Origin of the sequence: Acinetobacter portensis (assembly GCF_009372215.1) — a bacterium.
GTDB lineage: Bacteria > Pseudomonadota > Gammaproteobacteria > Pseudomonadales > Moraxellaceae > Acinetobacter > Acinetobacter portensis.
In genome coordinates, this window is the sequence record NZ_LWRV01000089.1 from 1 (window position 1) to 57671 (window position 57671).

Below are 57671 nucleotides of genomic sequence, written 5' to 3' on the forward strand. Positions count from 1 at the left end.
ATACTTTTGGAAACACCACCCTTTTCTTTATTGTGTATTGTGCTTGATACTCAAAGTGCCGTAATAATTTCTAATAGATTACTTTTCGATAAATTTATCTTCAATCTAGCGATATATGACAAACTTTAAAAATCATTCATTTTTTAATTTAACTTCACTACATATTGCATAAAAAAGCCTGACGAATCAGGCTTTTTTACATGAACTAAACCATTCTTTATTTAGCATCTGGAAGTGCATAAGCAACTACAGAGTCACCCATTTTGGTACCAAACGATCCGTGACCACCCGCCATGATAACAACGTATTGTTTACCATTTGCTTCGTAAGTCATTGGTGTCGCTTGACCACCCGCAGGAAGACGACCTTTCCAAAGCTCATCACCATTTGTAACGTTGATTGCACGGATATAGTTATCTTGAGTTGCGCCAACAAACATCACGTTACCCGCAGTTGAGATAGAACCACCCAACATTGGAACGCCCATTTTGAATGGAGGTAATGGAATACCCGGCATACTGTCACGAATTGTACCAATACGACGTTTCCAAACTGTTTCGTGTGTATTTAAATCTACACCCGCAACAAAGCCCCAACCTGGTTGTTTACACGGTAAACCAAATGGAGATAAGAACGCGCTAATTTCAACACCGTAAGGCACGCCATACATTGGTTGAACACCCGCTTCAGTACCCGCACCTTTTGCAGTTTTAGGACGGTTTGCATCTTGAGGGATAAGCTTAGACACAAATGGCAAGCCAATTGGGTTCATTACAGCAATTTGACGGTCTGGGTTAACAGACATACCGCCCCATTCGAACACACCTAAGTTACCTGGGAATACCAAAGTACCATTTTCAGATGGTGGCGTATAAATGCCATCGTAGTTCAATTTATGGAAAGATACACGACAGATCAATTGGTCAAACATAGTGGCACCCCACATTTGTTTGTCAGTCAATTTCTCTTTAGGCGCCATATCGAAGTCAGAGAATGGTTGAGTTTTAGAATACCACTCACCTTTCGTTTGAGGACCACGTTTCACAGATTGTGGAACAGGTTTCTCTGTAATTGGCACAATTGCTTTACCATTACGACGATCTAAAACAAAAGCATTACCTGTTTTAGTCAATACATAAATAGCAGGAACAGTTTTGCCATCTTTGTCTTTAATATCAGCCAATGATGGTTGTGACGGTACATCCATATCCCAAAGGTCATGATGCGTTGTTTGGAAGTTCCAAACCAACTTACCTGTAGTCGCATTGATTGCTAACATTGAGTTCGCATAACGCTCGTGCAACTTAGTACGGTTACCACCCCAAATATCAGGAGTACCTACACCTGTTGGAACATATACGATGTCCAATTTAGCGTCATACGCTAAAGGTGCCCAAGCATTTGGTGAGTTTTGAACAAATTTTTGACCTGGAGCAGGAATTTTATTTGGATCTTCCGCACCTGTATCAAATACCCAAAGAAGTTCACCTGTATTTACGTCATAACCACGAATTACACCAGATGGCTCTTCAGTAGAATAGTTATCTGTAGTAGAACCCGCAATAATGATGGTTGTACCTGTTACAACAGGTGGTGATGTTGGGATATAACCACCCGGATACGGATACGGCATATCTTTTTGAAGATCAACTTCACCATTTTTACCAAAGTCTGAACATGGCTTACCTGTTTGTGGGTTTACCGCAACAAGACGACCATCATTCACAGGAAGAATGACTTTCTGAGGACATTCAGCAGATGTTGTTTTCTTTGAAGCTAAGCTAGTTTCGAAGCCAACAGTATTGTTTACGTCAAAATATGAAACACCACGACAAGTTAAATGCTGATACGTATGATCTGCGTTTAACTTAGGATCGTAAGTCCATTTTGCTTTACCTGTTGCAGGATCAAGTGCTGTCAATTTTTGGTGAGTTGTACACATGTACATGTTATCACCGACTTTAATTGGCGTTACCTGATTGGTTGTTTCACCCGAGTCATTTTCAGTTTTGAACTCACCCGTATGATATTCCCAAGCAACTTTCAGGTCTTTTACGTTTTCAGAATTAATTTGAGTTAATGGAGAATAACGTAAACCAGATTGCGTACGACCATAAGCAGGCCAATCGCCATCTGCAATACCCGGAGTCACTTCCGATTTAGCAGGTTGTTTAGTTGATAACTCACCACGGATTTCTTGTGGATCGTTAAAAACTGAATAGACCATAACTGCAATCGTAATTGCCAAAGTACCAGTCAATACTGTTTTAGCTGTTTTCGTATTATCAAAACCACGCGTAACCGCAGGAATTAATAATAAAAGCCCAAATACACCTAAAATGTCTAAACGAGGCGCAAGTGCGAAGAAGTCAGAACCAACTTCCCAAAGCCCCCATACCACTGTACCAAGTACAAGTGCCGAATAAACAATAAGCGCAGTGCTTTTTAATTTTTGCAATAAAATTGCTGTAGCAATGAAGAATATACCTGCAATGATGTAGTACCAAGACCCACCTAGTGTTGCAAGATATACCCCTCCAATCAGCAGTACTAAACCGAAAATAATAGCAACAACGGCTAAAATCGTTTTTAGAACTGAACCTGAAGATGGAGTACTCATATTGACCACCTATTTTAAGATTCTGTTAACGCTCATTTACTTAGGGAGATAAAGATTTAACTTTAAATAAATGAGCACCTTTACAGTTCACAGACCTTAAATATTTACACCATTCAGAGCATGCATAATTTCTTTATGCATCAAAATACTCAATCATTACGTGCAAATATTTATAAGTCTAAAAACTAAAATGCTGTTTGGAATTTAATACCACCAACCCAAGCATTTTCACCATTTTTATATGCGCCTACATGACGAATATATTGAACATTTGGACGAATTGTTAACCAATTTGCCGCATGAATTCCGTAATATATTTCTGCATCGTATTCTTCACTACGACCATCATTTAAGTCGTTGTTCATGTTAATACGAGCTAAACCAACAGCAATCTCATCTTTAGGACGAGCATCCATTGCACCTTTGTAAACAAGACCAATGTTTTGCATATCTGATTTTTCATTGGTTTTAGAATCATGAACCGTTAAGTTCACAAAACCAGTTAAACCACGAGAAGCATCACCTTTATGTGCAGTCAATTGTTGCTTCGCAACAACCCAACCACCTTGATGATGACCTGTTTCACCAGTCGTGCTAGCAATTACATCAGCATCAGCTGTGCTGTAGTAATAACCTGCACGGTATTCACCAGAAAGTTTCTCTGAACCTAATTTAGGAGTCCAAACAACTTCCACAGGAATCATCGCACCTTTAGAACCATCTGTACTTAGGTTGAAACCCTTACCACGTTTAAGGTTTTCAGGGTTATATTCATAAGCACCTACTTGAGCATAAACCTCAGGTGTGATGTTGTATTTCACACGTGCAGCCCATTGTGATACTGGCCAGTTGTACCATTGGTCACCTACCCAGTTACCCACTTGTGAACCACAAAGTGCTAAGTTTTGGAAATCGCAATCGAAGCTATTGAAATCTTCACCTTCGCCAAAACGACCCACTTTAACGTCTAATTTTTGGTCTAAGAATTTTTTCTTAATCCAAAAATCAGTTAAACGCCAAGTTTGACCACGTCCCCACACTTCTTGTGAAGAACTCAAATGACCATCTAAGGCATCTGAAGTTTGAGAAAGTGAGCGACCATTACGTTCTGTTACCGTAATTTGTGCTTCGGTGTCTTTCCAACCTGCAATTTTTTCTAAGTCTAAATGTGCACCAATCGCAAATTGATCTGCGTATTCTGTACCATGACTAGAAGATTTTTTAGCATCAATAAGGTTTGCTAACTCGCCTGTGTAACCAAAGCTGAAGTCGTAACCTTTATTTTGAAGATCTGTTCTTTGACCATTCCAGTCACCAAACATCCACGGACTTTCTGTGCTAAAAGCATCAGCGGCATGTGTCGCTGAAATGCCCAATGTAAGGCTTGCAAATGTGGTTAAAACCAATTTTGAGAGAGGTGAACAATACATAAAATGTACTACCTTTTTCACGTTTTTAGTGTCGTTATGTTACTCCTATTCTTTATTTTTTGCACAACTGTTCATTATTGTTTAAAAAATCAATAGGATATGATTTGTTTAAGAATATCATTTTTATGAATAGCCTTAATAAAGTATACTTTTTAGATCTAAAAAAATGCTCTATTTACATATCTACACATAAAAATTAATCACGTAATTTCTACCTCTATATTTTTTGTTTTCACTAAACCTAATTATGCTTTTATTTGTATTATTTTTATCTTAAAAATAGAAGATGTATAACAACACCCTCTATTTTTCATGAATAAAAATCAACCATACTTTTTCGCAAAATCTTCATCGCTTGTACATAAGTAAATAATGAATTCAATAAATGCGACGATAGATGGAATAAATGTCCAGCAGAATAATAAATAAACAATGCCCCAACCTATTTGTCCTAAATAAAACTTATGAACACCAAATCCACCTAAGAAAAATGCCAGTACAGCAGCAATAATTTTGCTTTTTTCCCCAGCTTGAGTAAAGGTATTACGCTGTCCACCAATCAAGTAAATTTCTACAGCACTTCCTTCTCCTGTTACTTGAAAGTCAACTTGCTGTCCTTTGATGGGTGCAATTTGTTCATTCCAAGAACTACCTGAAAATGAATAACGATTTTGGTCATCGCCACTAATTATTCCAGTATTGTCTTGAATTGAATAATCTAAAATAATGCCTTTCATTGTTGTTCTCTTTGATTGTTTTTCAAACAGATTATAATCACAAAAATGATAAATCACATAAATATTTTCTGATTTAAATTCTTAAAAAGCTCTACTTTTCACTTCACCATTAAAAGTAAGACAATCTTCAACACGTTGCTTTTGAATTGGACTTAATTCATCTATCGAAAACCATTTAAATTCAGAATGTTCTGAACTTAATTGAATATTTGAGTTTTTAGATAGATGACATCTAAATATAAAAGCATGCGAAATTACAGCAGAATGAAAATAGACACCTGACAAATAATCGATGGAAATATCACAACCTAATTCTTCTTTGCATTCACGAATAAGCGCTTCATGGATAGTCTCCCCTATATCTAAACCACCACCAGGTAGCCCCCATGCACAATTGGCATAAGTCGCTTTTAGAAGTAAAACTTCATTGTTTTCATTTAAAATAACAGCATGTGAACTTAATCTATAAAAATCTGTAAATGCCATATTTCAATTTTCACTTAATATTCATTATTTAAATTATGCTTTAAATAATCGCTAAATAAATGACTAGATTTTTATCTTTATAAAATTTATTAAGTATTTTCAAAAAATCTAAGTGAAAATAAAAAAGCATGCCTAAGCATGCTTTTTTCCGTCAAATAATAACTATACGGTTTGATCTTTAACGACAGTTTTAACACCATTATTTTTCACAGAATCTATGCCTTTTTCTCGTGACTGTTCACTCGCATATAACTGACTTGTTCCAATAACCTGATGATTTGCTGCTTTTAAATTGAAATAGGGTTTCCCATTTTTAGCAGTCAGTCTTTCATAGCGTGAATCATCTGTACAATTTTTCTGAACAGATTCAATACCAACTTGAGCCGAAGGTTTAGCTTTATATAATTCACTGGTTAGGATTGTTTCACCATTCCCTGCTTTTAGAACAAAACGATATTGTCCGTCTTTTGCCTGACTAATCTCGAACCATCCTGACATACCACACCTCTTCTAATTGCTCTTATTTATGTGTATTTAAAATATATTGGGTAAATTTTATTCTACTTATATGAAATATAAATGACTTTTAAAAAATAAAAAAGTACTTAACTTAAAAATAAGTACCTATTTCGAATGAACTTTATTAAATTTTTAAGATATTTACATCATAAGAAAGGTAAAACTTACTCAGAAGTTTTACCTTGGATTATTTAGTTTGAACTTATTATTTTTTTCGCATAAATTTCACGTTGCATTTCCAGTACTTCCACACAGAGTTGAACCGTCACTTTTTCTTGCTTTGGTGCATTATCTGTAAGTACATTCAGTAAACATGCCGAAATTTCTTGTCGTAATTCCACAGATCGACCTGTAAGCAGTGACAACTTCAAATGAATATAAGCCTGATTGGGTTCATTATCTCCAATCACATAGTCTTTTTGGCATGTTGCACGACTTTTAATGTCCAAACCTGCTTGAGCATAACCACCGTTAATTAATGCTTTATTTAATGAAAGTAAAAGTGGTTTTACTTCTAAGTTTTCAATATTGTCTGAATATTCAAGATGGATGTGAGGCATAGAAAAATCTTCAAAATGTTTTTATTGTTATATCACGTTCGTTTTCTTGATACAGCCTGAAGCTGTTTATTTGTTTGATTTTTATATATTTCAGGCAAGAAAAAAGCACAGTAAAAATACGGTGCTTTTTTCTTTCAAATACGTTTAAGCTTTTTTCACGTATTCAGATTTCAATTTCATTGCGCCTACACCATCAACTTTACAATCGATATCGTGTCCATCGGCAGCATCTGGTAACAAGCGAATATTTTTTACTTTTGTACCTACTTTCACCACAGATGATGAGCCTTTAATTTTAAGGTCTTTAATCACTGTTACTGTGTCGCCATCTGCAAGTACGTTGCCGTTTGCATCTTTAATAATAGCGTTAGTTTCCGCTTCTGAAGTTTCGCCATCTTTCCATTCATGTGAACATTCAGGACAAATAAGTAGTTCGCCATCTTCGTATGTGTATTCTGATTGGCATTTTGGACAATTAGGTAAAGACATAAAAAATCTCAAGAAAAAAAGACAAAATATAAAAACACACTATAACATTTTTATATTTCGTTGATGTAGCCAAAAGCCATGTTTTAAGTATGGTTTTTATTTCTCAATTGGGTCAGCAATAAAAAAAGCATGCTCAATAGCATGCTTTTTTTTGAATTTTTTATGCAGGTTGTTCTGCATCTAAATCTTCGTCCTCATCATCGTAGACGTAAGCCATACAGCCCCATCCATCGTATTCGCCATTATATTCTGTGCCAATTTTAGTGAACCATTCTTCTAAGTCTACAATATCTGAATAGTCTGGTTCCATGTAAACATAAATGGTAATAAACCATTCGTTACTTTCTTCATCTTGAAACAATGAGATTTTTTGTTCTTCTTGAAGTAAGAATAGTGCGCATTTTTCTGCAAGTTCTTGGCTTTTAAATGCAATTGAGTATTCAATTTCATGTGCAACTGTTAGGTCATCACCATCTTCAGCCATTTGCCAAAGTACGTTGCCGTTGTCATCATCTGGAAATTGTTGATAATCGCGTGACATTGTTTTTCCTTATTTTAAACATATATTTCTATGTTCTAGATTAGCCTATATATGTTTCATTTTGGAGATTTTCTTATTTCAACTTGTAGTTCTTCGTTTAAAACTATCCATCAATTGCTTCCACGCATCCATTGCATATTGAATGTCAGTACTTGATGAACCCACTTTATATTTCATGGTTAAACGTACCGCAGGTTTATTAATATCTTCTTTTTCTCCATCTGTACCCCATGCACACCACACATAACTATATGGATTAAACTTGGCTGCAGGCACAATATAACAACGCTCGATTCCTTTCATACCTGCTAGGTCTCTACTACTGCTATATAACTTTTTATATGTTCCTTCACTTAACCTTTTTAGTCGTGCTATAGCATCTTCTAGTTCGTCCTTAGTATCACCTTTGTCTTTTCTTGCACCTACATCTAAATGTAAAGACATGGGCACAACTTTTGACTCCATTCTATATTCTATGTTTGGATGCGAGTCGGGCTTCATCCACACCACTGGACCGACCGCCATATAGTTTTTATTACTCAATAGGTTTTTATTAGTACTCAGTACTTCTGTTAAAAAGGTTTTTCCACTTTTATATTGGTCTCTACTTACAATGAGTGAAGCAGGCTGCATATTCTGCCGTGTCATAATATATTGATGCCGTTCCGGCACATATATATAGTATTGTGTAGAGTGTAGAGTGTAGAAGTAAAACTGGTATCTAAACTATTTAAAGAATTGGCGATAATTTTATAATGCTGTGCATCATAACGAATAGCCTCATATAAGGCGGTGGTCATATTTAACGGTGGATACATTTTTTTAACGTCCTCATCCGCATAAGTTTGATAACTCTCTCGCCCATAAGCAAGGGCCTTTTCGGAAATTTTATGGTTTTTAAATACATTTATACGTTCATTCACCAACTCATCAAAAGCTTGTTGTGACGTTATAGGGTAAGCAAAAAAACGATTGCCCCAAAATTCACCCTCAATTTGGCTATCATCCACCGTTATGTCTTGTGGAATATCTATTTGGTAATAATGAAAATATAAAGCCTTTGCTGGGTAAATACGCATAGTCTGTTGTTCCTGCGTTTTAGCACAACTTACGTTTACCATACATAAAGCAAATAATATTGTTATCCATTGTGAAGTACATATTGTCATTATTATTTTCTTCTATTAAAAATAAGTTGCAAAGCCTAAAACTTTACAACTTTTAAAAATTAACGATTAAATTCCTGAGCACGAATATTTTTAAATTCGACAATCTTTTCACCTTGTTGAAAATAAACAGATAAATGTTTATCGTTTGGCATATCAATTATAATTTTAACTTTACTTCTATAATCAAAATGTTCTTTAAAAAATTCATAAGGCTGTTTAAAGATAATATTTAATCGTCTCACTTTTTTATCATGAACAAAATCGAAGAGTATTCTTTTAGGAAGTGACTTTATAATTTCTTGATTTACATCTTTTAATACATGAGTATATTCACCATTTATCGTGTTTGTTGCATATGCAATTAACTCCTCTTGACCTTTCAAGGAAAGTGTCCAAGACACTGGTCTAAAATACTCTTCATTATAAGTTTTGGGTAAATCATCTATAAACTTTTTATTATTTTTAAGTATTGCTTGTGGGTATTCTTCACGGGGTTTAATGACACTTCGTGAGCTTAACAACCAAGTATCACGTGCATGTTGCTCCCACTCATAATCAATTGCTTCTGCTTGGTAGGTACCCACTAATTTTTTAGCAACCCCCCACATATATATATACTTTACCCTTTGGTGCTACATTAACAATAATTTCATCATATTTATCGTTAATACGTCCTTTACGACTGGAAAAAACATCTAAGACTTTTTCTTTATTTAATAGTATGTTTAATTCTTTTTTAGGGAGTTCAAATTCCCCCCGCCAAAATTGATTTTCTGTCAAAGAAAACCACATGACTTTTATTTTTGAAGGAATTTCTTTAATACTATTTGAAGAATTTTGTACACCATAACCTAATTGCCCTGTTGTTGCATTGCGTCCACCAAAACGGGTAATAATTTGGTTTTTTTCATTCAATAGTACAGAATGTTGATTATTAAATTCTGAGAAATAACCCGTAGGATATCCGATATATACCCCATATGTTTCAGCATGCGCCATATTTTCACCTATATTTAAAATAAGAATTAAAAAGACTACAAAAGTGAAAATAGATTGTTTTTTCATGTAGAAACGCCCTCTTGATTTTGTATTGGAGTCTCTTGGTACTTATAACCTTTCTCTACCTCTGGTCGCTTGGGGTTACTATAATCTAAATTTCCATCTGCTTTTTTAGTTTTACTTAAAATTGTTCCTCTATTATCAATAGCATCATAAGTTAATGAACTATGAATATAACGATTATAAATTTCCTGCATATCCTCCTCTGAAGGTAGTAACGGAACCTGATGCCCACCTTTTTTATTTGGATAGGCTACCTTCACATATGCCAAAGCGCCTTCATGAAAACGACTTAAATAGTCATTTTTTTTCATTTCATTAAAGCCTTCTTCAAAATCTGTATCATTTAAACGTATGTAATTTGCTTTATCTTTAGCTATTTCATACATTGCATCACAGGTAATAAATTGATAATGATATTCTACCTCCCTAGTCGCATAAATTTTTGTTCCCTGTCCTAAAGTAGGTTTATACTCAATTTGATTGGGTCGATAATAGCCTTTTTTAATAAACCAATTAAAGTCGATATATTCTTTATGATTCATATGTAAACCGAACCATGTATTTATTAATTTTCCCTGTACTCCAGCTTCCCCATCTTCTACATAACCCAAAAAGCGATCTTTCTCTGGATATCTTTCATTATATCCACCACCTATATCCGAATGCGCTCCAGGAAAACTACATTCAAAACCTATACCATCATGAAGTGCGGCATGAATTGGCGTTAATGGGAAATGTTTTCTATAATCATTTTGCGCAGTAATATGCGCAATATAATTAATCTCCTGCGCTATACCAATATCTAAACCACTTTCTTTTACATCGTTATAATGCGCTAATCCATCGGAAGAAACGGTATCATAAATACCCACAAAATTAATTTTGCATACATTCCAATCTTTATATTTTTCCGATTTCACCAAATAACAAAAGTGCCGTGCCCAAGCTGCACCACGGCTAAAGCCATAAACATTCAATATCACTTTTTCTTTAGAAACCCCTTCTAAAATTTTTTCTAATTGAGCTAAAGCACTCTCTACCCTTGTCGTTCTTCCTGATTTCCCCTTTGAAAAACCTAAACCAGCTGTATCATCTTCTTCATCTCTCGTCGTACCAGAACCCTCTATATATAATTTTTTTACATCATCAAACTCTTGCATTGCCATAAATAACAAGGCAATGTTTGAATAATAATTTTCATAACTCACGCTTCCTTCTTTTGCTTTATCTTTATTTTCTCTATATGTAGCAGTATTAAAACGGTTATTTCCTGTGCCATCAAAAAACACATGAACGGTTAATTGTTCAAGTTCCGCATCTGTATAAGTCGCACCTGGAGTCGTAGTTTTGCTTGTTGCTAAAACTTGCTCATCTGGTTTTGCTTCAATTTCCACCATTCTCGCTTTCTCCTTTTTCTTCTTCTAAGTCTTCTTTATCTTCAACATTCTTATCAAAATCTTGTAAAATCTTAACGGTCTTACCTTCAAAGTTCGTATTTACACGGTTAGTAAACCCTTTTTCATCTGTTACCCCTCTAAACACCTGTTCATCATCGCCAATCACAATTTTGTATTTAATACCAACTAAGGGATTTCCTCTCTGATCTAAAATACGAAAAGCTTCATCATGCGAGGCTTGGAATGCAGGCAAATTATAGGTTGTGGTTTTTTGTGGCTCCATTTTATGCTCGCTAGCATATGCAGCCCACGTTCCTTTAGTACCATGCTCTATTCCATTTTTTGTTATTTTTATATAATTACCACCTACATAAAGCAATATTTCCTCTGCAGCGGCAATTTCAACTTTATTTTTCACACTTAAAATTTTGACTTTTTTATCACCTATTATTTCAACATCATCACTTTGTGCAATTAACTCAAGTTTTCCTCGAGCAGCAACCAAACGTGCACCACAATTCTGTGCAAACATAGAAATACCATTCACAACACTCGCAAATAAATTTTTACCACTAACAAGGCTTATGTCTTTTTGTGAGGTGAGTGCAATATGTTCTCTACTTTCTATATGCGTTGTTTTTTCAGAAGTAACCGCAATACCTGCATTTGAACCAATTACAATTTCTTCGGTTTGTACTTCAGGCTGTTTTTTAGTGTTATCACCTTCTATATTTTCTAACTGTTGTTTTAACTCATCACCTGCCAATTCCGCCTCTGCTCTTGGGTCGGCTTTATGTGCCAATGCAGATTGAATTTGCATCTTGTGAAGATCGACTGCATTTTTTAATCGCGTAGTTACCTCTTTAATATCTTTAATATACTTATCTGCTTTTATACGTGCATAAGTTGAAATAATTAACCCTTTCGCTGCACGCACCACCCCATGCCCATCTGTTCTTAACTCAAAACCCTCTCCTCGAAAGTCCTTTCTTCCGCTTGAGTCGGGGATACGGATAATGTGTCCTAGATTCAGCTCACTCGATTGATGGTCACTTTTTAGGTGCAGTTGTAAGTTACCTGGCGTGTCATCCATCACCAATTGATTCGATCCACTGCCTTTAAATTCTTTGGATTTAATACCGCTAAGTGCTTGTTGTGATGGTAAATTCCATACGGGCATGTTGTCGGGATTAGTTAAGCGTCCAGATATAAATGGCATATCAGGATCACCATTAAAGAAGTCAATAATGACTTCATGTCCTATACGTGGAATATGAATCGTGCCGTAGTTATGTCCTGCCCATGCGGTAGATACGCGTAACCAACAGGTGTTGGTTTTATCTCGCTTTTCGGGTTTCTTGTTATTGTATGAATTATGGATGTCATCTTTGTTGGTTCTGTCCCAGTGGAACTTAACTCTTACTCGTCCATATTTATCGGTATAGATTTCTTCGCCTTCGGGTCCAACAACAATTGCAGTTTGTGCTCTGCCTATGGGTTTGTTAATACTGCGTTCTGGGCGGAGTACTTGTTCATCGGGTTGTACTATAAATTCGACTTGGGAGTCGTAGTATTGGTTGCTGTTTTGTTCTTGGCTGATGTCTTGGATGGTGGTTTGGGTTCCTAGCACAATCCAGCCGCCATTCGATTGGCTGTTGGGATGGTTATTCAGCTCAAACTTGAAGCCTGTTTGTAGGCCTTTGAGGTGTCCTTTGCCTTGGGCTCTATAGCCGTGTTGATAAACGCGTTCTATGTATTGTCGTGCTTTGTCTTGTCCGCCTTCTTTGGCATCGAAATAGTCCCCTTGGTTCCATTCGTATATTTCGTTTTCTGCATGCAGGTGTTCCCACATAAATTGTTCTTCTGCAATTTGTTTGAGTTGTGGGGTTTTGAATTGGTAGTCGCCTAGATAGACTTTGCCACTCACCAATTGTTGGGCGGGTTCAAAAAACTCGATGTATTCGGCTTTATTGGGAAAGCGTTGGTTTGGTGGGTAAATGTCTAGCTTTTGGTAGCCTTCGGCTTGCATGGGTTTAAAGGAGGAGTTGTGGTCGGAAATCACGAGGGTGAGTTCGTTGTGGCTGTGTTCGAAGTGGTAGTTTATTCCGTGTTCTTGCATAAGTCGGCTAATGAAGTCAAAGTCGCTCTCTCCATATTGGACTTGGTAGTCAAGTCCTATGAAGTTGCCACTAATGCGGTATTCAACGGGGTATGGATATTTTTGTAATATGTCTTCAAGAATCGTGGTGACTGATTCATCTTGGTAAATACGGTAGTTCGTGGTTTTTGTCAGGAGCCACAGCCATGGTACGAGGGTGATTTTATAGCAGGCATGCCGGTTGCGGACTGGAAGTACTTCGACTTTATTCACCATGCCTCTAAAGTATCTTGCCCCATTGATACTGTTTTGGTAGGTGTGGTCTTGGCTGAAGTTGTTAATTTGGCTCAGTTGGGAGATATCGAGTTTTAAGCCATCTAGGCGCATACAGATCGTAAGTTCTGTACCTATTAAACTTTGCAGGTTTAAGTCTGATGCGGGTGTGCCACTGTTTTTTGCTTGTTCTGGTGAAATATAGCCTTCTAATCCCATATATCCGTGGGCAGGATTACCGTATTCATCTCGTATTTTTACTATCAGTTGGTATTCAAAGAGTTCATTTATTTTTTCTACGCCCGTTAAAGAGTCGAACCAAAAATATGGGGTTCCAAACATACTTACAGGCAAAGCTTCGCCTTTAATTGTGATTTGATGGGTCATTGTTATATTTTCTGCTTACATTTTATTCCTCACTAACTTAATGTGTTTGCTTATAAATGTAAAATACATCACACTTTTCACATTCATTCACAAAAAATCTAAAAAGGTACATTCCCTTTAATTTCAACTTCCTTTCCACTCAAAGGCTGAGTAAAAGCCAAATAACTTGCATGTAATGCCATTCTATTTAATACACTTCGTTCAGGCTCAGGATGATAAATTTTATCGCCTGTAATCGGGTGACCAATATGCATCATATGCACACGCAGTTGATGTGAACGCCCTGTAATTGGTGTCAATAAAACACGCGTAATATCTTCTTCTACATTATATTCCAAGGCTTGATACAGCGTTTTTGCAGATTTCCCTAACTCAAAATGCACCATCTGACGCGGACGATTTTCCCAATCTGTAATTAAAGGAACGTCTACACTTCCCTCACCTTCAAGTTTCCCTTGAACCAAAGCAATATAGTTCTTCGTTACAGTTCTCGCTTGAAACATCTTACTAATAGCAACTTCAGCATCACGATGTTTGGCAAACATTAAAATGCCCGAGGTCGCCATATCTAGACGATGCGTGATTTTCGCATTTGGATATTTCTCCAAAACACGTAAATAAGCACTGTCATGATGTTCAGGTAATCGCCCAGGAACAGACAACAATTCCGCAGGCTTTTCAATCACCACCAAATCATCATCTTCATAGACAATAGAAAGTGGTTCTTGCGGAGGCATATATACAAATTTGTCGTCTAAAGGCATGAAATTACAGCATCGGGAGGAAAAAACGCAAAGTAGCAAGATGCTTTTCGGCTGTCAATCTTTCAGCTATAACTGTTATTAAGCCAATTGAATTGTGGTTTGAGATTTGCCAAGTTCTTTAGCTTTATACATCAATAAATCTGCTTGGTGTGTTGCATCATCTAAGTTTTCAGGAAGATGCTCAAATATACTAATGCCCATACTAAAATCGACACCACATTGAGCTTTTAAACCACTTTCCTCAAACTTTCTACGTAAACGCATGGCATAGTCTTCAGCGCCTTTAGCATCTGTATTTTTAAGAATAATAATAAATTCATCACCGCCCATACGTGCAACAACATCTGAACTTCTTGTAGAATTTTTCAAAACTTGAGCAAATTCTACGAGTACATCATCACCTTTTGTATGTCCCAACGAATCATTTACTTTTTTAAAGCCATCTAGGTCAATTACCCCAACAGCAAAAGTCTGTGAAGATTTATGTGATTTACGTCGAATATCATCATATTGCATTTGAAATGCACGGGAATTGCTTAAAGCCGTTAAACTATCTTTCATTGCCATTTTGGTCATTTCAATTAAATTGCTACGAACCTTAAACAGCAAAACAGCCACAACACTAAAAAAGGCTAAACGCACAAATGCATTCCAATACGGTGTAAAAGACTGTGTATATTGATGTCCCGAACCAAAGTCTGCATATAACCACGTACAACCTGCTGCTAATATTGTGAATATGGTAACTTTGGGTGTGTCGTACCAAGCTGCAATAGAGACAGGAATTAAATAAAAAACAGCAAAGGAGTATTCATAACCTGTTGCAAGGTCAATCCATCCCATAACAAGTATGGATAAAATGATAATAAGTCGTCGAGTGAATGCGCGCCCTGAAAGCATTCTTTCAAGCTTAGTCATCATTACGCATCTCCTGACGTCTTAGAATTAGATTTTTACACCCTTATTTTTATCATAAATAATTGATAATAATCAAAAGTATTTCATCGTATAGTTGGTGTTCTCTTCATATCCGTCAGCCTCTAAACTTGATAAAAATGAACACTCAATTTTATTTATTTTTATCAAATGCGAATTTATTATAAATATACTTTTGGATTATTTTTTATTCAGCTTATTGGTCAAATCAATATTAAAAGTGCACCACAGTAAGGCTTTTAACCATATAGTAAATTTATTACGCTTTTACATATAAATAATTCGTTTTTATTCATATATATAACTTCATTTTTTAATATATCTATTCCATTTTTTCATATTTTTATTAATCACAATATCTCATTAAGATCGAGAAAATTTCAAAAATACTGGAAATAGAGATGCTTAATACAACTCATCTTAATTTAAAAAATTTAGCTTTGTCTGTGGGAATTCTAAGCTCAGCACTTTTAGTTGGCTGTGGCAACAACGCACAACAAAACACTGAAACTAAAGCAGATGCATCTGCTCCTACGACATCTGCAGAATTACCAAAAGAAGTGCGTTTTGCATGGGGTGGTGGTCCTCGTGTTTGGGTTTTAGGTAAAGCAGATGGTGATTTTGAAAAAGCACTAGGTACTAAAATCAAATGGGTTGAATTTGCTTCAGGTGCAGACGTAATTAACTATTTCGCTGCAAATGAAATTGATATTGCACGTTTTGGCTCAAGCCCAGCCGTTGCAGGCATCACACGTGGATTACCAATTGAAGTCATTGGTTTAGAAGGTCTTATTTCTAGCGCAGAACGCTTAATCGTTCGTCCTGAAATTAAAGGCTTACAAGACTTAGTCGGTAAAAAAGTGGCTTTCCCTGCAAACTCAACAGCGCAATATGCTTTAGAACAAGCCTTAGCATTGGAAAAAATTGATAAATCAAAAATTCAATTATTACCACTTAAACCTGCTGAAATTGTATCGGCATGGACACGTGGTGACATCGATGCTGCCTATGTTTGGGGACCATTTACTCAACAGCTAGAAAAACAAGGTGGTAAAGAAATTTACCGTACAACAACGCTCAATGAACAAGGTATTTTAGTTTATAACAACTTTGCTGTTCGCAAAGAATTTGCTGAGAAACATCCTGATCTTGTAATTAAGTTCTTAAAAGCTTATCAAGAACAAGTAGATGAATATAAACAAGACCCTAAAGCTGCTTCTGAAAAAATTTCTAAATACTTAAGTCTTCCATATGAACAAGTTGAAACAACACTTGCAGGTATTGACTATATTCCATTGAAAGATCAAGCAACTGAGAAATACTTAGGTGCTACACCAAATGATGAAAATTCAGGTATTGCCAAAGCAGCACTCGATATTTCTAAGTTTTTAGTTGGGATTGGCGAGTTAAAACAGTCCGATGTACCTAAGAGCTATGCGCCAAACATCAACAGCAAATACCTTATTGAAGCGACAAAATAAGGTTATAGGATGATTCAGTTGAACCCGTTTAAAGCAAAAGTGATCAGTGCATTGTCACTCATCACTTTTGTATTTCTTTGGCAACTTGCGTGTACATTCAAACTTGTGTCACCCATTTTATTGCCCTCTCCACTTCAAATTGTAGATACAGTTTTAGATTTATTCCAAAACGGTTACCGAGATGCTCCGTTTTATCAACACATTCTAGTGAGTACGGCTCGTGCATTTTTTGCATTTTTCGTGGCCATCATTATTGGTGTTCCTTTAGGTTTATTGATGGGTCGTAGTCCTGTACTGAATGCTATTTTAGATCCTTTCGTACAATTCTTACGCCCAATTCCTAAAATTGCCCTTATTCCACTTGTTGTTGTTTGGCTTGGTATTGGCGAAGAATCTAAATTCTTCCTTATTTTTATTGCCACATTTTTAAGTGTCATTGTAGGTGCAACAGCCGCAAGTCAAAACGTGTCACATGGTCTTATTCAAGCTGCACAAACAATGGGCTTAGGTAAAACATCAATTTTATTTCGTGTGATTTTACCGTCTTCACTTCCTGAAATTTTTACCACAATTCGCTTGTCTATTGGTATTGGCTGGACATCACTTATTGCAGCTGAAATGGTTGCAGCAACTTCAGGTTTAGGTTGGATGATCATTAATGCAGGTTCTTATTTAAGAACTGATGTGGTGATTGTTGGCATTATTTTACTTGGCACAATTGGCTTTATTTTAGATTGGCTGATTGTGAAAGCACAACAAAAATGGGCACCTTGGACAGGAAAAGCATAATGACTCAATCATTTATTCAGCTGAATAATGTTCAAAAAACATTTAAGCAAAACAAAACAGAAAACACCGTTCTTGAAGATATCAATTTACAGATTTCTGAAGGTCAATTCGTTTGCTTACTTGGGCCATCAGGTTGCGGTAAATCGACTATTTTGAATTTGCTTGCTGGTTTTGAACACCCGACCCAAGGCAATATTTTTGTCGATGGTCAAAGCATTTCAGGTCCGGGAATTGACCGCGCTGTTGTATTCCAACAAGCACAACTTTTCCCATGGCTAACGGTGAAAGAAAACATTCAATTTCCACTGAAACAATCAAAAGCAGATGCAAAACATATTACGGAACAAACCGAATATTATCTTGAAAAAACAGGTTTAAAGAAGTTTGAAAATCACCGTATTTGGCAAATTTCAGGTGGCATGAAACAACGTGTTGCCCTTGCCCGTGCATGGGTGATGAAACCTAAAATTCTGCTCATGGATGAACCTTTTGGCGCACTCGATGCACAAACACGAATTCTGATGCAGGAAACATTAACCAAACTTTGGCAAGACAATAAAACCACCGTTTTGTTTGTCACTCACGATATCGATGAATCACTACTTTTGGCAGATCGCATTATTTTAATGGCGGGACACCCTGGGCGTATTGCAGAAGATATTCAAGTCAATTTGCCACGTGCTCGTACTATTGAAAACATTACGCCACAGCAAGAATTTATTGAAACCAAAAAACATATTTTAGAAATCATGCGTAAAGAAGTAAGTCGCATGATTGATTACGTACACTAAGACCACAGGACACTGCTATGTTATTAAGTCATTTACCACGCGTTAAACTTGTTCACGCGCCTACTCCTCTTGAGTTTTTACCAAACCTAACTAAAGCGTTAGGTGGTCCTGAAATTTATATTAAACGTGACGATGCAACTGGTCTTGCAACAGGTGGTAACAAAACACGTAAATTAGAGTTCTTAATTGGCGATGCAATTGCAAAAGGTGCGACACACGTACTGACTCAAGGTGCAACTCAATCTAACCACGTCCGTCAAACCATTGCTGCTGCAAACAAATTTGGCTTAAAAGCATCTGTTATTTTAGAGCAACGTGTTGGCGATGGCGCTTCTGAATACTACAACAACGGTAATTTACTGCTTGATGAAATTTTAGGTGCAACATCTATTGAAGTTGTTTCAGGTGGCACAGACATGGCTGCGGCTTTAGAAGCAAAAGCCAAAGAACTAGAAGCACAAGGTGAACGCCCTTATATCATTCCAGGCGGTGGTTCAAATGCTATTGGTGCTTTAGGTTATGTATCTACAGCAATTGAACTCATCAACCAACTCAACCAAATTCAACTTGTACCAACTCACCTTGTACATGCAACAGGCAGTACAGGTACTCAAGCAGGTTTATTGGCAGGCATTGCAGCAACAAACTCAAACCTACCTGTTTTAGGTATTTCAGTTCGTGCTGAAAAATCTAAACAAGAAGAAAATGTCTATAAACTTGCACGCGCAACTTTAGAACATTTAGGTTTAAATGCAGACTTAGTTGCACGTGAAAAAGTTTTAGCAAACAGCGACTATGTAGGCGATGGCTACGGCATTCCAACAGATAGTATGGTCGAAGCTGTAGAACTACTTGCTCGCACAGAAGGTATTTTGCTTGACCCTGTTTACTCAGGTAAAGGTTTTGCAGGCTTAGTGGGTCTTATTCGCCAAGGTCATTTCACTAAAGATGACAAAGTGATTTTCCTTCATACAGGTGGTTCAGTTGGTCTATTTGGCTACCGTTCTACTTTCTCAAACCAAGATGCATACCGTTTGTAAGATGACTGATTTTTCAGAACTTCCTACATTAGGTATATTGGGTGGCATGGGGCCAGGTGCAGCAGTTGATTTTCAACAGCGCCTGCTCGATGCAAGCCCTGCAACGAAAGATCAGGAGCATATTCCAACAATTGTTTGGAATCATGGGGGAATTCCTGACCGACAACTTGCTTTAAAAAAACGTGGTGAAAGCCCGCTCAATGCAATGCTACATGGTTTAAAAATTTTAGAACGCAGTGGCGTATCTAAAATCGCTATTCCTTGTAACACGGCGCATTTTTGGCACGCAGATTTACAACAGCAAACTGCGCTTGAAATCTTAAATATGGTTGAAATTACCGTACAACAGATTTTAAAAAGCTATAAAACTGGCGATAAAGTTGGAATTTTAGCAACCAAAGGCGCACTTTCAACTGAGTTATATCAGCGTGAATTGAGCAAATATGACATTCCTTTTGTCATCAATTCTGACCAAGAAATTGAAGAAGAATTTATGCCTGCTGTTTATGCGGTAAAACGTAATGAAGCGGAAAAAGCAGGTGTTGTTTTTCAAGATTTAAGTCAGCGTTTAATAGACCAAGGTGCAAACTCGATTATTTTGGCGTGTACAGAAATTCCTTTAGGATTACATGCAATCAACTCACCCATTTTAAATGTATGTTTTGATACTACACAAATTTTGGCAGATGCTTGTGTTGCTTGGTACTACCAAAAATAAATTCTAAAAAGGTTTATTCAAAAGCTCTCATCCGTGAGGGCTTTTATTTAATTACTTAATTTGAAGAGAGTTTGATGAGTTTAGAATGGTCAATTGAAAAATTATTTTTGTATTTTATTCTGAAAATTTTTTAGGGTGTTGGGAAAAACAGTGTTTGTTTACTTCAACTATCATGACTTTGTAAATTATGATCTTATAGCCTATAAACTTGTGATCTATAGCGTCCTAAGTCGAATCGAGACCTTTTGGGTAAGTACTGCACTCGCGTTTTGCGCCGCTCACAGCATGCTACTCTTTTCGATTCCCGTCACACCCTTGAGATATATAGTAGCCAAAGGTGCTTGAAATAAATTTCCTAAGATGCGCTATTTTTTTTAATTCATAAAAAATATTTTCACCAATTATTAAATAATAGAAAATATTTCCCAATAAGCATCAAATTAAGATTTTTCTATCTGTTTAATGATGCTTATTCAGGAATTTTTACACTCTACATTTACATATATTGAATGAAGATTTTTTGTAGAAAATCAATCTTATTCATTTTTTAAGAAATTGTACTTTGTACCCATGTTGCAATAAACCACCACAAGCTTATAGCCGACATACCACAGAGTAAATTTGCCAAAATTTTCTGCATTTTACTTAATGAAGACTGATAAATTTTAATATTGATTACATAAGCAAGTCCGGCAAAAGCTCCACCAATTGCCCCACCAACTAAAATAAGTAAAAGTGACCAACCTGCAAGTAAATGCGCTTTTTTGGGTAAAGGTGCTTTTTCTAAAGTTTCTACATTTTCCATTTTTATCTACTATTTTCGTTAAAATATACTGAATTGTTAAAAGCCAAATACACTTTTTACAAAGCAATTTTTAAGCCATTTATTTAATTTCTCTTTAGATGATACGTACAAATTTAATCTACAAGTAATTCATCAAAGTCTTTAATTTTAGATAAATAAATGGGGGCTAAACTTACTTTAGACCATGTTTCTTTAAAACGTGGATTTTCTTCATCATCTTCATTCATATTTTTACGATAAAGCTTTTTTCCTGTTAATAAATTAACACTCGTTTCGCTTGAAATATAAGGACCATGATTACTTGAGTTTTCATAACCAATTAAGCGCATATCATTATTTTCTAGTCTAAAACTATAGCCCCACCATCCATAACGACCATGTCCATAATTTACAAAAAGTTTATTTTTAGCAATTTCTACACTCAGCTCGGGTGCAAAATACACCCCACCATCTTCATTTTCAGATGAAAAACTACTGAGGTTTTGCACTACTTTTTTATAGCTACCATTTTGATTCAAAAATACCAAAATTCCACGGCGGTTTCGGTCAAGTCTTCCTCTATATTCATCATCAATCCATTGCTTTGAGTCTGTTCCTTTCACAATAAGAACCAAGTCTTTTTGACCGTCTTTGTTTAAATCGCCTTCTATGGCTTCAAATAAGGTATAGCTTTGGGGAATATAGGCTTTGTATTTAATTTTATCTTTTTGAAGTTTAATTTCTTCGGGACTAAGCGTTTGCTGTTTTTGCTGAGATGTTTCTGCAAATGCCATTTGTCCTGCAAAAATAGCAGATGAAATTAAAATGCCTGCTGTAATTTTTATCATTAAAATTCTTTCAATATACCAAGTCAATTTAATATAAATAAAACCCACACTTTGGTGGGTTTCAATATGTAGTTTATTTATAAATTACAACACTTTTCACAAGCTTCAACTTTCTCTCTTGGCCAATTCATTCTTGCACGTTTATAGGCAAGCTCGAAATTTGCAAAATACCCTATCAGTATTTGATCTTGAAACTTAGGTAAATCTTCACAACCTGTTGTTCCATTATGTATTTTATTTACGCCATTTGCAGCAGGTTTTTCATCGACTATAAATTTTATCATTTGCATTTTTAGCCCCCAAAACTTAAAAAGTTCAAATACGAACAAATAGATACAAATCCCATAAAATAATTATGGTTTTATTAATCACACACTAAAAATATGCCTTTTATGCATAAAAATCAAACACTATTTCGGCTGTTTTTTAAACGGCTTGGTCTTTTTGATTTTGAGTGATTAAGCCTCAAATAAATTGTATTTTTCTACGTTTATTCATATTAAGTTATCGGTTCATGTTCAATATTGGTCTTTTTATTTCGGAACCATCTTACTGCAAATATAGCCAGTACAATGATAAGAATAACCACCAATACAGGCACAAGGAATGACAAAATTGACAATAGAATTGCGCCAATCCATTCGCCTGTTGAAACCAATGGATTTGCCACACCTCCTGTTGTTGCGGTAGATACGCCACGAACCGCTACGGTACTCATTTGTACTGCGCCTGCCGTTCCACCACCAACAATTATTGCCGATGCCCAACTTGCGAACTGTGACATTTCACCTGAACTGACTGCCATTGTGGTAAGTGTGCCTGCAATCATGGCTGCGGGGGTTGCTATGCTGTCTAGCATGTTGTCTACCCACGGTATGTAGTAAGCGGCTATTTCACAGACTGTTGCAACTGCAAGTGCGATACATACCGATGGCATTGCGAGCCATTCGAAGCCTTTCATGGGTTCGAACCATCCTACAAGTGATGCAATGCTCATAACTAATAGTGGTACGAATACGCGAAATCCGCATGCTGCGCTAAGTCCAATGCCTATACATAAGCCGAGTATGGTTTCCATGTGGTGTTCCTTTGTTTTTATTTTGCTGTTGTTATACGTTATCAAAAAAGCCCCATCGGGTGATAGGGCTTTTATTTAAAACAGTGAGTGCTGTTTTATGTGTGTTGCTTAGGTGTTCTTATTGTTAAATTGAACGCCATGGCATTTGGTACACGGGGGTAATCGGTCTGTACCAATTTCTAAGTAGGTGCGGTGTCCGCATTGCACACAAAAATAGAAGCCTGTGCCAGGTTTTTGACCAGCTTGAACCATTTTTGCTCTCCTTGTTTTTAGAAATGGTGTGACCACTATAACCGAACAATTATGATTTTTAATTAGCCATTTAGTCTAATGATGATGTCAGAAAGGCGAAGGAGTTAAAAATCTAACTTTTTAAATAATTCAGCATGCTCTCTATAAATTTCTGCTTGCCAACGACTATTCCATTTCCAATCAGAATTTCTTGGATTTTTTTTTGAGCAATTTAAACAATTTATATTTTTAAATCCTGTACCCTCAATACCATCAACACCTCCATATACAGTATCTAACACCCATCCTCCACCTGTATATCCCTCTTCTAAACAATGAATAATTTTCATTGTTGCCGATGGGATACCTACCATTTGGGCAGGAACTCCTAAAGCAGAGGAATTAAATACCAATAAATTTTCACAATCTCTCAAAATCCGCTCTGGATTATAATCCTCTATTCCCTGCTTAATTATGCGCCCAAATTCATTTTCAGAATCTTCATAATCAAATCCTAAATTTTTAGCTAGACTCCTAAAAATCTCAAGCTCCTCTTCAGGAGTTAAATCATATTCACTTATTGAAGATGTATATCTTTCTTTTGTTTTTTCAAGATTTTGTATCATCCAACATTTTAATTCCTCTTTTGTAATGCAACTTAACATTTCAATTGCACTATCAATATGATGAACTGTATCTATTGAATACACCTTAAGCTGTACGAATAAATGTAAAAAAAGTATATAAACTCTCTCCTCTTTAGAATTAAGTGCAATTTTCAAACCTAAATCAATACAATAACTCATCCAATTTTCTAAGACATCCACAGCTTCAGCTTGACTTTCATCACGTAGTTTGTAGATAAGAATTGAAATTGAAGTGCCTAATTTTGGAAAAATATCTAAAAAGACATTTGGATTTTCTTGTTTAATAGAATTGTTCACTAATCGAATTGTTTTAACTAAATTTAAAGTCAATTTTAATGAAAATTTTGCTCTAACTGAGTCTACTACCCAAGCTGCTAATGGATTGTCTTTGGTGAGCTTAGACGAAATAAATTGATGATAATCTACTTGAATCTGTTTTCTTAAAAGCCAACTACGGAATAGTAATATCGAGTAAAGTTGAAAATATTTATTAAATTTATTATGCCTAACCAAGAATAAAATTTGCTGATAAATATCGAAACTTGATTCATAATATTCTTCAGACATTACACCTAATTGCTGTTCACAAATTTTTTCAGCATATAATCCTGCATAAAATCTTAGCTCATTTTTTTCTGTTTGAGCAGGAAAAATTTTGTGTATGAGCTCAAGTAGTTCATCAAATTTTTTTTCTGTATATAATCTTTCAAACTGAGTCATATATGCATGAAAACTTTGAGTTTTAGCTTGCTCTAACCAACTTTGAACTGTTTGATCCGTAGATGTCTGAAAAATATCTGAATAATTAATTTTTCGTAATGCACTTAAACGTAGCCAATCAATATTAATATTAATCGCTTTACCAAGCTCTTTTACATTATCTCGTTGAAGAATATTAGATGTAAGTAAATGAATAGTTATTGAATCTTGTTCTTTAACTAATGCTTCTTTCATCCTTTTCCGCAATTCATCATCATCTTGCAAGCTATGCCAATATACAACCTCTTTAGTAACGTCGACGACGAATAGAATGACAGCTATTTCCACATGAGACATATAATATTGCAAACGCTCTAAGGAAAGGCTAAATGAAACCTTTTTTCCATCTTCAATTAAAGTAACCGTCTTCTGACCTTTAATTTGTGCTTTAAATATTAATCCTGTGGCTTTATCTTGGGGAGTTATTATTTCTATTTCTGCATCAATACCATAATCTTCCTGATCCTCTTGCGAACGTAAAGACCAATTATCAGGCAAAGAAAAAGCAAAAATACGCCCCGCTCTTCTACCAATTTCTTTTGCATTCATTTTTTATTTCCCAAGAAAAAACCCCACTCAACAGTAGGGTGTTTTTATAACAATATCAATAACTTTACCTTTATAAAAGGAGGGAGTTCCCCTCTTTCCCTTGCGCCATATATGGCTCAGGGTTAGGGGAGATTCTTAAACATTCCCTTCCAAGAAATCCTGCGCAAAGCGTTGCAACACCCCACCCGCTTCATACACATGAACTTCTTCTTCCGTATCTAAACGACACGTTACAGGAATTTCCAAAATTTCATTCAAACCATCCACCGTGGCACGTTCCACCACCAAAGTTAAAGTCGAACGAGGTGCAATATTCCCCATAACGCTATACAACTCCGTACCATCCAACTTCAACGTTTTACGGTCAATTCCTGCTTTAAACTCAAGCGGTAACACACCCATACCTACCAAATTGGTACGGTGAATACGCTCAAAACCTTCAGCAACAATCGCTTCAACACCTGCAAGGCGAACACCTTTAGCCGCCCAATCACGACTAGAACCTTGTCCGTAATCTTTCCCTGCAATAATAATCAAAGGCTGTTTACGGTTCATGTAGGTTTCAATCGCTTCCCACATGCGCATCACTTCGCCTTCAGGCTCAACACGTGCTTTCGAACCTTGCTTAATTGTGCCGTCCGAACGAACCACCATCTCATTAAACAACTTCGGATTGGCAAAAGTCGCACGTTGCGTGGTTAAATGATCGCCTCGGTGCGTTGCATAAGAGTTAAAATCTTCCTCAGGCACGCCCATCTTTTTCAAATATTCACCCGAAGCACTGTCTAAAACAATCGCATTCGATGGAGATAAATGATCTGTGGTGATGTTATCGCCCAAAATAGCCAACGGACGCATTTGGCTTAAAGTACGTGGTGCAGCCAAAGCCCCTTCCCAATATGGCGGACGACGAATATAAGTACTTTGCGCACGCCAATCATATAAAGGACTTGCCGATTTTTCATTGACACCCAAATCGAACATTGGAATATAAATTTTCTTAAATTGTTCAGGTTTCACCGCTACTTTTACAAGCGCATCAATTTCTTCATCAGACGGCCAAATATCTTTTAAATAAATTGGATTGCCATCTTTATCGTTTCCTAACGCATCTTTTTCAATGTCAAAACGAATGGTTCCCGCAATGGCATAAGCAACAACTAATGGCGGAGATGCTAAAAATGCTTGCTTCGCATAAGGATGAATTCGACCATCAAAGTTACGGTTGCCCGAAAGTACCGCAGTTGCGTATAAATCTCGGTCTATAATTTCTTGTTGGATTTTAGGATCTAACGCACCCGACATACCGTTACACGTGGTACATGCATACGCCACAATGCCAAAACCAAGTTGTTCTAAATCTTTTAAAACACCTGCTTCTTCTAAATATAAAGCCGCAGCTTTTGATCCTGGTGCAAAAGATGATTTCACCCAAGGTTTACGCACTAAACCAAGTTCATTGGCTTTACGTGCAAGTAAGCCTGCTGCAACGGTGTTTCGTGGGTTAGATGTATTGGTACAAGACGTAATGGCAGCAATAATGACCGCACCATCAGGCATTAAACCATCGGTACGATTTTCGACAACGCCTGCAATGCCTTTGGCTTTTAAGTCTGCTGTTGAAACACGTGCATGCGGATTCGATGGCCCTGCAATGTTTCGTGTAACAGTCGATAAATCGAAACGAAGCACACGTGGATATTCCGCGCCTGTCATATCGCTCGCCCAAAGACCAATTTCTTTGGCATAAGTTTCAACAAGCTTCACTTGTTCAGGCTCACGACCTGTAAGCGTTAAATAATCAATGGTGTTTTGATCGATATAGAACATTGCCGCAGTTGCGCCATATTCAGGAGTCATATTTGAAATAGTCGCTCGATCACCCACAGACATGCTATCTGCACCTTCGCCAAAGAATTCTAAATATGCACCAACTACACGTTCTTTACGCAAGAACTCAGTCAATGCCAATACGATATCTGTTGCGGTAATGCCTGCTTGGCGTTGTCCTACAAGTTCTACCCCAATAATGTCAGGTAAACGCATCCAAGATGCACGACCAAGCATCACGTTTTCAGCTTCTAAACCACCAACACCAATTGAAATAACGCCCAATGCATCTGTATGTGGTGTGTGTGAATCTGTACCTACACAAGTATCTGGATATGCAACGCCACCACGGTTTTGAATGACAGGTGACATTTTTTCTAAATTAATTTGATGCATGATGCCGTTCCCCGCAGGAATCACATCTACATTTTCAAATGCGGTTTTTGTCCATTCAATAAAGTGAAAACGGTCTTCATTTCGACGGTCTTCCACCGCACGGTTTTTCTCGAAAGCATCTGGGTCGAAACCGCCATATTCCACAGCCAAAGAGTGATCGACAATAAGTTGTGTCGGCACAACAGGATTGACTTTAGATGGATCGCCACCTTGTTCCGCAATGGCATCTCGCAAGCCTGCTAAATCGACCAAAGCCGTTTGTCCTAAAATATCGTGGCACACCACACGTGCAGGATACCAAGGGAAATCATGATCTTGTTTACGGTAAATGAGTTCTTTTAAAGATTGCTCTAAAATTTCAGAGTCACAACGACGAACCAATTGTTCTGCAAGAACTTTTGATGTGTATGGAAGTTTTTCATATGCGCCTTGCTGAATATTCTCTACGGCTTCACGTACATCAAAATATTCTAGCTGGGTGCCTTGCAGTGGTTTACGGAAGTTGTTATTCATAGCTTACCTGCCTTCAATTCAATCTTTTATCAACTTTTGTTGTTGCTTGTTTTTCATTCCATCGAAGGCATAGTACACTGTCAAAACACCATTTCCCAAATTTGTTATTTTTCATAAAGTTAGGTCTAAAAATCTGCGTTTTTCTATTATTTTCTAAGTTCATGACAAGAATAGACATGTTAAATGTGATTTTTTTCAAAAAATAGCGGAAAATAGACCTCATTCTTTAGTATTAGATACTGTTGTAGAGATTAAAAAATGAGCGTACTGACATTCTCCTCTTTCACTTTAAACGGTGTAGATGCACAAAAATTCCTTCAAGGTCAGGTGACATTGAATGCAGAAAAATTGGCTGAAGGTACAACACGATACACAGGAATTTGTAATTTAAAAGGTCGTATTCAATTTGGCTTTTGGTTAAAGAAAAATACATCTGAAAGCTTTGATATCATCACCACGACAGATTTAGCCGAAGAACTTTCTAAACATATTAAAAAGTTTGGTGCTTTTTCTAAAATGAAACTTGAAGATACAGGTGTGGTTTACCCAAGTATTGAGGGAAATCACACTGTATTTGCTACAGCAGAAACAGATGTGATTGCTTGGCAATTACAAGCCATTGAATCGGGTCAAGCATGGATTGAAACAGCAACTTCTGCTCTATTTCAACCGCAAGAAATGCGTTTACATCAACGTGAAGGTGTTCATTACGACAAAGGTTGTTATTTGGGTCAAGAAATTGTGGCGCGTCTTTGGTTTAAGGCAAAACCAAAAAGTTGGTTACATTTGGTTCAAGGTACGGGCGATGTTCCTGCATCTGCGACTCAACTTAGCCCAAACACAACTGTAGTAAACAGCATTGGTGTAGATGGTGGTTATAAAGCGTTGGTAATTGCAAAGCCTGAGGTTTTAGTTGAATTAGGTTTAACTGTTTTAGACCTGCCTGAAGCATTAAATGGTGATGTTGCACGTCCTCAGTCATAAGCCTAAATGTTTCAAAATATGTAGAAAAATCAAACCTCCTTGCAAAAGGAGGTTTTTTTTGCCTTATTTTTCAAGGGCTGTTATTAATTCTTGTACATTGGACACAATGTAAAAACATTTAAGCTAAACATACGCTAAGAAACATAACATTAATAATCTTTTAAGTTTTTCGCATTAATTTAACTTGGTAGATATCTCTAAAGTAATTCTTCACTGAATACTTTTTATTATTCATTTTTATTTAAACGCTATACCCTCTTTTTATATCAAATACTTAGCTTGGATATTTGTCGTTAATTTAAGGTTTTTAATTTTATGAAAAAAATACTTCTAGCAAGTTTAATCGCTGTTTCATCACAATTTGCACTTGCAGCCAACGCTCCACAAGTAGACCCTGCATTTGCTAAAATTGAAACATTAGTAAAAGCTAAGAATTTTAATGATGCATATAAAGAATTAGACAAACTTGCTCAAACAGGTAATGCACAAGCAATTTATGATCTTGCTTTCTTAACTCAAGCAGGTCAAGGCACAACAAAAAATGATGCTAAAGCACTTGAGCTATTCAAACAATCTGCCGATAAAGGCTACCCAACTGCAAACTATCTATTAGGTAAAACTTATCTTTCAGGTGGTTTAGGCGTTAAGCCAGAACCAAACACAGCAAAAAGCTACTTAGAAAAAGCAGCTAAACAAGGTATTGAAGAAGCGAATGTAGACTTAGCTGCTCTTTATTTTGGTGAAAATAAAGATGCTTCAACAAAGAAAGCACTTAAACTGATTGATCCACTTGTGAAAAAAGGCAATCCGCAAGCCGTTCATCTTCGTGCTTTATACGACATCAATACAGGTCTGAAAGAAAAGAAAGAGGCAACTGTGAAAGCAGGTTTAAATAGCATTCAAGCACTTGCTCAAAAAGGTTATGTGCCTGCACTTATGGAAGTAGGTAACATTTTAGCGACAGGTAAATTGGTTCAACAAAATCTACCTGAAGCGAAAAAAATCTTTGGTATGCTTGCAGAGAAAAATGTACCTCATGCTAAAGAAGCTTTAGATGCAGTAACAAATTTAATGGCTCAACAAACTAAAGCGCCTGCTACACCAAAGAAATAATAGACGAAACTTAATTGTTTCCATTCTTTGAGTTAAAAAAAACCCTTAAACGATTTTAGTTTAAGGGTTTTTTATTGATGAATAATCGATTAGAAACCATGAAATAGTTTATTCATATCCTTCGTCACATAATCTTTAAAATGGTAAGCACGTGCATGTTTTGCATCAAATTTTACAATTAAATCATCTTTTTGAAAAACATAAACACGATCTTCAGAACTCACCAAATAATCTTTGCCTAGTATTTTTAATAAAGCATCAATTTTATCTTCATCTGCGATACTTTCATCGGCATTAATTTTATCGTAGCTGCGTTTAATACCTTTGATAAACATCTTAAAAACTCACTTCTTCACTTATATTTACAATGCTAAGTTTAACTTAAAGCACTAGATTTACACGACCAAAAACAAGAAAGATCTGTAATTTTAATTTAAGACCACCACATCGCAATTAAACCACTCATTACAATGAAACCCACAATGGTACTCATGAGTAACGGTGTTAATGTTTTTTCACTTAAACCATAAGCTTGTCCCAACATGGCGAAAATTGTTGGCATAGGTAAAGATGCAATAATAGTTCCTGTATATATCATTTCTTGGCTTACATCTGTTAAATACGTCAGACCTAAAAAGACCAATAATGGGAAAATAAGATTGCTTGAAATAACCAAATAAACACTTTGAAGATTCACATATTTCAGGCTTAAACCCACAATACCACCACCAATTGCAAATAATGCCAATGGTGATGCTGTTTGCCCAAGCATTAATAAAACCTGATCAAGCTGATGTGGAATTTTAATTTTAAACGCAGCGAAAATAATACCAAATACAACCCCCATAAAAATGGGATTTTTCACTAAAGTCAGTACGGTATTTTTAATAATGGCGAATAAATTTACATTGCCACTCTTCTTCATATTGAGTTCAGCTAAAACCAGAACAGCAGGAATTAAGAATACACTTTCAATAATCACAACAAGCGATATATAAGTCATCGCCTTTTGCCCCATTAACAAGGTCAATACTGCTGCACCAATTAAACCCGTATTCGACATGGATGCGCCCAAAGACAATACGGCGGTTTCAGATTTAGTATTTTTAAAATAATGAGAAAGAATGAAAAAGGCAGCAATATAGAGTAAAAAAGTTGCACCGCCATACACCGCAAAATATTCTGGAAACCAAATTTCATGTAAATCTTTGGCAGAAAGTGACTGCAACAACAAAGCAGGTAATGCAACTTTAATAACAAAAGCACCCACCGCTGCAATTTGCAACTCCGATAATAAATTCAACTTTACAGACAAATAACCTAAAGCTAGAAGTAAGAAAATAGGTCCGATTATCGTAAAGATCATGAAAATAATATCCTTTCCAAATATTAAAATTTTAGGACAGAAACATTCTGTCCTAAAACGTAGTGGCGTTTAAAACTAAAGTGATGTTTCAATACTAAAATGAAGTAAATAAATCTTTTAAACCGTGAGGTTGGCATCTTAAATATTGTGGAGATACTGCAATTTTCGCGCCTAATTCGGCTGCTGCTTGCCAAGGCCAATTCGGTTGATACAAAATTCCACGCGCAATACCAATGGCATCGGCTTGCTCATATTGTAACACTCCTTCTGCTTGCATTGGTTCTTCAATCAGACCAACAGCAATGACAGGAATATTAACGGCTTGCTTAATCGCATGTGCAAATGGCACTTGATAGCAACTATGAATATCTATGTTCTGTTTAGCGTCTAAACCACCACTCGAAACATGAATATATACAGCGCCTAAAGCTTCTAATTTTTTAGATAATTCAACTGAAGATTCCACATTCCAACTATCCACACCATCCATCCAGTCTGTGGCGGAAATACGAATACCAATTGGAAAATCTTGTGGAACAGCTTTTTTAATGGCTTCAAATATTTCTACAGTAAGACGAATTCGGTTTTCAAAATTTCCACCATATTCATCTGTACGCTTATTTGAAAGTGGCGATAAAAATTGATGCAATAAATAGCCATGTGCTGCATGTATTTCGATTAAATCAAAACCAACATCTACCGCTCTTTTTGCCGCTTGTGCAAAATCTGCAATGACGGTTTGAATCTCATCAATTGTTAATGCATGTGGCACATGATCCGCTTCATTAAAAGCCAAATCGCTTGCTGAAACGGTTTGCCATCCTAAAGTATCTTGAGGGTTTAATTGCCCTTTGCCTGTCCAAGGTAAATCACTAGATGCTTTGCGTCCTGCATGTGCAAGTTGAATAGCAAAAGGTGCAGGTGAAATTGCTTTTATTTTATTTAAAACCCCTTTCATTCTCTCAGCTTGATCATCATTCCACAAACCTAAATCTGCATGACTAATACGCCCTTCAGGTTGTACAGCTGTAGCTTCAATAATGGTTAAACCTGCACCCGATAATGCATATTTTGCCCATTGCTGTTCATGCCAAAAAGTCACTTCGCCATTATTGTTTGCTGAATATTGGCACATTGGGGCAATAATAATTTTATTGCTTAAACTTAGTTTTCCAAATTGAATCGGCTGAAATAATAAAGACACTCAAATCCCCTCATTTTTTAATCATTCATTTTTTTCAAATTTTATTCTAGCTCAGAAAACAAAAAACAGGCTCCGAAGAACCTGTTTATTTAAAGATTTTTTTATTCTTTAGAAAATAAATTTAGTGCTTAAACCTAATACAAATGCATCATCCACATTGTTTGTAGAACCAGGGTTAATCACATATTGTAAGTTTGGACGCAACATCAACCATTTTGTTGGGTTGTAGCTATAGTTCAATTCAATATTATATTCTGCGCTCGCATTAAATTGTGGTTTTACATCTGCAACACGATTATTCACGTGAACACGGTTTACACCAAGACCGACATAATCATTTGGTAATGCGGCAGATACCCCTACATATTTCAAACCAATTTGTTGTGAATTATCCACTTTATTCGTTATGCGATCATGCCAAGTGAAGTTAGCAAAACTATGTAAACCTTGTTTACCCGAACCTGTAGATGTGAGCTGTTGTTCAATTGCCAACCAACCACCAAATGTACGATCTTCAGGTGCGCCTGTTTTAATATCTTTTTGGTTTGCAGGGTTATCTGCTGTGTTGTACATAGCACCAACACGGTAGCTACCCGCTAAACCATTAATGAATGATTTTGGTTGCCATACGACTTCTACAGGAATGGTTACACCATCGGCATTATCTGTATCTAAGCTCCAACCCTGTCCTTCAGCTTTTGCATTACCATTATCTGGGTTAAATTCATATACGCCCACTTGTGCAAATACTTCAGGATTAACTTGATATTTAACACGTCCGCCCCACTGTGCAACAGGCGTATTCATCCAAATTCCACCTTGCCATTTCCCCATTTGAGCAGCACAAAATGCATTACTTTGGAAATCACAAGCCATGACATTAAAGTCCATGCCTAAACCTAAGCGACCCACTTTAATACTCAGACCTTGTTCTTTAAAATTTTTTTCAATCGATAATTCTGTCAAACGAGACTGTTGATTACCACGGCCAAAGTTTGCTTGAACATTGGCTAATTGCGGCGCTGAATTATCTTGTAAATCATTTACGGTTGTACTTTGACCTTGACGTGCCGTCATTACTGCACGAATGCTTACGCCATTCCAACCCGCTAATTTTTCCATATCTAGCGCTGTACCTAACCACAATTGACCCGCAATAGTAGGATCAGCATGTTCATTACGCCCACCTTCGGCTAAGTAAGCGGTATCGGTTGCTATATTTGCTTCGAACTTCACCCCTTTTTGCGCAAGTTCGGTACGTTTACCCGACCAATCGCCAAACATATACTGACCTTTCGGATCAAAAGCATCTTCTGAGTGAGCTTGTACCATAACTGACATCAAAACAGCTGGTAAAATGGCTAAACTAATTTTCTTCATGATTGAAACCTGATTGGGTAAATACCTGTTTACAAACAACTAATATTTGCAAAATTCATGTGAAAACTACCTAACTTTTATTCATTTTTCTCAGCATTATTTTTATTCGTTTACATACTTTTATTTATATAATCACTAAAAAGACTAAAACAAATGATGATAAATATAATTTATATATTATTTTCAATATGTTAGTAAATTTTGATATTATTTTTAACGATTAATCAGAATAGCTAAATAAGTATAATTTTATATATATTTATGCATTTATTACTATAATTTAAGTACTTATGAATACTTTCTTTTAAGCACATCTAAATTAAGCTTGTAATCTGAAAGCGATAACCCGATATTAGTCACATCCTCATATATTTAATATCAGATGCCTGAATTACCTGAAGTTGAAACCACAAAAACAAGTTTATTGCCTCTTTTAAATGAAAAAGTCATTCGTGTGACTGTTCATCAATCAAGCTTAAGATGGCCCATTCCCAATGATATTCAAAAACTCGTTGGACAAAAACTTCTTAAACTTTCTAGACGTTCCAAATATATTTTGGCTGAATTTGAGCACGATTCAATGCTTTGGCATTTAGGTATGTCTGGAAGTTTTCGTATGTGCGAACCGACAGATGAACTTCGCAAACATGATCATCTTATTATTCAATTTGAAGATATGGAACTTCGTTATCACGATCCACGTCGTTTTGGTTGTATTTTATGGCTAGATGATCAATCACAAACAAAGCTGATTGACACTTTAGGTCCTGAACCTTTAAGTGATGCTTTTAATGCAGAATATTTAGCTTCTAAATTAAAAAGTAAAAGTACCGCTATTAAAGTTACGATTATGGATAATCATGTTGTGGTTGGTGTTGGAAATATCTATGCGACTGAAAGTTTATTTAATTTAGGTATTCATCCTGCACAGCCCGCTTCATCTCTTACACATCATCAAATTGAAAAATTGGTCATTGAAATTAAGCGCATATTAAAACAAGCCATCGATTTAGGTGGCTCTACATTACGTGATTACACCAATGCAATGGGTGAAAATGGCTACTTCCAACAAACTTTATTGGCTTATGGCCGAGTTGGTGAAATGTGTGTGAACTGCGAAACCACCTTAGAAAATATTAAACTTGGACAACGTGCAAGTGCATTTTGTCCTCAATGTCAGCCATTGAAAAAGGTTAAAATAACGAGTCAGAAAGCAATGAAAGGAAAAAAAGCATGAAGTCTGCCATCGTCCGTCATATTTTGGTGAAAGATAAAGAACTTGCAGAACAGCTAAAAAAGAAAATTAAGGATGGTGCAGATTTTTCAAAAATTGCCAAACAGCATTCAACCTGCCCATCTGCAAAAAAAGGTGGCGAACTAGGTGATATTAAAAAAGGTCAATTGGTCGGGCCTATTGATAAAGCCGTATTCACTTTAGCTGAACGTGAATTACATGGTCCGATTAAAAGCCAATTTGGTTGGCATTTGTTAGAAATCAAATTTCGAATGGATTTCTAATCCCTTTACGATTCCCTCTCCTTTTAGGAGATGAGCAGCACTGCTGCGCAAGGTGAGAGGTAAAACCTCCCTCCCAACCTCCCTTTGATAAAGGAAGAGGTTCCCCTTTACAAATGTGAGAAGCACTGCTTCACAAGAGGGATTCCATAAAAAACGGCACAATTTGTGCCGTTTTTTTATTCTTTTAGAATTAACCTTTACGTTTTAATTCATCACGAATTTCACGAAGTAACTCAATATCTTCAGGCGTCGCTGTTGGAGCTGGTTCTTCTGCTGCTTTCTCACGACGCATCTTATTCATTAACTTCACTAACCAAAATACAACCCAAGCGAGTAAAATAAAGTTAATTAGGATTGTTAAGAAATTACCGTAAGCAAATACATTTAAACCAGCTTCTTTCGCAGCAGCTAAATTTGTAACATTACTTGGATTATCACCCAAGACTAAGAACCAGTTTGAGTAATCAACATCCCCACCCAAAATCCATGTAATTAATGGCATAATTAAATCAGCAACAGCTGAATCGATAATTTTACCGAAAGCACCACCAATAATGACACCAACAGCTAAATCCATTACATTGCCTTTTACAGCAAACTCTTTGAATTCTTGAATAACACTCATATTTTCTCCAAATTTTTGTTATCAAAATTAATGTGACTAAGCATACATTATCATTAAAATCATTTCCGTCTAATTCGCTTGGTTTTTTTATTATTTTTATTATTTTTTAACAAAAAAACCGCTAACTTATGTTAGCGGTTTTTTCAAATCCTAATAAAAGGATTAATTACTTACCAGAACGGTTACGTTTACGTTCGTTCTCAGTCAAGTGACGCTTACGGATACGGATTGACTTAGGTGTTACTTCAACTAACTCATCATCTTCAATGAATTCAAGCGCTTGTTCAAGCGTGTATTCAATTGCAGGAACTAGCGTTAACGCTTCGTCAGTACCAGATGCACGTACGTTCGTTAACTGTTTCGCTTTAGTTGGGTTAACTGTCATATCATCTGAACGAGAGTTAATACCAATAATCATACCTTCGTAAACTTCTAACTGTGGCTTAGCAAATAGACGACCACGGTCTTGAAGTGTGAACAATGCATAGCCCAAGCATACGCCTTGAACCATAGAAATCAACACACCATTTTGACGTTTCGCAACAGTACCTTGTTTCATAGGACCGTAATGCGAGAAGCTAGATGTCATGATCCCTGTACCTGAAGTCATTGTTAAGAACTCAGAACGGAAACCAATCAAACCACGTGAAGGAACAGTTGCTTCAATACGGATACGGCCTTTACCGTCAACTTCCATATTTGTCATTTCACCTTTACGGTGACCCATTTGTTCCATTACAGAACCTTGGTGTTGTTCTTCAACGTCAAAAGTAACGTTTTCGTATGGCTCTTGTTTTTCGCCATCAACTTCTTTCAAAATTACTTGAGGACGAGATACACCCATCTCGAAGCCTTCACGACGCATATTTTCAATAAGAACTGAAAGGTGAAGTTCACCACGACCAGATACTTTGAAACGGTCTGGACTGTCAGTATCTTCAACTCGAAGTGCTACGTTGTGAATTAATTCGCGGTCAAGACGTTCACGAATGTTACGTGAAGTTACGAATTTACCTTCTTTACCAGCAAACGGTGAGTTGTTTACTTGGAATGTCATTGTCACTGTAGGTTCATCTACAGAAAGTGCAGGAAGAGCTTCAACTGCTTTCGGATCACAGATTGTGTCAGAAATATTAAGTGCATCGATACCTGTTACACAAACGATATCACCTGCAGATGCTTCTTCAACATCAACACGATCTAGACCATGGTAACCCATGATTTTTAAGATACGACCGTTACGTGTTTTACCTTCTTTATCGATTACAGTCACTTGTGTATTCAATTTAACTGAACCACGTTGAATACGACCAACACCGATAACACCAACGAAGCTGTTATAGTCAAGTGAAGACACTTGCATTTGGAATGGACCATCAACGTCAACTGCAGGCGGTTCAACGATGTCTACGATTGTTTGGAACAATGGAGTCATGTCTTCAGCAAGTTCTTCTGGAGAAGGACCAGCTACACCACGTAAACCAGAAGCGTATACAACTGGGAAGTCTAACTGTTCGTCAGTACCACCAAGGTTGTCAAACAAATCAAATACTTGGTCAATAACCCAGTCTGGACGCGCACTTGGCTTGTCTACTTTGTTAATAATAACGATTGGTTTCAAACCACGTGCGAACGCTTTTTGCGTTACGAAACGAGTTTGTGGCATTGGACCTTCTTGAGAATCGACAAGAAGCAATACGCAGTCAACCATCGACATTACACGTTCAACTTCACCACCGAAGTCAGCATGTCCCGGGGTGTCCACGATGTTAATGCGGTATTCAGTGTTTGTACGTGCATCAGTCCATTTAATTGCAGTATTTTTTGCAAGAATGGTAATACCACGTTCGCTTTCAATAGCGCCTGAATCCATGACACGCTCGATCTCACCCGCGCGATCACCAAGAGCACCTGATTGCTGTAAAAGTTTGTCTACAAGAGTTGTTTTACCATGATCGACGTGCGCAATAATGGCGATGTTACGGAGAGTTTTAATATCTGACATGTAAATTCAATGCATATGTAATTTGAGGGCAAATTATACAGAAAAATATAAACTTTTTATAGTGACAGTTTATTGACATTAACGTTTTTTTTTCAAAATCCATCGTTATTTGGTTTTGTTATGCTGTCTAACTCGATTAGAATAGCGTCATCTTGCCACTATTTGCCTTGATTCATGTCCGATTTAAATCATTCTTCTGATCAAAAAGATCAACTCGATTTAGTCTACGGTCTAAATGATCGACCTAAACCATTCATCGCTTTTCTTGCTGCGTTCCAACATCTTCTTGCAATTATTGTCCCAATTGTGACACCAGGCTTACTTATTTGTTTAGCTTTGGGGGTATCTAAAGAAGATACAAACATGATTTTATCGATGTCTTTGGTCATTTCAGGCATTGCAACCTTTCTTCAATGTAAAAAAGTTGGCCCGTTTGGTGCAGGTTTACTCATTGTTCAAGGCACAAGTTTTAATTTTATTGGACCAATTATTGGTATTGGTTCAGCAATGGTTGCGGCAGGTACACCTGTCGAGTCTGTAATGGCTGCTATTTTTGGTGTTGTTATTGCAGGTTCATTCATTGAAATGGGTGTTTCACGTATTTTACCTTGGGTTAAAAAATTAATTACGCCATTGGTAACAGGTATCGTGGTTCTTCTTATTGGCTTAACGCTTATTAAAGAAGGTCTAATTAGTATGGGTGGTGGTTATCAAGCGATGAGCGATAAAACTTTCGCCAATGCAGATAACCTTATTATGTCTTGTACTGTACTTGCGCTTATTATTATTCTTAATCGTATTCGTGTTACTTGGGTCAAAAGCTCAGCTATTTTAATCGCACTGGTTGCTGGTTATATTCTTGCTGGTTTTATGGGACATTTAAACTTTTCAGGTTTAACTGAAGCTCCTTTAATTCAAATTCCAACACCTATGCACTTTGGTTTAAGCTTCTCTTGGAGTTTATTTATTCCAATGGCATTCATTTATATTGTGACATCATTAGAAGCCATTGGTGATATTACAGCAACATCTAAGCTATCTAACCAACCTGTAGATGGTTCTAAATGGATGGAACGTATTAAGGGCGGTGTTTTAGTCAATGGTGCAAATTCATTCCTTGCAGGTATTTTCAATACTTTCCCAAGTTCTGTATTTGCCCAAAATAATGGTGTAATTCAGTTAACCGGTGTTGCAAGTCGTTATGTTGGTATTTGGATTGCGGTATTATTAATCTTATTAGGTTTATTCCCTGCTGTTGCTGGTATTATTCAAGCTGTACCTCAAGCTGTGCTTGGTGGTGCTGTTATGGTGATGTTCGGTGCTGTTGCAGCTTCAGGAATTAACATTCTTGCAGGCGTTCAATTAGATCGTCGTGCACTACTTATTATTGCAATTTCATTAGCTCTAGGCTTAGGTGTGGCACAAGTTCCACAAATCTTAGAGCATCTTCCTGAATTATTCCGTAACATCTTTAGTTCTGGTGTTGCGACAGGCGGTATTGCAGCTTTGTTATTAAATATTATTCTTCCTGAAACGAAGAAATAATTTCATTTCAGCATCAACTTTGCCCAGCGTTGTCTGGGCATAGTTGTTCAATGGAGAGAGAAAATGGATCCTAGAAGTGAAGTTGTCATTCGACAGCACGAATATCTTTCTGGCCGTGTATTACTGGTTAACGCTCCCACAGATGATTTGCTTTCGAATTTAGATAAAGAAATCGAGCCCATTATTTGGACTTGGAACTTCAATGAGTACCAATACTTTCAAAATCAGCAAGCCAATGTTCATTTTGGTGTTGATATTCCTGAAAGTACGTTTGATCAAGCAATTGTATTTGTTCCAAAGTCGAAAGAGTTGCTGAATTACATCTTACATAATGTGGTTAGCCGTTTAACGACTGGCGCATCTATCTTTTTAGTAGGCGAGAAAAAAGGAGGGGTTGAGCGTGCAGCAAAACAGCTCCTTCCTTTTGGCCCTGCATTAAAGTTAGATAGTGCACGTCATTGCCAAATGTGGCAAATGACCATTGAAAAACCAGTAATCGCAAAACCATTGGCAGACTGGGCACAAGAATATAAAGTACCAACACCAAATGGTGATTTGACCATTTCCGCCCTCCCAGGCGTGTTTAGTCAAAAAAGCCTAGATATTGGTACAGCTGTATTATTGCCACATTTATCAAAAGTCACTTCAGGTAAAATTGCCGATTTTGGCTGTGGCGCAGGTGTCATTAGTGCATATTTGGCCAAGCTAAATCCGAAAAATCGTATTTTTGCGATGGATGTAGATGCTTTTGCATTAGAATCTACTCGTATGACATTTGATAAAAATAATTTAGAAACGGAACAGCTTGAGATTAAAGCAGTAACAGGAATTGAGGATGCTCCTCTATTTTTACATGCGATTGTAAGTAATCCCCCATTCCATCAAGGAATTAAGACCGATTACAATACCAGTGAAAATCTATGTAAAACTGCTCGTCGCCATTTAAAATCTGGTGGAGAGTTATGGATTGTTGCAAACCGCTTCCTAAACTACCCTATTCTCATTGAGCAAAATTTTGGTCAATGTACAACAAAAGCCGACCAACAAGGCTTTAAGGTGTTATTCGCTAACACTCAAAAGAAATCATAAGGAATTGAAATGAGCGAAACAGGTCAAACACAGCAGCTCAAGCGTAAGCTTGGTGCTCGCCATCTGAATATGATCGCCATTGGCGGTTCTATTGGGACTGGTTTATTTTTAGCATCTGGCGCAACAATTGCAAATGCAGGTCCAGGCGGTGCATTACTTGCCTATAGCCTAATTGGCATCATGATTTATTTCTTGATGACAAGCCTTGGTGAATTAGCAACACACAACCCTACTGCAGGTGCATTTTTTACTTATGGTACTAAATACGTCGAAGGCGGTTTTGGTTTTGCATTAGGTTGGAACTATTGGTACAACTGGGCAATTACTGTTGCATTCGAGTTGGTTGCTGTCCAATTTATCATGAAATTCTGGTTCCCAGATATTCCTGGTTTCTATTGGAGTGCCATTTTCCTTGCGATTCTTTTTGCAATTAATGCATTAACCGTTAAAGGCTTTGGTGAAAGTGAGTTCTTCTTCTCCCTTGTTAAAGTCCTTGCGATTATTGTATTCATTATTATTGGTATCGCAATGATTGCTAAAATCATGCTTACACCAGGCATGCATACTTTCGCAAATTGGACGAAAGGTGATGCACCTTTTGTTGGTGGATTCCAAGCCCTTATTGGTGTTGCAATGATTGCCGGATTCTCGTTCCAAGGAACAGAAATGGTTGGTGTTGCTGCTGGTGAATCTAAAGACCCGAAAAAAACCATTCCTATCGCGATTAAGCAAATTTTCTGGCGTATTTTATTGTTCTATATCGTGTGTATTTTCATCATTGGAACTCTTGTTGCCTACGATGATCCTCGCTTATTACAAGCTGCTGCAAGTGAAGATATTGCACTTTCTCCATTCACATTGTTGTATGAACAAGCTGGTTTTGCCTTTGCAGCGAGCTTAATGAATGCTGTGATTTTAACTGCAATCCTATCAGCTGGTAACTCTGGAATGTATTCTTCTACACGCATGCTATTTAGTATGGCGAGAGAAGGACGCGCACCAAAATGGTTTGCTAAGTTAGATATGCGCGGCGTTCCAATGAATGCACTTTACGCAACAACTGCTGTTGCAGCATTGTGTTTCCTTACAACCTTTATTGGTGAACAAGCCGTATTTAACTGGTTGCTCAATATGTCGGGGATGTGTGGTTTCATCGTTTGGCTAGGTATTGCAATTTCTCATTACCGCTTCCGTAAAGGTTATCTTGCTCAAGGCTATAAACTAGAAGATTTAGCATATAAAGCGAAGTTCTTCCCATTTGCACCGTGGTTTGCTTTCATTTTATGTTCAATTATTATTCTTGGACAAAATTATGAAGCACTCATTGGCGGGAAAATTGATTGGTTAGGATTACTATCTACATATATTAGTATTCCATTATTCCTTGTCATTTGGCTGGGTTATAAATGGAAGTTTAAAACTAAGGTTGTTCCATATAATGAAATGGATGTTCAACCTGCCAATCTTGATCGCGAATAATATATGCAAATAAAAAAACAGCCAATTGGCTGTTTTTTTATTATCTCAATAACGTAAATATATGTTTATGGCGTCAGCAATGTCATTGTTACACGTCTATTCATCGCCCGCCCTTCAACTGTAGCATTTGAAGCAATCGGCTGAGAAGAACCAAAACCTTTCATCTGTAATTGTTCCGAATTGACTCCATGTTCTGTAACCAATGCATTTGCCACCGAATTAGCACGAGCAATAGATAATCGACGATTTGTAGCAACAGAACCAGAGCCATCTGTATAACCATCGAGTTTTAATTTAAAAGTTGAGTTTTGCGCTAAACCCGAAGCCGCTGCAGAAATATAAGGGTGATATTCAGAATCAATTTGGCTTGAGTTATTTGCAAAATGAATTGAAACACCATTTTTCAATTCATTCAAAGTATTTTGAGTAGCTGTATTTTGATTGGATGAGTCCTGATTAACAGATTTAGTTGCACACCCCATCAAAGCAAAACTACAGATTATCGCAGCTAATACATTCTTATTCATATTAATACTCTTCTTTTAGTTGGTTAATTAATACTCAAAAAAAATATATCATGCTTTTAATAATTTTCAAAATTTCAATGGCTTAATTTTTTTAAGCAAAAAAAAAACGACTCCGAAGAGTCGTTTTTTACAGCGTGATATTACTCAGCTGTTACAGTACGGCTACCAGAAATAGTCGCGAATACACGACGGTTCATAGCACGACCTTCTTTAGTTTTGTTGTCAGCAATCGGTTGATCCCAAGCGAAACCTTGAGTAGTCAAACGAGCTGGATCAACGTTGTATTCATTTACAAGAGAAGTTTTAACAGAGTTAGCACGAGCCAAAGATAAACGTTGGTTCAACGCTAATGGACCAGTGTTATCTGTGTGACCTTCGATGCGAGCAGTAGCGTTTGGATATTCAACTAACTTTTCAGCAACTTTAGCAATTTCTGGCTTGTATTGATCTTTGATGTTTGATTTGTTTGTATCAAAGAAAACACGAAGTTCCATGCTTAGGTCTTCAGTCAACTCTTGTGGTTGAACTGGAGCAACTGGAGCAATTGGAGCAACAGCAACAGCAGCAGCAGGTTTCAAGTGACCGCCTAAAACTACGTTAAGACCAGCTAAAGCTGTGTAGTTCCAGAAAGATTCGTCGAAGTTGTAAGTACCACGAGCTTCAGTACGAAGAGATAAAACGTCATTTAAGCGCCAGAAAGCACCAACACCAACGTTACCTAAAGTACCTTCTTCTTTAAGACCACGACCTTGACGACCTAACTGTTGTTCAGTTGCACCATCAAATTTGTATTTGTAGTGACCAGCACCCGCTAATACGTAAGGCTTGATTTTGCTATCGTAGTTTTTAGTGATTAAATCAGAAGTAACATAGAAGTTACCGTTGATTTGAGTTTGTTTGTATTCAGCGTTAGATAAAGCTGCGCCTTCAAGGTCACCCTTAACTTGGTTATATTCAGCTTCAAAACCTAACCATGGAGTTAATTCAACACCAATAGCAGCACCAGCGAATAAATCATCTTTTAAGCCAGCCGCATCAGCAGCGCTTAAATGATCTTTACCATTGTTGTTTTTAGTGTCTTGGAATGTGTAACCAAGCATTAATGGAGTAACAGTTACGCCTGCATTTGCAGCAGCTAACGGAGCAGCAACGAGCATTGCTAGTGCAATACGACTCATTTTCATGGATTTATCCTCCAGAGATAAACAATTGTTGTTCAAGTTTAAGCCTAAATTATATCTATCCTGAGATAGGCTTTTATACCCCAGTTGTTTTTTTAAGCTATTCACGTGCATCATACAAACACTTTTCATGTTTTCCAAGTGCTTGATTCAGTAAATCGAACAAATTATGACAAAATTACTTACAATTTCCGTTGTAATTCGGTAATTATTTATCCAATTTTACAAGTAAATAGCTTATTTTCACTTGTCTTTTATTCTAACATTTTTATTAAAAGTTAAGTAACTATTATTTTTATCAAAAAATATATTTAAAAACAATACTTTAATCATTAAAAACACATTAATATTTTCAAAGAAATCTATAACATTATGTTTTATAAAAAATATTTAGGATTTTCATTTTTAGAAATCGTGATATGTATCGTAATAATTTCGATTATTTATTTCTATACGATTCCTTATTTCCATAAACACATGGCGCAAGCTGAATCAACAAAAACCCAAAACCTATTTATTTCAAGTATATCTATGGCTAAAAATCATGCGGCAACATATCGTTCAAATGTCGTTATTTGTCCCAGTGAAAATGGTGAACAATGTCATAAATCTCAGTGGCATATTGGAATCATTATTTTTTTAGATAAGAACCAAAATAAACAAGTTGATGACAATGAAAAAATTATTCTGCATGAAAAAACCAACCTAAAATATGGCTCTTTAGATTGGCGCGGTACCCTTTCATCACCATCACTCACATTTATGACAAAACACAATGGCTTACCCATTGGTTCCAATGGCAGTTTTTTCTACTGCTCATTTCAAGACTTACCCAACAAGCGGTTTGTTTTGAGCAAAATGGGGCATATTCGAATAGAGACCACACAAAATTGTTAGAACTGATGCGTCTAAAGGATAAGTTGTTTTTCACTTTATTCGTCATCTTTTTTTTATATACTGCTTGAAGTTGGAAATATAAATTAGAACCTAAACGGAGAAACAACAATGACAGATATCGTAATTGTAAATGGCGCACGTACAGCTATGGGTGGTTTTCAAGGGAGCTTATCGTCAGTTACAGCACCTGAACTTGGTGCGGTAACTATTAAAGCTGCGATTGTTCGCTCAGGACTACAACCATCAGATATCGAAGAAGTTATTATGGGTTGTGTTCTTCCTGCGGGTTTAAAACAAGGCCCTGCTCGTCAAGCAATGCGTCAAGCAGGTATTCCTGATTCTACAGGCGCGGTAACAATCAACAAACTATGCGGTTCAGGTATGAAAGCCGTAATGCAAGCTGCTGATATGATTAAAGCAGGATCTGCTGAGATTATCGTCGCAGGTGGCATGGAGTCTATGACCAATGCGCCTTATGTTTTACCTAAAGCGCGTGGTGGATTCCGCATGGGTCACGGTGAAATTAAAGATCACATGTTCTTAGATGGCTTAGAAGATGCTGAAACAGGTCGTTTGATGGGTTCATTTGCACAAGATATGGCAAATAGCCGTAACTACACGCGTGAACAAATGGATGATTTTGCTATTCGCTCACTTAAGCGTGCGCAAACAGCGATTACTGAAGGCTATTTTGCAGATGAAATTACGCCTGTAACCGTGTCTACACGTAAAGGCGATGTTGTTATCGATAAAGATGAACAACCGTTTAATGCCAATATTGAAAAGATTCCAACTTTACGCCCTGCTTTTGCGAAAGATGGAACAATTACAGCAGCCAATGCAAGTTCAATTTCAGATGGTGCTTCTGCGCTTGTTATAACGTCAGCTGATACCGCATCTGCTAAAGGATTAAAGCCTTTGGCAAAAGTAATCGCTTATGCTTCAAATTCTCAACATCCTTCTGAATTTACCATTGCCCCTGTTGGTGCAATTCAAAAAGTTTTAGATAGAACAGGTTGGAATGCACAAGATGTTGATCTTTGGGAAATTAATGAAGCATTTGCAATGGTCACCATGTGCCCAATTGATGATTTTAAATTAGATGCTGAAAAAGTGAATATTCATGGTGGTGCATGTGCCTTAGGTCACCCTGTTGGCTCTACAGGCTCACGTATTATTTTAACTTTAATTCATGCTTTAAAACGCACAGGTGGCAAGCGTGGTATTGCTGCGCTTTGTATTGGTGGTGGTGAAGCGACTGCTGTGGCGATTGAGTTGATTTAGTGCTTTAAAGCCCCTCTTTTTACAAAGAGGGGTTTGGGGAGATTAACTTAAAACAATCCCTCTAAATCTCCCTTTAAAAAGGGAGACTTTCTCCCTCCTTTATTAAAGGAGGGTTAGCTAAATAAAAAAGCCTCCACTTGGGAGGCTTTTTTATTTCAGTCGAATTACTTTTGCGAACCTGTTTGATAACCTGCATTCACAACAGCAGTCGATGCTTGATAAGGATGTGTAAAATCATTCAAACCTGCAGCAGCTTCAGCAACATCTTTACCTTCTTTCACAACAAAAGTATCGAAACCTGAACGCTTCATGTAGTTCAAAACATCTTTAAATACATCACCTGTTGCACGTAATTCACCTTGGTAACCTTGGCGACGCAACAATGCAGCAAATGAATATCCACGACCATCATTAAAGCCTGCAAATTCAATAAAAATCGCATCTAACTGATCTAGCGGAAATTCATTGGTTTCAGGTGAAGCATCAACCGTTAAGTACAATGCTTTTTTACCTGAAACATTGGCAATTTGATCTAACTGCTCAACAGTTAAAACCACATCACCTCGCGGTAATACACCATCTTCACCAATCAATTGGTACGTATTGTCTGCAATCGTGCCATCTTTAGAGAGCACTTGAAGTGCGGTATTAAGCATATGCACGCTCCTTAAATGGTTGAATGCCAACACGACGATACGTTTCTACAAACTCTTCACCTTCTTGACGTAAATCAAGATAAGTATTCAGAATTTCTTCTACAACATCAGGCACACGATCTGCAGCAAATGATGGCCCTAAAATGTCACCAATTGAAGCATCATGGTCGGCATTACCACCTAAAGTAATTTGGTAGAATTCTGCGCCTTTTTTATCTACGCCCAAAATACCAATATTACCAACGTGGTGATGACCACACGCATTCATACAACCTGAGATGTTTAGATCTAATTTACCTAAGTTGTAAATGGTATCTAAGTCATCGAAACGGCGTGAAATTGCTTCTGAAATTGGAATAGATTTCGCATTTGCCAATGAACAGAAGTCACCACCTGGGCAGCAAATAATATCGGTAATGAAACCAATATGCGCACGTGCCAAGTTGTTTGCTTCAAGCGTTTGCCATACCGCAAATAAATCTTTTTGTGGAATATCGACCAATGAAATATTTTGTTCATGCGTCGTGCGAAGCTCACCAAATGTGTACTTATCTGCAAGATCTGCAATTAAGTTCATTTCTTCAGTGCTCATATCACCCGGTGCAATACCCGTACGTTTCAGTGAAATCGTAACAATACGATAGCCTTTCACCTTGTGCGCATTGGTGTTGATATTAAACCATTGCTTGAATTTAGGATGTGCAGCAAACAATTCAGAGAAGTCTTCATCGTCATAATCTTGATAATCAAACGGAGTAAATTCTTCGTCTAATTTTTTCAAGATTTCAGGCTGAATTTTTAAAGTTTGAATTGTGTGTGCAAATTCAGCTTCAACTTTTTCTGCAAATACTGCAGGCGTTAAAGCTTTTACCAAAATTTTAATACGTGCTTTGTATTTGTTATCACGGCGACCATGTAAGTTATATACACGAAGAACCGCTTCTAAATAAGCAATTAAATCTTCACGTGGTAAGAATTCACGAATGAAACTACCAATAATTGGGGTACGACCTAAACCGCCACCCACTTTAATTTTGTAGCCAATTTCGCCTGCTTCATTACGAACAATGTAAACACCAATATCATGGAATGACGTTGCAGCACGATCCGTTTCTTCAAGTGCAGAAACTGCAATTTTGAACTTACGTGGCAAGAAAGCAAACTCAGGATGGAATGTAGACCACTGACGAATCAATTCACACGTAGGACGTGGATCTGCAATTTCACCTGCAACCACACCTGCATATTGGTCAGTTGTTGTATTACGAATACAGTTACCTGATGTTTGAATCGCATGCATTTGTACTGTTGCAAGCTCTGCCAACATTTCAGGCACATTTTCTAGCGCAGGCCAGTTAAACTGAATATTCTGACGTGTAGAAACGTGTGCATAGCCACGGTCATACTCTTTTGCCAATTGCGCAACTTTACGTAATTGTTTTGAGTTCATAAGACCGTAAGGCACAGCTACACGCAACATTGGCGCATAACGTTGTACGTATAATCCATTTTGTAAACGTAGCGGACGGTATTCATCTTCCGTTAATTTACCCGCTAAATAACGTTCCGTTTGGTCACGGAACTGTGCAACACGTTCGTTGATCAGTTGCTGATCAAAATCAGTATATAAATACATGGCGTACAGCTAGTAGTTTCTATTATATCGTCGCACAGCATAACGATATTTAATCTATCAACAAAATGCGTTTTTTACATATTTCATAGCGATTTTTTTGATAAGCATCTCTAAGAATCACTGATATAAAGCAATTAATCTATTTACCTGTCCTATTTACTGCAATTGAACTTTTTATAGATTGTTTAGCACTTTTTTGTATATAAAAACCTTCTGTTTATGAACCCTCTCTTTTATTTCTAAGATTATTCACATGAAGATGATTTGTTTTCCAAGATTTTTCTAAAACTTCTTTTTCTATACGACGTTGAATACGCTTAAGCTTCATTGGCGAAATCACGACTTCCGAATAGTTTTTTACATAATCAACCCAAGCTGCACCTTTAAATACATTAGGTGGCATTTGAGTTTTAAACTCACAATCGGGCATAAAAACAATTGCTGAATGAATAAGGTTCAGATCAACAACATCTTCTAAAACTTGCTCCAAAACTTTTATATGTTTATAGTTTTGATGAATTGGGTTTTGAAATTTATAACTATTTTTAAATATTTTCTGCGTCCACATTTTTTGATGTTCACCACCAAAAATCCAGCCTTTATAGTTTTTAGTTTCAATGACAAATATTCCATACGGACTTAAAAGAATATGATCTATTTGCGTTGTTCCCGAAAGATCATCGGGTAAAGTACAGTCATTTAAAAGAACGTAGTTTTCATTCAAATAAAGTTTTACATGCATTTGAACAGCAAATTCGCCCACGTTTCCTTTGATTTTTGGTTTTAAAATTTTAATTAAAGTAATGAATACCGAAAAACCAATTGCCATCCAAAGTAATGGCATGAGCGCAGAAATCAAAATATTCCCCAATATTTAATGATCAATATTGGTGTTATATCATTTATTTAGATTCTAAACTCAACAAAATATTCTTATTTTCCAATCCACCTGCAAAGCCAACAAGCTTCCCATTTACACCAATCACCCGATGACATGGCGCAATAATTGAAATTGGGTTTTTCCCATTTGCAGCACCAACTGCTCGCACCGCTTTTACATTACCAATTGATTCTGCAATTTGCTTATAACTGCGCGTTTCTCCAAATGGAATTTGAAGTAGCGCATTCCACACAGATTTTTGGAATTCAGTTCCGTAAAAATCTAAAGCTAAATCAAATATTTTTCGCTGTCCTGAAAAATATTCCAATAATTGTTGTTCTGTTTTTTGCAAAATAGGATGTGAATAATCTTGTTTTAATTCTGCCAATTTCACACGATTTAATTTTTCATTTTCCCAAAGCACAGCAACCAAAGCCTGATCATGTGCAACTAATTTCAAATGACCAACTGGTGATTTCATTTCTTTAAAATAAAGTTGCATTGTTACTTCCTAGTGACTTCTCACATTATTCTTAGTTTAAGCCTGCTCTTTCGGCAAGTCTCAGTCTAGGAAAATTTAACATCGAGATGTAATAAATAATTTCCTATTTATTTTATAAAAAAATTCTCTAAAAGTTTCCTCTTAACGAATTTTTGGAATATCTGTTTTAAAACTTATGAAGATGAAACTTTCATTAAAACTAAACCTGAAATAATCAATACTGCAGCAAGCATACGCATTGCTGTTGCAGGTTCACCTAAAATAAAGATACCGACAAGAAATGAACCAATTGCCCCAATTCCTGTCCAAATTGTATAAGCGGTACCTAAAGGAAGCGTTCGCATTGCATATGAAAGTAAGCCAAAACTTAAAATCATAAAAGCGATGGTAACAATTGTAGGCGTAACTTTGGTAAAACCATCTGAAAGCTTCATTGAGTAAGCCCAAACAATTTCAAAAAGTCCTGCTAATAATAATGTAATCCAAGCCATGTGCCTGTCTCCACAAAAGTTGTAGATGTCAGGTCGTCCTGACTTGTCATACTTATTAGAAAATACGTTGGTGATCTTCTAAATAAGGGGTCGTCCCTTTGAATGCTCTAAGTATAAATTATTGCTCAGTTTTATTAATCTTTATTTTACAATTTTTGACCATTTAACAACATTCGTTCTAATTCAAATGAAACGCCATACTATTTAATTAAACAGTATGGCGCACAAGCTTAAAAGTTAAACTGAATTCCAGCGCCATATAACCATTTCGTTTCAGAAGATGATTCATCTTGCCAATTCGTTTCTTTTACCCCTTTTTCATAACCGTACGAAACATCAATATATGGCATGATATTTTTGGTTATTTCATAACGTGTTTCCAATCCTAAAGTTAAGTTTGTTAATCCTTTAGACTTGGCATATTTAGATTCATCACTCATGACAACTTCTGCATCTAAATAAGGTTTAAGAATCAACTTTTGCGTAATTAAAAAATCACGATCAGTTTCCAAACTCGCAAACACTTGTTGATCTTTACCCACGTACATATAAATGTCTGTATCAAAGAAATAAGGGGCTAAACCATTTAAACCAAATGCGGCATAAGTTTGATCTTTTTCCTCTACTTTTTCCGCATCGTGGATATATCGAATACCCGCTTGAATATCCCAAAAATCGACCATCGCACGGCTATACATGAATTTACCATCGTACTTGGTATCTTCAGACTCTGTTTTTTCAGCATTTAATTGAATAAACAGTTTATTTTCATCTGTACCAATACGACTTTCCAATTGGGTTTGCCAAACACCTTGCCCCGCATCATCGTTCAACCATTTTGTCGTAAATTCACTTGATTGATAAATTTCTCCACCATGTTCTTGAAGATGATCTTCATGTGAAGGAGGTTCATGTTTTACCGTAGGCTGCATCAATGAATGGTCATGTTGTTGAGTAAACATTTCATTTTCTGCCTGAGCAAAGATTTGCCCACTTGCCAATAAAATTGATATGCCTAAAACATGCTTGTTCACATTAATGATGTTCATGTTGACCTCCCTCTGTTGTTGTACTCTGATGAAGATTCACAGGCTTTATTGTTGTTTTTGGCTTATTTACCACTGTTTTCGAATCTTCATCCACATTTGCTACAATTAATTTACTCATCATGCCTGCACTCATGTGATAAAGCAGATGGCAATGAATCGCCCATTCGCCTAACTCATCGGCAGTTAATAAAGCGGTGATTGTTTTCCCTGGTGGTACGACAATTGTATGTTTATTAGGTAAATCAGATTTAGCTTGACCATTTTCCAATTGCATAAACATACCGTGTAGATGCATTGGATGCGCCATCATGCTGTCATTGACAAATTTCAACCGAATTTTTTCGCCATATTTCACTTTTAAAGGCTTGGCTTCATTGAACTTTTTACCATTGATTGTCCAAATATAGCGTTCCATTGTTCCGCCCAAATGAATTTCTAATTCACGTGTCGCTTCACGTAAATCTTTTTGCGGTGTTAATGATTTTAAGTCGCTATATTGCAATGCTTTATCACCTTTTGGTGTAGATGCATTTGCCCAACCCTGTACAGTTTTGGCTTGATCATCAGATGACATATCCATTTTCTGATCGGACGTCATCTCATGTTTCATCTTCGAATGATCCATGTCACCAGCTTTCATTTGCATAGATGACATATCCATTGCAGATGCATCATTTGATTGCATACCACGCATAGAGCCATGCCCCATATCATCCATGGTTAATAATGCGCGTGGTCGTGTTTGCGGAATTTGTACTTTTTCAGGTACTTTAGCTTGCTCATTTTGAAGAGATGCAAGTGCAAAACCTGTACGATCAATCGATTCGGCTTGTAATTGATAATGGTCTTGTTTTGGCTGAACAATGACATCATAGGTTTCCGCAGTACCAATACGGAACTCATCTACATTGACAGGTTGAACAGGCTGACCATCTGCACTTACAACAGTCATTTTTAAATTTGGAATACGCACATCATAAAAAGACATTGCCGATGCATTAATAATCCTTAAACGTACTTTTTCATTTGGCTTAAACATGCCTGTCCAATTTTGTTCAGGCGTTTTGCCATTCACTAAAAATGTATAGCCTGTAACATCAGACAAATCTGTTTTGAGCATGCGCATTTGATTCCACATGGAACGATCTTGCCATGTGCTTTTTAAGCCATCCTTTTTAACTTGAGTCAAAACATCTTTTAAGGTTTCACGCTTATTTTGATAAAAATCGGAAGATTTTTTTAAGTTCGCCATAATTTGCGCACTTGAAGACTCATGAAAATCTGACAGCATGACCACATAATCACGATCTACTTTTTCATGTTCAACCAATGGCTTTCTATTTTTAGGATAGATGACCAAAGAACCATATAAGCCATCTTGCTCTTGCCCTTTGGAATGTGCGTGATACCAATAAGTTCCATTCTGACGAACTTTAAATTTATAGGTGAAATCACCATTGGGTTTTATCGACTTAAACTGATTAAAACCAGGTACGCCATCCATTAAACCAGGCAATAATAAGCCATGCCAATGCACAGATGTATCTTGTTTTTTTAGATTATTATGCACATGAATAACAGCATCATCACCCTCTTCAAATTCTAAATTTGGTGCGGGGAATTGACCATTTACGGTAATACGCTTAACTGTTTTTCCTGTGATATTAACGGGCTGCTCATCTACAGTAAGGTGATATTCCTTTACCGCTGAAAAAGCAAAAGTTGATGATAACAAACCCACCACAATAACGAGGTGTTGAGGTAACTTAAAAGACATGACTTATCCTTGAATTTTGAAAAATAAAATTTCTAAAAATCAGGATTAAGCTTGTGGAGGGCGCAGAATATCTTGTTTAAAGTCGGAAGAATGAAATATTCCATAGACCGAATTAAATATATTTTTAGAATTAAACGTCGAAAGGCTTAATGTATTCGACTCTAAAAGATTCACACTACAAATCGAACTTTGACATTGGCCAATAGAGCAATCTTTACAAAGCTGATGTGAACTTTGGGTGTCTGAATCACTTACTGTGCTTTGTTCACAATGTGCATTCGTACTCTGCATATCATGTTGCATGACGTGTTTTTGAGATGCTTTAACCTGAGTCAAGCAATGTTCACTTGTATCACCTTTATGCATTGAACTATGTTCTTGCATAGTTTTCATTTGAATAGTTAAGTGATGAACATTTGTAGTTGCAGGCACGAAAGCAAAGGCAATACCTGTCCAACTCATAACCAAAGTTACAAGTAACACAAATGTAATGCTTTTACTTTTCATGAACTGCATGAGCATAGCCTTTGTAAATTAATCAGGTCTATTCACTGAATGTTGTTCCTCATTCGCGTTCGAGAATAACGGAGTGTTGTTTTATACACAATTTTTTAAATTTATAATTAACAATACAGCAACAATTTAAAAAATATCGATTAAAACAATAAAGCTATTTATTCGCCACTCAATTTTCAAACTAAAGATCAATAAACAAGCAACACAGAATAGTCTTTTAAAACTAAAAAAAAGGATTCAATTGAATCCTTTTTAGACATTTTTTGTATAAATCACAACCTATTGATGCACAAGTGTTTATAAAATAAACGAGTTATCCATATAGTTATAAACACAGATATCCATACAGTTATAAACAAAGTTATCCACAGCGTGCAGATAACTTATTCAAAATCGTCTTATACTTCTACAGAACCTACTTTTGCAAGTTCAGAACGCATTTCGTTAATTACAGCTTGATAATCTGGCTTACCAAAAATTGCCGAACCTGCAACAAACATATCTGCACCCGCTTCTGCAATTTCACGAATATTTGCAGGAGTCACACCACCATCCACTTCTAAGCGAATATCACGACCAGATGCATCAATAATTTTGCGTGCTTCGCGTAATTTTTCTAATGTCATTGGAATAAATTTCTGACCACCAAAACCAGGGTTAACGCTCATTAATAAAACTTGGTCTACTTTATCAAGTACATAATCTAAATAGTGTAATGGTGTTGCAGGATTAAATACTAAACCAGCTTTTGCTCCACCCGCTTTAATTAACTGTAATGAACGGTCAATATGATCTGAAGCTTCTGGATGGAAAGTAATAATATCTGCACCTGCATCTAAGAAATCACCAATCATACGATCTACAGGTGAAACCATTAAATGCACATCGATAGGTGCTTTAATGCCATATTTTTTTAATGCCTTACATACACCAGCACCAAAAGTCAGGTTAGGTACATAGTGATTATCCATAACATCAAAATGAACGACATCTGCACCCGCAGCAATCACATTTTCGACTTCTTCGCCTAAACGTGCAAAATCTGCAGATAAGATTGATGGCGCAATTAAATATGGCTTGGACATGTAAGGGAACCTTGCTGGTATTTGGATTGATCTATCTATTATAACAAATTGTCGCTTGCTTCGTGCCTTTGATTTCTTAGCTAGTCATGAATCATCAGCGTTCTATTTTTATCACAGAATGTTTCACAATGAGAATTGTTCTTGTTTATTTTTTTCTCTATTATGTTTTTATATTTAAGTTAAAAATAGGCAATAAAACATGAAAAGCATCTCAGATATTAAAACTGAACAGTCTGCAAAAATTGCCAAGCGCTTACTTAATCATTGGAAACACAAATTTGACGTTGCAAGCACAGAAACTAATTATGAAATTTTCATGCCCTCTGCAACTGTTTCACTAATTCCTAAAACAGATCATCTTCATGTTGAAATTGACTTTAAAACAGATGACGTCGATCAAATTAAGTTGGAACAAGTGGTTGTTGATCATTTAGTGCGTATGGGGCAAGAAGAGCTCAATGCCGATTGGGCGCGTAGTTAATTTATATATTTATCATCAAAAATAATGAAAAAAGGGAAGTATTTACTTCCCTTTTTTGTTGCATGATTTTGGTATTACCTACTATTTTTGATGCTTTAGTTCGAAGTCTTTCACAGCTTGAACACGTTCCTTCGTTGCAGGATGACTTTGTAAAAAGTCTAGTACAGGTGAGCCCTGAACGTCTTTTCCATCCTTAGATAAATCTTTTTTAGCACTCTCTTCTAAACGCTGTAAAAAGTTTGCAAAATGAATGGTTGGGATATGATGCTTCTGCATAGTGTTTAAAGCATAACTATCTGCTTCAGACTCAAAATCACGTGAGTATTTAGCACCAATTAATGCAACAGGAACCGTTGTCACAAGGTCTGAACCATCTCCTGTTATTGCAATTAAAATCACACTAAAACCTAAGCTAGATAAAGTTTGTTGCAAACTATGTTTTTGAATTAAATGCCCTTGTTCATGTGCCAATACACCAATAATTTCTTCATCACTTTCAGAAAGCTTCACCAATTCATCTGTGATGATAATTGTATTATTTGGAATAGCTAAAGCATTCGCACCAATACTCCCACCTGCTCTAAAAATAATTTTAGCGGGTTTGCCATCGGCAATAATGCTGTTATACCGATCTACAATTTGCCTTTGCCGAGAATTAGATAATTTTGTTTCACCTGTTGCAGATATAATATATTGCTCTGCTTCATCACCAATAGTTTTCAGTGTGTCTACTGGCAAATGCTTCGCAACATAATAAGATGCCATTGGAACACCCCATTTTACTGTTGCGAAAATGAGTGCTGCGACAAATACCATACTAAATAAAATTAAGCTGGGTGACTTTTCAAGCTTCCAAATAGAGTGATAATTTTTTTTTGCACTTAACTGAAACCATTCAGGCAATACATCTTGAAACTCTATTCGAGCATCATCTTTTAACTCTATAACAGGATGTATTTTTCCAAGCGCGCCAATTAATGTCATATCTGTGTATAAATATTGGCGCTCGAATTCAAGTTGATCGCCATAACGTACCAATACAGTATTTTTATCTACAGCATAAACTTTTGCATTATGTGGCTTGGAGCTAAAACCATCATAAAATACAACATCTACATTCGACGTTTTCATTACCGGCTTCCGTTATAGTGAAATATCAAAATCGAACACATCACTAATTTCTTCAGCAATGGCACTGTGATCTTCTTGAACACGATTAAGCATTGAATCTGGGTCATTTTTCAAGTTCAGACTAAGCGATTCAACTTGATATTTATAAAGACGAATAGCAGCCCAAGGTGACATAAACCCTATAGTGATAATTTTTAAGAACCAATTGCTCACGATAATCCACACGTAGTGCCATTGATTGCAATTGGTATTAAATTCACTGCGACTAAGAGTGATATTATTCCAAGTTACGATGAATATACGCGCAGAGATTAAAGGCCAAATCAGTAACAATCCAATGAGGTACATTACACCAAAAATAACGCTCATTTCCTCAGCACCAAGATTTGCCAATGAACCTGCAAAAAACCAAAGTACAATGCCATAAACACCAATTAAAGCAATAAATGCTAAAACTGGATAATAGAAGGCCCTCATAAATGCAGACCATTCGGCACGTAATTTAAACTTTAATTGCCCTACATATAAATGGTCTAAGGTATATCGTTTAAACAACCAAATGGTTACAGGATAGAATAAGCCACCTGTGAAAATCGTTAGTAAAATAGATTTAAAGAAAACCCAATATATTTCTTTATTTGTACCTGAAAAATAGAATCGGCTATTACCAAATTTACTATTTCGTGCTTTAAAACGAAGAGTGGCACGAATCAGCCAAGGTACAACAAAATAAATAATCGCCAGTCCAATTAATGATACTTTCACTGAATAATTGGAAATCACACTAAAACCAATATAAAGGGCTAAAGCAATTAAGCGACCAATCAAAATTTTTCTTGGTATACCTGTAAAGTCGAAACGACGTTGAAAAAATTCAGTATTTCCATAAAAGTAGCGTAAACGACGCACTTTTGCCCATGGTGCATATAAACCTAAAGTAATAATCGTAAGTAAGATATTTACAATCCAGATACCAAAATACTCAGATGCATTTCCATGAAAATAAAAAGAATGAATTTTCTTCCAACTTTTCACTTCATGTTGTTCTAAAGGTGGAAGTTCTGGTGGAAATGGTGGTTCTGAAAAAGTTTGATGCATTAAATTGGTATCTGGTGTTTGCATGAAATATCCAGTTGTTTTTAGCCTTGTTATTAGAAAATAATCTAATGATATAGATCAAAAAAAATGCGTTAAATCTTATAAAAGATAAAACGCATTATCTATGAATCATAGAAAAGTTACCAATATGAGATTTGTAAGTTCTCTATGCTTGTAGCTGAAGCATGTGAAAATTCAAATGATCAGCAATGAAACTTTGGATGAAATAATAACCGTGATCATAGCCTTC

Annotated in this window: 58 protein-coding genes (1 of these 58 running past the window's edge); 15 read left to right on the forward strand and 43 right to left on the reverse strand. The window is 36.5% G+C overall.

Annotation, left to right across the window (positions count from 1 at the left end; translation table 11 throughout):
• Window positions 1–217: 217 nt before the first annotated feature.
• The 16 genes from A6M14_RS10630 to A6M14_RS10705 form a co-directional block, all read right to left on the reverse strand.
• Complete coding sequence (locus A6M14_RS10630; protein ID WP_152874942.1) at window positions 218–2620, reverse strand: glucose/quinate/shikimate family membrane-bound PQQ-dependent dehydrogenase; 2403 nt, start codon at window positions 2618–2620, stop codon at window positions 218–220.
• Window positions 2621–2805: 185 nt separating this feature from the next.
• A complete protein-coding gene (locus A6M14_RS10635) occupies window positions 2806–4050 on the reverse strand; it encodes a carbohydrate porin (RefSeq protein WP_152874944.1) in 1245 nt (414 codons plus the stop codon).
• 323 nt (window positions 4051–4373) lie between these two features.
• A complete protein-coding gene (locus tag A6M14_RS14180) occupies window positions 4374–4787 on the reverse strand; it encodes a TM2 domain-containing protein (RefSeq protein WP_199287342.1) in 414 nt (137 codons plus the stop codon).
• An 81-nt stretch (window positions 4788–4868) separates the two neighbouring features.
• A complete protein-coding gene (locus A6M14_RS10645; RefSeq protein ID WP_152874945.1) occupies window positions 4869–5273 on the reverse strand; it encodes an NUDIX hydrolase in 405 nt (134 codons plus the stop codon).
• A 162-nt stretch (window positions 5274–5435) separates the two neighbouring features.
• Window positions 5436–5771 (reverse strand): YegP family protein, encoded by a 336-nt coding sequence (locus A6M14_RS10650; RefSeq protein WP_152874947.1) that lies wholly within the window; start codon window positions 5769–5771, stop codon window positions 5436–5438.
• Window positions 5772–5983: 212 nt separating this feature from the next.
• Window positions 5984–6352, reverse strand: a complete 369-nt coding sequence (locus A6M14_RS10655; protein ID WP_152874948.1) for a 5-carboxymethyl-2-hydroxymuconate Delta-isomerase — start codon at window positions 6350–6352, stop codon at window positions 5984–5986.
• A gap of 144 nt (window positions 6353–6496) precedes the next feature.
• Window positions 6497–6841 carry a zinc ribbon domain-containing protein YjdM gene (locus A6M14_RS10660; RefSeq protein ID WP_152874949.1) on the reverse strand — a complete coding sequence of 115 codons (345 nt, stop codon included), beginning with the start codon at window positions 6839–6841 and terminating at the stop codon, window positions 6497–6499.
• Window positions 6842–7001: 160 nt separating this feature from the next.
• Window positions 7002–7382: a ribonuclease E inhibitor RraB gene (locus A6M14_RS10665; RefSeq protein ID WP_152874950.1), complete on the reverse strand. Its 381-nt coding sequence runs from the start codon at window positions 7380–7382 to the stop codon at window positions 7002–7004.
• 78 nt (window positions 7383–7460) lie between these two features.
• The gene (locus tag A6M14_RS10670) at window positions 7461–8030 is read right to left on the reverse strand and encodes a hypothetical protein (RefSeq protein WP_152874952.1); all 570 of its coding nucleotides are present in this window, start codon (window positions 8028–8030) and stop codon (window positions 7461–7463) included.
• Window positions 8027–8461: a hypothetical protein gene (locus A6M14_RS10675; RefSeq protein ID WP_152874954.1), complete on the reverse strand. Its 435-nt coding sequence runs from the start codon at window positions 8459–8461 to the stop codon at window positions 8027–8029. The genes A6M14_RS10670 and A6M14_RS10675 overlap by 4 nt, the downstream gene beginning before the upstream one ends.
• Window positions 8462–8610: 149 nt before the next feature.
• Window positions 8611–9159 (reverse strand): hypothetical protein, encoded by a 549-nt coding sequence (locus A6M14_RS10680; RefSeq protein WP_152874956.1) that lies wholly within the window; start codon window positions 9157–9159, stop codon window positions 8611–8613.
• Window positions 9143–9616, reverse strand: coding sequence for a DUF2931 family protein (locus A6M14_RS10685; protein WP_152874957.1), 474 nt, complete (start codon window positions 9614–9616; stop codon window positions 9143–9145). Before A6M14_RS10685 ends, A6M14_RS10680 begins: the two co-directional genes overlap by 17 nt.
• The gene (locus tag A6M14_RS10690) at window positions 9613–11010 is read right to left on the reverse strand and encodes a phospholipase effector Tle1 domain-containing protein (RefSeq protein WP_152874960.1); all 1398 of its coding nucleotides are present in this window, start codon (window positions 11008–11010) and stop codon (window positions 9613–9615) included. The genes A6M14_RS10685 and A6M14_RS10690 overlap by 4 nt, the downstream gene beginning before the upstream one ends.
• On the reverse strand, window positions 10997–13768 hold the full coding sequence (locus A6M14_RS10695; protein ID WP_152874962.1) for a type VI secretion system Vgr family protein: 2772 nt from the start codon (window positions 13766–13768) through the stop codon (window positions 10997–10999). Before A6M14_RS10695 ends, A6M14_RS10690 begins: the two co-directional genes overlap by 14 nt.
• A 98-nt stretch (window positions 13769–13866) precedes the next feature.
• Window positions 13867–14532 (reverse strand): pseudouridine synthase, encoded by a 666-nt coding sequence (locus A6M14_RS10700; protein ID WP_152874963.1) that lies wholly within the window; start codon window positions 14530–14532, stop codon window positions 13867–13869.
• A 78-nt stretch (window positions 14533–14610) separates the two neighbouring features.
• Window positions 14611–15453 (reverse strand): GGDEF domain-containing protein, encoded by an 843-nt coding sequence (locus tag A6M14_RS10705; protein ID WP_152874965.1) that lies wholly within the window; start codon window positions 15451–15453, stop codon window positions 14611–14613.
• 416 nt (window positions 15454–15869) lie between these two features.
• Here A6M14_RS10705 and A6M14_RS10710 point away from each other — a divergent pair, with 416 nt between their 5' ends.
• The 5 genes from A6M14_RS10710 to cuyB are packed head-to-tail and all read left to right on the forward strand — an operon-like array spanning window position 15870 to window position 20287.
• Window positions 15870–16949, forward strand: coding sequence for a taurine ABC transporter substrate-binding protein (locus A6M14_RS10710; RefSeq protein ID WP_152874966.1), 1080 nt, complete (start codon window positions 15870–15872; stop codon window positions 16947–16949).
• Between the two features lie 9 nt (window positions 16950–16958).
• The gene (locus A6M14_RS10715) at window positions 16959–17738 is read left to right on the forward strand and encodes an ABC transporter permease (protein ID WP_152874968.1); all 780 of its coding nucleotides are present in this window, start codon (window positions 16959–16961) and stop codon (window positions 17736–17738) included.
• Window positions 17738–18529, forward strand: coding sequence for an ABC transporter ATP-binding protein (locus A6M14_RS10720; protein ID WP_152874970.1), 792 nt, complete (start codon window positions 17738–17740; stop codon window positions 18527–18529). Before A6M14_RS10715 ends, A6M14_RS10720 begins: the two co-directional genes overlap by 1 nt.
• Window positions 18530–18546: 17 nt before the next feature.
• The gene (gene cuyA, locus A6M14_RS10725; RefSeq protein WP_152874971.1) at window positions 18547–19569 is read left to right on the forward strand and encodes a D-cysteate sulfo-lyase; all 1023 of its coding nucleotides are present in this window, start codon (window positions 18547–18549) and stop codon (window positions 19567–19569) included.
• Window position 19570: 1 nt separating this feature from the next.
• A complete protein-coding gene (cuyB, locus tag A6M14_RS10730) occupies window positions 19571–20287 on the forward strand; it encodes a cysteate racemase (RefSeq protein ID WP_152874972.1) in 717 nt (238 codons plus the stop codon).
• Window positions 20288–20834: 547 nt separating this feature from the next.
• Here the strand turns inward: cuyB and A6M14_RS10735 are convergent.
• The 7 genes from A6M14_RS10735 to acnD form a co-directional block, all read right to left on the reverse strand.
• Window positions 20835–21092: a hypothetical protein gene (locus A6M14_RS10735; protein ID WP_152874973.1), complete on the reverse strand. Its 258-nt coding sequence runs from the start codon at window positions 21090–21092 to the stop codon at window positions 20835–20837.
• Window positions 21093–21205: 113 nt separating this feature from the next.
• Entirely contained in the window at window positions 21206–21865 is a 660-nt protein-coding gene (locus A6M14_RS10740; RefSeq protein ID WP_241678067.1) for a hypothetical protein, read from the reverse strand.
• A 131-nt stretch (window positions 21866–21996) separates the two neighbouring features.
• Complete coding sequence (locus A6M14_RS10745) at window positions 21997–22203, reverse strand: hypothetical protein (RefSeq protein WP_152875036.1); 207 nt, start codon at window positions 22201–22203, stop codon at window positions 21997–21999.
• 215 nt (window positions 22204–22418) lie between these two features.
• Window positions 22419–22997: a DUF4126 domain-containing protein gene (locus tag A6M14_RS10750; RefSeq protein ID WP_152874977.1), complete on the reverse strand. Its 579-nt coding sequence runs from the start codon at window positions 22995–22997 to the stop codon at window positions 22419–22421.
• Between the two features lie 108 nt (window positions 22998–23105).
• On the reverse strand, window positions 23106–23285 hold the full coding sequence (locus A6M14_RS10755) for a zinc ribbon-containing protein (RefSeq protein WP_338325176.1): 180 nt from the start codon (window positions 23283–23285) through the stop codon (window positions 23106–23108).
• A gap of 68 nt (window positions 23286–23353) precedes the next feature.
• Window positions 23354–25183, reverse strand: coding sequence for a DUF4365 domain-containing protein (locus tag A6M14_RS10760; protein ID WP_152874981.1), 1830 nt, complete (start codon window positions 25181–25183; stop codon window positions 23354–23356).
• Window positions 25184–25318: 135 nt separating this feature from the next.
• A complete protein-coding gene (acnD, locus tag A6M14_RS10765; protein ID WP_152874983.1) occupies window positions 25319–27922 on the reverse strand; it encodes a Fe/S-dependent 2-methylisocitrate dehydratase AcnD in 2604 nt (867 codons plus the stop codon).
• Between the two features lie 258 nt (window positions 27923–28180).
• Between acnD and ygfZ the strand changes: the two genes are divergently transcribed.
• Together ygfZ and A6M14_RS10775 are read left to right on the forward strand one after the other, a co-directional pair.
• Window positions 28181–28906: a CAF17-like 4Fe-4S cluster assembly/insertion protein YgfZ gene (gene ygfZ / locus A6M14_RS10770; protein WP_152874984.1), complete on the forward strand. Its 726-nt coding sequence runs from the start codon at window positions 28181–28183 to the stop codon at window positions 28904–28906.
• A gap of 315 nt (window positions 28907–29221) precedes the next feature.
• A complete protein-coding gene (locus tag A6M14_RS10775) occupies window positions 29222–30019 on the forward strand; it encodes a tetratricopeptide repeat protein (RefSeq protein ID WP_152874986.1) in 798 nt (265 codons plus the stop codon).
• Window positions 30020–30108: 89 nt separating this feature from the next.
• On the opposite strand, the gene A6M14_RS10780 is transcribed toward A6M14_RS10775, so the two are convergent.
• The 4 genes from A6M14_RS10780 to A6M14_RS10795 form a co-directional block, all read right to left on the reverse strand.
• On the reverse strand, window positions 30109–30354 hold the full coding sequence (locus tag A6M14_RS10780; protein WP_152874987.1) for a hypothetical protein: 246 nt from the start codon (window positions 30352–30354) through the stop codon (window positions 30109–30111).
• Window positions 30355–30452: 98 nt separating this feature from the next.
• Complete coding sequence (locus tag A6M14_RS10785) at window positions 30453–31385, reverse strand: AEC family transporter (RefSeq protein WP_152874988.1); 933 nt, start codon at window positions 31383–31385, stop codon at window positions 30453–30455.
• 94 nt (window positions 31386–31479) lie between these two features.
• A complete protein-coding gene (locus tag A6M14_RS10790; RefSeq protein WP_188110895.1) occupies window positions 31480–32589 on the reverse strand; it encodes an oxidoreductase in 1110 nt (369 codons plus the stop codon).
• A gap of 108 nt (window positions 32590–32697) precedes the next feature.
• Window positions 32698–33969: a carbohydrate porin gene (locus A6M14_RS10795; protein ID WP_152874989.1), complete on the reverse strand. Its 1272-nt coding sequence runs from the start codon at window positions 33967–33969 to the stop codon at window positions 32698–32700.
• A gap of 382 nt (window positions 33970–34351) precedes the next feature.
• On the opposite strand from A6M14_RS10795, the gene mutM reads away from it, so the two are divergent.
• Together mutM and A6M14_RS10805 are read left to right on the forward strand one after the other, a co-directional pair.
• Complete coding sequence (gene mutM / locus A6M14_RS10800) at window positions 34352–35206, forward strand: bifunctional DNA-formamidopyrimidine glycosylase/DNA-(apurinic or apyrimidinic site) lyase (protein WP_152874990.1); 855 nt, start codon at window positions 34352–34354, stop codon at window positions 35204–35206.
• Window positions 35203–35487, forward strand: coding sequence for a peptidylprolyl isomerase (locus A6M14_RS10805; protein ID WP_152874991.1), 285 nt, complete (start codon window positions 35203–35205; stop codon window positions 35485–35487). Before mutM ends, A6M14_RS10805 begins: the two co-directional genes overlap by 4 nt.
• Before the next feature lie 190 nt (window positions 35488–35677).
• Here A6M14_RS10805 and mscL read toward each other — a convergent pair whose 3' ends face one another.
• Both mscL and typA read right to left on the reverse strand, forming a co-directional pair.
• Window positions 35678–36112 (reverse strand): large conductance mechanosensitive channel protein MscL, encoded by a 435-nt coding sequence (gene mscL / locus A6M14_RS10810; RefSeq protein ID WP_152874992.1) that lies wholly within the window; start codon window positions 36110–36112, stop codon window positions 35678–35680.
• 166 nt (window positions 36113–36278) lie between these two features.
• Window positions 36279–38117 (reverse strand): translational GTPase TypA, encoded by a 1839-nt coding sequence (typA, locus tag A6M14_RS10815; RefSeq protein ID WP_152874993.1) that lies wholly within the window; start codon window positions 38115–38117, stop codon window positions 36279–36281.
• A 174-nt stretch (window positions 38118–38291) separates the two neighbouring features.
• On the opposite strand from typA, the gene A6M14_RS10820 reads away from it, so the two are divergent.
• The 3 genes from A6M14_RS10820 (at window position 38292) to A6M14_RS10830 (ending at window position 42230) form a co-directional block, all read left to right on the forward strand.
• On the forward strand, window positions 38292–39662 hold the full coding sequence (locus A6M14_RS10820) for a uracil-xanthine permease family protein (RefSeq protein WP_152874994.1): 1371 nt from the start codon (window positions 38292–38294) through the stop codon (window positions 39660–39662).
• A 63-nt stretch (window positions 39663–39725) separates the two neighbouring features.
• A complete protein-coding gene (locus A6M14_RS10825) occupies window positions 39726–40751 on the forward strand; it encodes a class I SAM-dependent methyltransferase (protein WP_152874995.1) in 1026 nt (341 codons plus the stop codon).
• Between the two features lie 9 nt (window positions 40752–40760).
• The gene (locus A6M14_RS10830) at window positions 40761–42230 is read left to right on the forward strand and encodes an amino acid permease (protein ID WP_152874996.1); all 1470 of its coding nucleotides are present in this window, start codon (window positions 40761–40763) and stop codon (window positions 42228–42230) included.
• 65 nt (window positions 42231–42295) lie between these two features.
• Here the strand turns inward: A6M14_RS10830 and A6M14_RS10835 are convergent, their stop codons facing one another.
• Window positions 42296–42757, reverse strand: a complete 462-nt coding sequence (locus A6M14_RS10835) for an OmpA family protein (protein WP_152874997.1) — start codon at window positions 42755–42757, stop codon at window positions 42296–42298.
• Between the two features lie 140 nt (window positions 42758–42897).
• On the reverse strand, window positions 42898–43941 hold the full coding sequence (gene omp38, locus A6M14_RS10840) for an outer membrane protein Omp38 (protein WP_152874998.1): 1044 nt from the start codon (window positions 43939–43941) through the stop codon (window positions 42898–42900).
• A gap of 474 nt (window positions 43942–44415) precedes the next feature.
• On the opposite strand from omp38, the gene A6M14_RS10845 reads away from it, so the two are divergent.
• Both A6M14_RS10845 and A6M14_RS10850 read left to right on the forward strand, forming a co-directional pair.
• Window positions 44416–44835 (forward strand): GspH/FimT family pseudopilin, encoded by a 420-nt coding sequence (locus A6M14_RS10845; RefSeq protein ID WP_163122789.1) that lies wholly within the window; start codon window positions 44416–44418, stop codon window positions 44833–44835.
• A 108-nt stretch (window positions 44836–44943) separates the two neighbouring features.
• On the forward strand, window positions 44944–46119 hold the full coding sequence (locus A6M14_RS10850; RefSeq protein ID WP_152875001.1) for a thiolase family protein: 1176 nt from the start codon (window positions 44944–44946) through the stop codon (window positions 46117–46119).
• A gap of 164 nt (window positions 46120–46283) precedes the next feature.
• Here A6M14_RS10850 and A6M14_RS10855 read toward each other — a convergent pair whose 3' ends face one another.
• The 9 genes from A6M14_RS10855 to rpe form a co-directional block, all read right to left on the reverse strand.
• Window positions 46284–46775 carry a DUF934 domain-containing protein gene (locus A6M14_RS10855; protein WP_152875002.1) on the reverse strand — a complete coding sequence of 164 codons (492 nt, stop codon included), beginning with the start codon at window positions 46773–46775 and terminating at the stop codon, window positions 46284–46286.
• Window positions 46768–48411: a nitrite/sulfite reductase gene (locus tag A6M14_RS10860; protein ID WP_152875004.1), complete on the reverse strand. Its 1644-nt coding sequence runs from the start codon at window positions 48409–48411 to the stop codon at window positions 46768–46770. The genes A6M14_RS10855 and A6M14_RS10860 overlap by 8 nt, the downstream gene beginning before the upstream one ends.
• A 217-nt stretch (window positions 48412–48628) precedes the next feature.
• Window positions 48629–49255, reverse strand: a complete 627-nt coding sequence (locus A6M14_RS10865) for a nuclease-related domain-containing protein (RefSeq protein ID WP_152875037.1) — start codon at window positions 49253–49255, stop codon at window positions 48629–48631.
• A gap of 58 nt (window positions 49256–49313) precedes the next feature.
• The gene (locus A6M14_RS10870) at window positions 49314–49793 is read right to left on the reverse strand and encodes a methylated-DNA--[protein]-cysteine S-methyltransferase (protein WP_152875006.1); all 480 of its coding nucleotides are present in this window, start codon (window positions 49791–49793) and stop codon (window positions 49314–49316) included.
• A 173-nt stretch (window positions 49794–49966) separates the two neighbouring features.
• The gene (locus tag A6M14_RS10875) at window positions 49967–50284 is read right to left on the reverse strand and encodes a DMT family transporter (protein WP_152875007.1); all 318 of its coding nucleotides are present in this window, start codon (window positions 50282–50284) and stop codon (window positions 49967–49969) included.
• A 230-nt stretch (window positions 50285–50514) separates the two neighbouring features.
• Complete coding sequence (locus A6M14_RS10880; protein ID WP_152875008.1) at window positions 50515–51333, reverse strand: copper resistance protein B; 819 nt, start codon at window positions 51331–51333, stop codon at window positions 50515–50517.
• Window positions 51320–53110, reverse strand: a complete 1791-nt coding sequence (locus tag A6M14_RS10885; protein ID WP_152875009.1) for a copper resistance system multicopper oxidase — start codon at window positions 53108–53110, stop codon at window positions 51320–51322. The genes A6M14_RS10880 and A6M14_RS10885 overlap by 14 nt, the downstream gene beginning before the upstream one ends.
• Before the next feature lie 45 nt (window positions 53111–53155).
• Window positions 53156–53626 (reverse strand): hypothetical protein, encoded by a 471-nt coding sequence (locus A6M14_RS10890; protein ID WP_152875010.1) that lies wholly within the window; start codon window positions 53624–53626, stop codon window positions 53156–53158.
• Between the two features lie 398 nt (window positions 53627–54024).
• Window positions 54025–54711 (reverse strand): ribulose-phosphate 3-epimerase, encoded by a 687-nt coding sequence (gene rpe, locus A6M14_RS10895; protein WP_152875011.1) that lies wholly within the window; start codon window positions 54709–54711, stop codon window positions 54025–54027.
• A 199-nt stretch (window positions 54712–54910) separates the two neighbouring features.
• Between rpe and A6M14_RS10900 the strand changes: the two genes are divergently transcribed.
• Window positions 54911–55192 carry a DUF2218 domain-containing protein gene (locus A6M14_RS10900; RefSeq protein ID WP_152875012.1) on the forward strand — a complete coding sequence of 94 codons (282 nt, stop codon included), beginning with the start codon at window positions 54911–54913 and terminating at the stop codon, window positions 55190–55192.
• Window positions 55193–55273: 81 nt separating this feature from the next.
• Here A6M14_RS10900 and A6M14_RS10905 read toward each other — a convergent pair whose 3' ends face one another.
• The 3 genes from A6M14_RS10905 to fghA form a co-directional block, all read right to left on the reverse strand.
• Entirely contained in the window at window positions 55274–56323 is a 1050-nt protein-coding gene (locus A6M14_RS10905) for a M48 family metallopeptidase (RefSeq protein WP_152875013.1), read from the reverse strand.
• A 12-nt stretch (window positions 56324–56335) separates the two neighbouring features.
• The gene (locus tag A6M14_RS10910; protein ID WP_378226854.1) at window positions 56336–57421 is read right to left on the reverse strand and encodes a YjgN family protein; all 1086 of its coding nucleotides are present in this window, start codon (window positions 57419–57421) and stop codon (window positions 56336–56338) included.
• A gap of 166 nt (window positions 57422–57587) precedes the next feature.
• Window positions 57588–57671: the final stretch of an S-formylglutathione hydrolase gene (fghA, locus tag A6M14_RS10915; protein WP_152875017.1), read on the reverse strand. It continues 753 nt past the right edge of the window; 84 of the gene's 837 nt are visible here — the last part of the coding sequence; its start codon lies off the right edge, out of view; its stop codon occupies window positions 57588–57590.

What these genes read in the sequence shown, in the direction of transcription:
- A6M14_RS10650 (WP_152874947.1), bottom strand. Translation starts at nt 5,771, where the DNA reads ATGTCAGGATGGTTCGAGATTAGTCAGGCAAAAGACGGACAATATCGT.
- A6M14_RS10805 (WP_152874991.1), top strand. Translation starts at nt 35,203, where the DNA reads ATGAAGTCTGCCATCGTCCGTCATATTTTGGTGAAAGATAAAGAACTT.
- A6M14_RS10880 (WP_152875008.1), bottom strand. Translation starts at nt 51,333, where the DNA reads ATGAACATCATTAATGTGAACAAGCATGTTTTAGGCATATCAATTTTA.
- A6M14_RS10665 (WP_152874950.1), bottom strand. Translation starts at nt 7,382, where the DNA reads ATGTCACGCGATTATCAACAATTTCCAGATGATGACAACGGCAACGTA.
- A6M14_RS10835 (WP_152874997.1), bottom strand. Translation starts at nt 42,757, where the DNA reads ATGAATAAGAATGTATTAGCTGCGATAATCTGTAGTTTTGCTTTGATG.
- A6M14_RS10785 (WP_152874988.1), bottom strand. Translation starts at nt 31,385, where the DNA reads ATGATCTTTACGATAATCGGACCTATTTTCTTACTTCTAGCTTTAGGT.
- A6M14_RS10675 (WP_152874954.1), bottom strand. Translation starts at nt 8,461, where the DNA reads ATGCGTATTTACCCAGCAAAGGCTTTATATTTTCATTATTACCAAATA.
- A6M14_RS10680 (WP_152874956.1), bottom strand. Translation starts at nt 9,159, where the DNA reads ATGTGGGGGGTTGCTAAAAAATTAGTGGGTACCTACCAAGCAGAAGCA.
- A6M14_RS10695 (WP_152874962.1), bottom strand. Translation starts at nt 13,768, where the DNA reads ATGACCCATCAAATCACAATTAAAGGCGAAGCTTTGCCTGTAAGTATG.
- acnD (WP_152874983.1), bottom strand. Translation starts at nt 27,922, where the DNA reads ATGAATAACAACTTCCGTAAACCACTGCAAGGCACCCAGCTAGAATAT.
- A6M14_RS10820 (WP_152874994.1), top strand. Translation starts at nt 38,292, where the DNA reads ATGTCCGATTTAAATCATTCTTCTGATCAAAAAGATCAACTCGATTTA.
- A6M14_RS10795 (WP_152874989.1), bottom strand. Translation starts at nt 33,969, where the DNA reads ATGAAGAAAATTAGTTTAGCCATTTTACCAGCTGTTTTGATGTCAGTT.
- A6M14_RS10645 (WP_152874945.1), bottom strand. Translation starts at nt 5,273, where the DNA reads ATGGCATTTACAGATTTTTATAGATTAAGTTCACATGCTGTTATTTTA.
- A6M14_RS10865 (WP_152875037.1), bottom strand. Translation starts at nt 49,255, where the DNA reads ATGCCATTACTTTGGATGGCAATTGGTTTTTCGGTATTCATTACTTTA.
- A6M14_RS10910 (WP_378226854.1), bottom strand. Translation starts at nt 57,421, where the DNA reads ATGCATCAAACTTTTTCAGAACCACCATTTCCACCAGAACTTCCACCT.
- A6M14_RS10750 (WP_152874977.1), bottom strand. Translation starts at nt 22,997, where the DNA reads ATGGAAACCATACTCGGCTTATGTATAGGCATTGGACTTAGCGCAGCA.
- A6M14_RS10845 (WP_163122789.1), top strand. Translation starts at nt 44,416, where the DNA reads ATGGCGCAAGCTGAATCAACAAAAACCCAAAACCTATTTATTTCAAGT.
- A6M14_RS10635 (WP_152874944.1), bottom strand. Translation starts at nt 4,050, where the DNA reads ATGTATTGTTCACCTCTCTCAAAATTGGTTTTAACCACATTTGCAAGC.
- A6M14_RS10715 (WP_152874968.1), top strand. Translation starts at nt 16,959, where the DNA reads ATGATTCAGTTGAACCCGTTTAAAGCAAAAGTGATCAGTGCATTGTCA.
- A6M14_RS10720 (WP_152874970.1), top strand. Translation starts at nt 17,738, where the DNA reads ATGACTCAATCATTTATTCAGCTGAATAATGTTCAAAAAACATTTAAG.
- A6M14_RS10860 (WP_152875004.1), bottom strand. Translation starts at nt 48,411, where the DNA reads ATGTATTTATATACTGATTTTGATCAGCAACTGATCAACGAACGTGTT.
- A6M14_RS10670 (WP_152874952.1), bottom strand. Translation starts at nt 8,030, where the DNA reads ATGACACGGCAGAATATGCAGCCTGCTTCACTCATTGTAAGTAGAGAC.
- rpe (WP_152875011.1), bottom strand. Translation starts at nt 54,711, where the DNA reads ATGTCCAAGCCATATTTAATTGCGCCATCAATCTTATCTGCAGATTTT.
- A6M14_RS10890 (WP_152875010.1), bottom strand. Translation starts at nt 53,626, where the DNA reads ATGCAGTTCATGAAAAGTAAAAGCATTACATTTGTGTTACTTGTAACT.
- ygfZ (WP_152874984.1), top strand. Translation starts at nt 28,181, where the DNA reads ATGAGCGTACTGACATTCTCCTCTTTCACTTTAAACGGTGTAGATGCA.
- mscL (WP_152874992.1), bottom strand. Translation starts at nt 36,112, where the DNA reads ATGAGTGTTATTCAAGAATTCAAAGAGTTTGCTGTAAAAGGCAATGTA.
- A6M14_RS10825 (WP_152874995.1), top strand. Translation starts at nt 39,726, where the DNA reads ATGGATCCTAGAAGTGAAGTTGTCATTCGACAGCACGAATATCTTTCT.
- A6M14_RS10905 (WP_152875013.1), bottom strand. Translation starts at nt 56,323, where the DNA reads ATGAAAACGTCGAATGTAGATGTTGTATTTTATGATGGTTTTAGCTCC.
- A6M14_RS10745 (WP_152875036.1), bottom strand. Translation starts at nt 22,203, where the DNA reads ATGATAAAATTTATAGTCGATGAAAAACCTGCTGCAAATGGCGTAAAT.
- A6M14_RS10870 (WP_152875006.1), bottom strand. Translation starts at nt 49,793, where the DNA reads ATGCAACTTTATTTTAAAGAAATGAAATCACCAGTTGGTCATTTGAAA.
- A6M14_RS10630 (WP_152874942.1), bottom strand. Translation starts at nt 2,620, where the DNA reads ATGAGTACTCCATCTTCAGGTTCAGTTCTAAAAACGATTTTAGCCGTT.
- A6M14_RS10780 (WP_152874987.1), bottom strand. Translation starts at nt 30,354, where the DNA reads ATGTTTATCAAAGGTATTAAACGCAGCTACGATAAAATTAATGCCGAT.
- A6M14_RS10900 (WP_152875012.1), top strand. Translation starts at nt 54,911, where the DNA reads ATGAAAAGCATCTCAGATATTAAAACTGAACAGTCTGCAAAAATTGCC.
- A6M14_RS10660 (WP_152874949.1), bottom strand. Translation starts at nt 6,841, where the DNA reads ATGTCTTTACCTAATTGTCCAAAATGCCAATCAGAATACACATACGAA.
- mutM (WP_152874990.1), top strand. Translation starts at nt 34,352, where the DNA reads ATGCCTGAATTACCTGAAGTTGAAACCACAAAAACAAGTTTATTGCCT.
- A6M14_RS10710 (WP_152874966.1), top strand. Translation starts at nt 15,870, where the DNA reads ATGCTTAATACAACTCATCTTAATTTAAAAAATTTAGCTTTGTCTGTG.
- cuyB (WP_152874972.1), top strand. Translation starts at nt 19,571, where the DNA reads ATGACTGATTTTTCAGAACTTCCTACATTAGGTATATTGGGTGGCATG.
- A6M14_RS10735 (WP_152874973.1), bottom strand. Translation starts at nt 21,092, where the DNA reads ATGGAAAATGTAGAAACTTTAGAAAAAGCACCTTTACCCAAAAAAGCG.
- A6M14_RS10830 (WP_152874996.1), top strand. Translation starts at nt 40,761, where the DNA reads ATGAGCGAAACAGGTCAAACACAGCAGCTCAAGCGTAAGCTTGGTGCT.
- A6M14_RS10705 (WP_152874965.1), bottom strand. Translation starts at nt 15,453, where the DNA reads ATGATGACTAAGCTTGAAAGAATGCTTTCAGGGCGCGCATTCACTCGA.
- A6M14_RS10775 (WP_152874986.1), top strand. Translation starts at nt 29,222, where the DNA reads ATGAAAAAAATACTTCTAGCAAGTTTAATCGCTGTTTCATCACAATTT.
- A6M14_RS10700 (WP_152874963.1), bottom strand. Translation starts at nt 14,532, where the DNA reads ATGCCTTTAGACGACAAATTTGTATATATGCCTCCGCAAGAACCACTT.
- typA (WP_152874993.1), bottom strand. Translation starts at nt 38,117, where the DNA reads ATGTCAGATATTAAAACTCTCCGTAACATCGCCATTATTGCGCACGTC.
- A6M14_RS14180 (WP_199287342.1), bottom strand. Translation starts at nt 4,787, where the DNA reads ATGAAAGGCATTATTTTAGATTATTCAATTCAAGACAATACTGGAATA.
- cuyA (WP_152874971.1), top strand. Translation starts at nt 18,547, where the DNA reads ATGTTATTAAGTCATTTACCACGCGTTAAACTTGTTCACGCGCCTACT.
- A6M14_RS10740 (WP_241678067.1), bottom strand. Translation starts at nt 21,865, where the DNA reads ATGGCATTTGCAGAAACATCTCAGCAAAAACAGCAAACGCTTAGTCCC.
- A6M14_RS10855 (WP_152875002.1), bottom strand. Translation starts at nt 46,775, where the DNA reads ATGCTTAATACCGCACTTCAAGTGCTCTCTAAAGATGGCACGATTGCA.
- omp38 (WP_152874998.1), bottom strand. Translation starts at nt 43,941, where the DNA reads ATGAAAATGAGTCGTATTGCACTAGCAATGCTCGTTGCTGCTCCGTTA.
- A6M14_RS10850 (WP_152875001.1), top strand. Translation starts at nt 44,944, where the DNA reads ATGACAGATATCGTAATTGTAAATGGCGCACGTACAGCTATGGGTGGT.
- A6M14_RS10655 (WP_152874948.1), bottom strand. Translation starts at nt 6,352, where the DNA reads ATGCCTCACATCCATCTTGAATATTCAGACAATATTGAAAACTTAGAA.
- A6M14_RS10685 (WP_152874957.1), bottom strand. Translation starts at nt 9,616, where the DNA reads ATGAAAAAACAATCTATTTTCACTTTTGTAGTCTTTTTAATTCTTATT.
- A6M14_RS10875 (WP_152875007.1), bottom strand. Translation starts at nt 50,284, where the DNA reads ATGGCTTGGATTACATTATTATTAGCAGGACTTTTTGAAATTGTTTGG.
- A6M14_RS10690 (WP_152874960.1), bottom strand. Translation starts at nt 11,010, where the DNA reads ATGGTGGAAATTGAAGCAAAACCAGATGAGCAAGTTTTAGCAACAAGC.
- A6M14_RS10760 (WP_152874981.1), bottom strand. Translation starts at nt 25,183, where the DNA reads ATGAATGCAAAAGAAATTGGTAGAAGAGCGGGGCGTATTTTTGCTTTT.
- A6M14_RS10885 (WP_152875009.1), bottom strand. Translation starts at nt 53,110, where the DNA reads ATGTCTTTTAAGTTACCTCAACACCTCGTTATTGTGGTGGGTTTGTTA.